The sequence below is a fragment of the Thermoactinomyces sp. CICC 10522 genome, from assembly GCF_016055075.1.
Lineage (GTDB): Bacteria > Bacillota > Bacilli > Thermoactinomycetales > Thermoactinomycetaceae > Thermoactinomyces_A > Thermoactinomyces_A daqus.
Genome location: NZ_JAECVY010000006.1, coordinates 114,700 through 172,370, shown reverse-complemented (window position 1 = coordinate 172,370; position 57,671 = coordinate 114,700). Strand labels below are relative to the sequence as shown.

At 50.4% G+C, this 57,671-nt stretch carries 54 protein-coding genes and 1 riboswitch (2 of these 55 only partly in view); of the genes, 33 read left to right on the top strand and 21 right to left on the bottom strand.

Going from position 1 to position 57,671, the window contains the following annotated elements:
• Nucleotides 1-500 carry the 5' portion of a hypothetical protein gene (locus I8U18_RS10820; protein WP_198055825.1) on the bottom strand. 7 nt of this gene lie to the left of the window's left edge, so the window shows 500 of its 507 coding nt (coding positions 1-500); it begins with the start codon at nt 498-500; its stop codon lies off the left edge, out of view.
• A gap of 167 nt (nt 501-667) precedes the next feature.
• Here I8U18_RS10820 and I8U18_RS10815 point away from each other — a divergent pair, with 167 nt between their 5' ends.
• The 3 genes from I8U18_RS10815 to I8U18_RS10805 all read left to right on the top strand — a co-directional run bounded on the left by I8U18_RS10815 (nt 668) and on the right by I8U18_RS10805 (nt 3,426).
• A complete protein-coding gene (locus I8U18_RS10815; RefSeq protein ID WP_198055826.1) occupies nt 668-1,282 on the top strand; it encodes a PH domain-containing protein in 615 nt (204 codons plus the stop codon).
• 222 nt (nt 1,283-1,504) lie between these two features.
• The gene (exaC, locus tag I8U18_RS10810) at nt 1,505-3,037 is read left to right on the top strand and encodes an acetaldehyde dehydrogenase ExaC (protein WP_052154015.1); all 1,533 of its coding nucleotides are present in this window, start codon (nt 1,505-1,507) and stop codon (nt 3,035-3,037) included.
• A 14-nt stretch (nt 3,038-3,051) separates the two neighbouring features.
• Entirely contained in the window at nt 3,052-3,426 is a 375-nt protein-coding gene (locus I8U18_RS10805; protein WP_033100024.1) for a DUF779 domain-containing protein, read from the top strand.
• A gap of 94 nt (nt 3,427-3,520) precedes the next feature.
• Here the strand turns inward: I8U18_RS10805 and I8U18_RS10800 are convergent, their stop codons facing one another.
• From I8U18_RS10800 to I8U18_RS10780, 5 genes are all read right to left on the bottom strand, one after another.
• On the bottom strand, nt 3,521-4,438 hold the full coding sequence (locus tag I8U18_RS10800; protein WP_033100025.1) for a PIG-L deacetylase family protein: 918 nt from the start codon (nt 4,436-4,438) through the stop codon (nt 3,521-3,523).
• Between the two features lie 299 nt (nt 4,439-4,737).
• A complete protein-coding gene (locus tag I8U18_RS10795; RefSeq protein WP_052154016.1) occupies nt 4,738-5,379 on the bottom strand; it encodes a YjgB family protein in 642 nt (213 codons plus the stop codon).
• A gap of 132 nt (nt 5,380-5,511) precedes the next feature.
• Nucleotides 5,512-7,359, bottom strand: coding sequence for a PTS fructose transporter subunit IIABC (locus tag I8U18_RS10790; RefSeq protein ID WP_198064755.1), 1,848 nt, complete (start codon nt 7,357-7,359; stop codon nt 5,512-5,514).
• Nucleotides 7,360-7,439: 80 nt separating this feature from the next.
• Nucleotides 7,440-8,381: a 1-phosphofructokinase gene (gene pfkB, locus I8U18_RS10785; RefSeq protein WP_033100027.1), complete on the bottom strand. Its 942-nt coding sequence runs from the start codon at nt 8,379-8,381 to the stop codon at nt 7,440-7,442.
• The gene (locus I8U18_RS10780; protein ID WP_198064754.1) at nt 8,378-9,133 is read right to left on the bottom strand and encodes a DeoR/GlpR family DNA-binding transcription regulator; all 756 of its coding nucleotides are present in this window, start codon (nt 9,131-9,133) and stop codon (nt 8,378-8,380) included. Before I8U18_RS10780 ends, pfkB begins: the two co-directional genes overlap by 4 nt.
• A gap of 490 nt (nt 9,134-9,623) precedes the next feature.
• Here I8U18_RS10780 and I8U18_RS10775 point away from each other — a divergent pair, with 490 nt between their 5' ends.
• The 5 genes from I8U18_RS10775 (at nt 9,624) to I8U18_RS10755 (ending at nt 17,381) form a co-directional block, all read left to right on the top strand.
• The gene (locus I8U18_RS10775; RefSeq protein WP_033100029.1) at nt 9,624-9,815 is read left to right on the top strand and encodes a hypothetical protein; all 192 of its coding nucleotides are present in this window, start codon (nt 9,624-9,626) and stop codon (nt 9,813-9,815) included.
• Nucleotides 9,800-10,147, top strand: a complete 348-nt coding sequence (locus I8U18_RS10770) for a DUF2085 domain-containing protein (RefSeq protein WP_232330906.1) — start codon at nt 9,800-9,802, stop codon at nt 10,145-10,147. Before I8U18_RS10775 ends, I8U18_RS10770 begins: the two co-directional genes overlap by 16 nt.
• A 337-nt stretch (nt 10,148-10,484) precedes the next feature.
• Nucleotides 10,485-11,810, top strand: coding sequence for a helix-turn-helix domain-containing protein (locus I8U18_RS10765; RefSeq protein WP_198055830.1), 1,326 nt, complete (start codon nt 10,485-10,487; stop codon nt 11,808-11,810).
• Nucleotides 11,811-11,864: 54 nt separating this feature from the next.
• Nucleotides 11,865-11,973: riboswitch (SAM riboswitch) on the top strand.
• A gap of 135 nt (nt 11,974-12,108) precedes the next feature.
• On the top strand, nt 12,109-15,495 hold the full coding sequence (gene metH, locus I8U18_RS10760; RefSeq protein ID WP_052154047.1) for a methionine synthase: 3,387 nt from the start codon (nt 12,109-12,111) through the stop codon (nt 15,493-15,495).
• A gap of 14 nt (nt 15,496-15,509) precedes the next feature.
• Entirely contained in the window at nt 15,510-17,381 is a 1,872-nt protein-coding gene (locus tag I8U18_RS10755; RefSeq protein ID WP_198059079.1) for a bifunctional homocysteine S-methyltransferase/methylenetetrahydrofolate reductase, read from the top strand.
• A 213-nt stretch (nt 17,382-17,594) separates the two neighbouring features.
• Here the strand turns inward: I8U18_RS10755 and I8U18_RS10750 are convergent, their stop codons facing one another.
• Both I8U18_RS10750 and I8U18_RS10745 read right to left on the bottom strand, forming a co-directional pair.
• Nucleotides 17,595-17,768, bottom strand: a complete 174-nt coding sequence (locus I8U18_RS10750) for a hypothetical protein (protein WP_160173812.1) — start codon at nt 17,766-17,768, stop codon at nt 17,595-17,597.
• Between the two features lie 467 nt (nt 17,769-18,235).
• The gene (locus I8U18_RS10745) at nt 18,236-18,670 is read right to left on the bottom strand and encodes a hypothetical protein (protein ID WP_198055833.1); all 435 of its coding nucleotides are present in this window, start codon (nt 18,668-18,670) and stop codon (nt 18,236-18,238) included.
• 184 nt (nt 18,671-18,854) lie between these two features.
• Between I8U18_RS10745 and I8U18_RS10740 the strand changes: the two genes are divergently transcribed.
• On the top strand, nt 18,855-19,814 hold the full coding sequence (locus tag I8U18_RS10740; RefSeq protein WP_033100035.1) for a 4-hydroxy-3-methylbut-2-enyl diphosphate reductase: 960 nt from the start codon (nt 18,855-18,857) through the stop codon (nt 19,812-19,814).
• 75 nt (nt 19,815-19,889) lie between these two features.
• Here the strand turns inward: I8U18_RS10740 and I8U18_RS10735 are convergent, their stop codons facing one another.
• The gene (locus I8U18_RS10735) at nt 19,890-20,054 is read right to left on the bottom strand and encodes a hypothetical protein (RefSeq protein WP_160173813.1); all 165 of its coding nucleotides are present in this window, start codon (nt 20,052-20,054) and stop codon (nt 19,890-19,892) included.
• A 114-nt stretch (nt 20,055-20,168) separates the two neighbouring features.
• Between I8U18_RS10735 and I8U18_RS10730 the strand changes: the two genes are divergently transcribed.
• Both I8U18_RS10730 and I8U18_RS10725 read left to right on the top strand, forming a co-directional pair.
• Nucleotides 20,169-21,152 carry an alkaline phosphatase family protein gene (locus I8U18_RS10730; protein WP_198055834.1) on the top strand — a complete coding sequence of 328 codons (984 nt, stop codon included), beginning with the start codon at nt 20,169-20,171 and terminating at the stop codon, nt 21,150-21,152.
• 63 nt (nt 21,153-21,215) lie between these two features.
• Nucleotides 21,216-21,608 (top strand): hypothetical protein, encoded by a 393-nt coding sequence (locus I8U18_RS10725; RefSeq protein WP_033100036.1) that lies wholly within the window; start codon nt 21,216-21,218, stop codon nt 21,606-21,608.
• Between the two features lie 308 nt (nt 21,609-21,916).
• On the opposite strand, the gene I8U18_RS10720 is transcribed toward I8U18_RS10725, so the two are convergent.
• Together I8U18_RS10720 and I8U18_RS10715 are read right to left on the bottom strand one after the other, a co-directional pair.
• On the bottom strand, nt 21,917-22,270 hold the full coding sequence (locus I8U18_RS10720; RefSeq protein ID WP_198055835.1) for a L,D-transpeptidase: 354 nt from the start codon (nt 22,268-22,270) through the stop codon (nt 21,917-21,919).
• 62 nt (nt 22,271-22,332) lie between these two features.
• Nucleotides 22,333-22,512: a hypothetical protein gene (locus I8U18_RS10715; protein WP_033100038.1), complete on the bottom strand. Its 180-nt coding sequence runs from the start codon at nt 22,510-22,512 to the stop codon at nt 22,333-22,335.
• A gap of 303 nt (nt 22,513-22,815) precedes the next feature.
• Between I8U18_RS10715 and ablB the strand changes: the two genes are divergently transcribed.
• Nucleotides 22,816-23,646: a putative beta-lysine N-acetyltransferase gene (gene ablB, locus I8U18_RS10710; RefSeq protein WP_033100040.1), complete on the top strand. Its 831-nt coding sequence runs from the start codon at nt 22,816-22,818 to the stop codon at nt 23,644-23,646.
• A gap of 61 nt (nt 23,647-23,707) precedes the next feature.
• Here the strand turns inward: ablB and I8U18_RS10705 are convergent, their stop codons facing one another.
• Nucleotides 23,708-24,187 carry a DinB family protein gene (locus I8U18_RS10705; protein ID WP_235281611.1) on the bottom strand — a complete coding sequence of 160 codons (480 nt, stop codon included), beginning with the start codon at nt 24,185-24,187 and terminating at the stop codon, nt 23,708-23,710.
• 392 nt (nt 24,188-24,579) lie between these two features.
• Between I8U18_RS10705 and speD the strand changes: the two genes are divergently transcribed.
• The gene (speD, locus tag I8U18_RS10700; RefSeq protein WP_198055836.1) at nt 24,580-24,987 is read left to right on the top strand and encodes an adenosylmethionine decarboxylase; all 408 of its coding nucleotides are present in this window, start codon (nt 24,580-24,582) and stop codon (nt 24,985-24,987) included.
• A gap of 141 nt (nt 24,988-25,128) precedes the next feature.
• Here the strand turns inward: speD and ptsP are convergent, their stop codons facing one another.
• The 4 genes from ptsP to I8U18_RS10680 form a co-directional block, all read right to left on the bottom strand.
• Nucleotides 25,129-26,835 carry a phosphoenolpyruvate--protein phosphotransferase gene (gene ptsP / locus I8U18_RS10695; protein ID WP_033100042.1) on the bottom strand — a complete coding sequence of 569 codons (1,707 nt, stop codon included), beginning with the start codon at nt 26,833-26,835 and terminating at the stop codon, nt 25,129-25,131.
• A 15-nt stretch (nt 26,836-26,850) separates the two neighbouring features.
• Nucleotides 26,851-27,114, bottom strand: a complete 264-nt coding sequence (locus I8U18_RS10690) for an HPr family phosphocarrier protein (protein ID WP_033100043.1) — start codon at nt 27,112-27,114, stop codon at nt 26,851-26,853.
• A 114-nt stretch (nt 27,115-27,228) separates the two neighbouring features.
• Nucleotides 27,229-27,546: a PTS sugar transporter subunit IIB gene (locus I8U18_RS10685; RefSeq protein WP_198055839.1), complete on the bottom strand. Its 318-nt coding sequence runs from the start codon at nt 27,544-27,546 to the stop codon at nt 27,229-27,231.
• Nucleotides 27,547-27,890: 344 nt separating this feature from the next.
• Nucleotides 27,891-30,116 carry a sigma 54-interacting transcriptional regulator gene (locus I8U18_RS10680; RefSeq protein ID WP_198055840.1) on the bottom strand — a complete coding sequence of 742 codons (2,226 nt, stop codon included), beginning with the start codon at nt 30,114-30,116 and terminating at the stop codon, nt 27,891-27,893.
• A gap of 321 nt (nt 30,117-30,437) precedes the next feature.
• Between I8U18_RS10680 and I8U18_RS10675 the strand changes: the two genes are divergently transcribed.
• The 16 genes from I8U18_RS10675 (at nt 30,438) to I8U18_RS10600 (ending at nt 50,478) form a co-directional block, all read left to right on the top strand.
• Nucleotides 30,438-31,937 (top strand): carboxypeptidase M32, encoded by a 1,500-nt coding sequence (locus I8U18_RS10675; RefSeq protein ID WP_198064753.1) that lies wholly within the window; start codon nt 30,438-30,440, stop codon nt 31,935-31,937.
• Nucleotides 31,938-32,209: 272 nt separating this feature from the next.
• On the top strand, nt 32,210-32,875 hold the full coding sequence (locus tag I8U18_RS10670; RefSeq protein ID WP_198064752.1) for an LPXTG cell wall anchor domain-containing protein: 666 nt from the start codon (nt 32,210-32,212) through the stop codon (nt 32,873-32,875).
• A gap of 529 nt (nt 32,876-33,404) precedes the next feature.
• Nucleotides 33,405-34,043 (top strand): VC0807 family protein, encoded by a 639-nt coding sequence (locus I8U18_RS10665; protein WP_198055843.1) that lies wholly within the window; start codon nt 33,405-33,407, stop codon nt 34,041-34,043.
• Nucleotides 34,044-34,260: 217 nt separating this feature from the next.
• Nucleotides 34,261-35,634, top strand: coding sequence for a homoserine dehydrogenase (locus I8U18_RS10660; RefSeq protein ID WP_052154048.1), 1,374 nt, complete (start codon nt 34,261-34,263; stop codon nt 35,632-35,634).
• Between the two features lie 483 nt (nt 35,635-36,117).
• Complete coding sequence (gene bioA / locus I8U18_RS10655; protein ID WP_232336365.1) at nt 36,118-37,470, top strand: adenosylmethionine--8-amino-7-oxononanoate transaminase; 1,353 nt, start codon at nt 36,118-36,120, stop codon at nt 37,468-37,470.
• Nucleotides 37,467-38,180 carry a dethiobiotin synthase gene (bioD, locus tag I8U18_RS10650; protein ID WP_198064751.1) on the top strand — a complete coding sequence of 238 codons (714 nt, stop codon included), beginning with the start codon at nt 37,467-37,469 and terminating at the stop codon, nt 38,178-38,180. The genes bioA and bioD overlap by 4 nt, the downstream gene beginning before the upstream one ends.
• 5 nt (nt 38,181-38,185) lie before the next feature.
• Nucleotides 38,186-39,172 carry a biotin synthase BioB gene (gene bioB / locus I8U18_RS10645; protein WP_033100050.1) on the top strand — a complete coding sequence of 329 codons (987 nt, stop codon included), beginning with the start codon at nt 38,186-38,188 and terminating at the stop codon, nt 39,170-39,172.
• Complete coding sequence (gene bioF / locus I8U18_RS10640) at nt 39,169-40,341, top strand: 8-amino-7-oxononanoate synthase (protein WP_198055845.1); 1,173 nt, start codon at nt 39,169-39,171, stop codon at nt 40,339-40,341. Before bioB ends, bioF begins: the two co-directional genes overlap by 4 nt.
• A gap of 199 nt (nt 40,342-40,540) precedes the next feature.
• On the top strand, nt 40,541-41,248 hold the full coding sequence (locus I8U18_RS10635; RefSeq protein ID WP_198064750.1) for a sporulation protein: 708 nt from the start codon (nt 40,541-40,543) through the stop codon (nt 41,246-41,248).
• A gap of 257 nt (nt 41,249-41,505) precedes the next feature.
• A complete protein-coding gene (locus I8U18_RS10630; RefSeq protein ID WP_198059086.1) occupies nt 41,506-42,339 on the top strand; it encodes a methyltransferase domain-containing protein in 834 nt (277 codons plus the stop codon).
• Between the two features lie 662 nt (nt 42,340-43,001).
• Nucleotides 43,002-43,382: a hypothetical protein gene (locus tag I8U18_RS10625; RefSeq protein WP_033100055.1), complete on the top strand. Its 381-nt coding sequence runs from the start codon at nt 43,002-43,004 to the stop codon at nt 43,380-43,382.
• 167 nt (nt 43,383-43,549) lie between these two features.
• Complete coding sequence (locus I8U18_RS10620) at nt 43,550-44,704, top strand: hypothetical protein (RefSeq protein WP_198064749.1); 1,155 nt, start codon at nt 43,550-43,552, stop codon at nt 44,702-44,704.
• Between the two features lie 59 nt (nt 44,705-44,763).
• Complete coding sequence (locus I8U18_RS10615; protein ID WP_160173815.1) at nt 44,764-44,916, top strand: hypothetical protein; 153 nt, start codon at nt 44,764-44,766, stop codon at nt 44,914-44,916.
• 58 nt (nt 44,917-44,974) lie between these two features.
• A complete protein-coding gene (locus I8U18_RS10610; protein ID WP_033100058.1) occupies nt 44,975-47,374 on the top strand; it encodes a 3-hydroxyacyl-CoA dehydrogenase/enoyl-CoA hydratase family protein in 2,400 nt (799 codons plus the stop codon).
• Between the two features lie 118 nt (nt 47,375-47,492).
• Nucleotides 47,493-48,671, top strand: coding sequence for an acetyl-CoA C-acyltransferase (locus I8U18_RS10605; protein ID WP_198064748.1), 1,179 nt, complete (start codon nt 47,493-47,495; stop codon nt 48,669-48,671).
• A gap of 31 nt (nt 48,672-48,702) precedes the next feature.
• Nucleotides 48,703-50,478, top strand: coding sequence for an acyl-CoA dehydrogenase family protein (locus I8U18_RS10600; RefSeq protein ID WP_033100060.1), 1,776 nt, complete (start codon nt 48,703-48,705; stop codon nt 50,476-50,478).
• A gap of 38 nt (nt 50,479-50,516) precedes the next feature.
• Here I8U18_RS10600 and I8U18_RS10595 read toward each other — a convergent pair whose 3' ends face one another.
• The 4 genes from I8U18_RS10595 to I8U18_RS10580 form a co-directional block, all read right to left on the bottom strand.
• The gene (locus tag I8U18_RS10595) at nt 50,517-50,909 is read right to left on the bottom strand and encodes a DUF2512 family protein (protein WP_052154020.1); all 393 of its coding nucleotides are present in this window, start codon (nt 50,907-50,909) and stop codon (nt 50,517-50,519) included.
• Nucleotides 50,910-51,117: 208 nt separating this feature from the next.
• Nucleotides 51,118-51,861 carry a YheC/YheD family protein gene (locus I8U18_RS10590; RefSeq protein ID WP_198055849.1) on the bottom strand — a complete coding sequence of 248 codons (744 nt, stop codon included), beginning with the start codon at nt 51,859-51,861 and terminating at the stop codon, nt 51,118-51,120.
• Between the two features lie 65 nt (nt 51,862-51,926).
• Entirely contained in the window at nt 51,927-52,697 is a 771-nt protein-coding gene (locus tag I8U18_RS10585) for a DUF2935 domain-containing protein (protein ID WP_033100062.1), read from the bottom strand.
• A 225-nt stretch (nt 52,698-52,922) separates the two neighbouring features.
• Nucleotides 52,923-53,843: a proline dehydrogenase family protein gene (locus I8U18_RS10580; RefSeq protein ID WP_198055850.1), complete on the bottom strand. Its 921-nt coding sequence runs from the start codon at nt 53,841-53,843 to the stop codon at nt 52,923-52,925.
• Nucleotides 53,844-54,058: 215 nt separating this feature from the next.
• Between I8U18_RS10580 and pruA the strand changes: the two genes are divergently transcribed.
• From pruA to I8U18_RS10560, 4 genes are all read left to right on the top strand, one after another.
• Nucleotides 54,059-55,606, top strand: a complete 1,548-nt coding sequence (gene pruA / locus I8U18_RS10575) for an L-glutamate gamma-semialdehyde dehydrogenase (RefSeq protein WP_033100165.1) — start codon at nt 54,059-54,061, stop codon at nt 55,604-55,606.
• Nucleotides 55,607-55,778: 172 nt separating this feature from the next.
• Nucleotides 55,779-56,117 (top strand): hypothetical protein, encoded by a 339-nt coding sequence (locus I8U18_RS10570; protein WP_033100064.1) that lies wholly within the window; start codon nt 55,779-55,781, stop codon nt 56,115-56,117.
• A gap of 289 nt (nt 56,118-56,406) precedes the next feature.
• Nucleotides 56,407-57,024, top strand: a complete 618-nt coding sequence (gene uptA / locus I8U18_RS10565; protein WP_033100065.1) for an undecaprenyl phosphate transporter UptA — start codon at nt 56,407-56,409, stop codon at nt 57,022-57,024.
• An 83-nt stretch (nt 57,025-57,107) separates the two neighbouring features.
• On the top strand, nt 57,108-57,350 hold the full coding sequence (locus tag I8U18_RS10560) for a twin-arginine translocase TatA/TatE family subunit (protein WP_033100066.1): 243 nt from the start codon (nt 57,108-57,110) through the stop codon (nt 57,348-57,350).
• Nucleotides 57,351-57,392: 42 nt separating this feature from the next.
• Here the strand turns inward: I8U18_RS10560 and I8U18_RS10555 are convergent, their stop codons facing one another.
• Nucleotides 57,393-57,671 carry the 3' portion of a DUF2512 family protein gene (locus tag I8U18_RS10555; protein WP_033100067.1) on the bottom strand. 78 nt of this gene lie beyond the right edge of the window, so 279 of the gene's 357 nt are visible here — the last part of the coding sequence; its start codon lies off the right edge, out of view; its stop codon occupies nt 57,393-57,395.

Genomic DNA, 57,671 nt, shown 5'->3' with positions numbered 1-57,671 from the left:
AGCAGTTCTTTAAAGCCGGAGATGACGGTTTCGATGGCTTCGATGATCGTATGAATGTCTTCGGAAGCGCGCGTTTTTTTCAGCCGGTCGCCGCAACTGACAAAACAGTCGGATAAATGGCTGATGGCAGTTGCCACCTCTTCTGCCATCGGGTCGGAGTCATCGAGGAAACCATTCTCCCATAACTGATCGAGCATGGCATCCAACTCCAGTACTTCCTCATATGCTTCGTCCACATAAGTCCGGTCCAGCAGCGCGTTGATCACTTCCCTTGTCACTTCATCCAATTCAAAACTGTTGATCTCCAGATCCATTTCCCCGAGCATGTGGCTCAATTGTTGCGCCGTTTTTAACACCTGCCCAGTCTCCGATTGATTTTCCCTCATGATTTGCAATGATTGTTCAAGTTTTTCAATCACCCATTGGACCCTGTCCGGCAAATCGGTCAGCTGTGCCCAATACCGTTTGTCCAAATGCACGGGTGGCAACGGATCGTTCACGGTGAATGCCTCCTCTCTCCTGCTTGGTTCCGCTTTTTGCCATGATCCTCAACTTACAAGACGGAGTCAGAACGGATCAGCATGGCAGGTGATACTGACAAATTGTGTTATAATGATTTTGGAATAGAATGACAATGTTTTGATTTCAAATGGGAAAGGTTGATCCGATGTTTGGAAAAGTTGCCGCCGATGTGTTGGGAATCAGTGATGTCGGAAGTGTGATCAAGCCGGAAAATTACGATAAGGTGGACACAGACGATTATGTGCTTCATGAAGATGGCGAGAAAATTTTCTTTCTCATCAAGTCAAAATCGGATGAGTACTGTTTTACGAACAAAGCCCTGATTCATTTGGATGGTACCAGTGCCACGAGCAAAAAGCGGATGCTTCATCGCTATGATTACCATGCTCACAAAATCGCCAATGTGATGCTGGAAACAGCCGGTTCGATTGATCTGGATGTTGAGATCAAGTTTACCATGGGTTCCAAACAATATACAATCGATGTGCACAAAAAGCATCTTGAGGAACTTAAGGATTTATACAAAGCGCTGGTGAAGATTGCGGAACTCTCGCGTGAAAACGAGATTCTTCTGGCATTTGCCAAACAGAGTCTGGAATTGGCCTCCACCACCTTAAGTTCGTTCAAGAATGATGATAACAATTTGGTCGAACAGTTTAAAGGGCTGAACCAGGCGGCATTTAACTGGCTCGTCGAGACCCGTGAGAAATACCATGTGAAAGACTTTGGCTTTGTGTTTGAACGCTATATCAACAACTGACACAGGCAGGCCCGCCGCATTTTGGCGGGTGGTTTTTATATCTTTTGCTCTCTTTGGCCCCTGTTTGTATGTGGGACAAATCCATATTTTAAAATGAATGAATTTTTTAAATAAATTTCCTTATTGGGCAGGAATTTTTGAATCTATTGCTAAATAATAATTATATTGTTGTTCAGCAGTTCATGGTTGGTTTGCAAAAAAAGCTGAGGGAGGAAGCCGCTGATGAGTGTGAAGTTATCCGGTTTTAAAGCGCCAAATACCGAAGGAAGCCTGCTTCATTACAAGCCGCGATACGAGAACTTTATCGGGGGAGAGTGGGTTCCGCCGCTCGGCGGGGAGTATTTTGACAATCCGTCTCCGATCAATGGCAAGGTGTTCACCAAAGTGCCGCGCTCTCAAAAGGAAGACATCGATCTGGCATTGGAAAAAGCGCACCAGGCAAAAGAAAAATGGGGAAACACTTCCGTCGCGGAACGAAGCAATATCCTTTTGAAAATTGCTGATCGTCTCGAAGAAAACCTGGAAAAGTTAGCGCTTTCAGAAACGTGGGATAACGGAAAACCGATCCGTGAAACACTGAATGCGGACCTTCCACTGGCAATTGATCATTTTCGCTATTTTGCCGGCGTGATTCGCGGGGAAGAGGGCGGCGTTTCCGAAATCGATGCCAATACGCTCTCCCTTCATATCAAAGAACCGGTCGGCGTTGTGGGCCAGATCATCCCTTGGAATTTTCCGCTGCTCATGGCGGCATGGAAACTGGCTCCCGCTCTGGCTGCCGGCAATTGCGTGGTGTTAAAGCCGGCCGAACAGACTCCGGCTACCGTCCTTCTGTTTGTGGAACTGATCGCTGATCTGCTGCCGCCCGGCGTGCTTAATGTGGTCAACGGATTTGGTCCCGAAGCCGGCCAGCCGCTCGCCACCTCGCCGAAAGTGGGGAAAGTGGCCTTTACGGGTGAGACGACCACCGGACGCCTGATTATGCAGTACGCTTCGGAAAATATTGTTCCGGTCACGCTGGAACTCGGGGGGAAATCGCCCAACATCTTCACGGAAAGCGTGCTGGCACAAGATGATGACTTCCTCGATAAAGCCCTGGAAGGATTTACGATGTTCGCCTTGAACCAGGGGGAAGTCTGCACCTGTCCGTCCCGGGCCCTGATTCAGGAGTCGATTTACGAAGAATTTATCGAACGGGCTATGGAACGCGTGAAGAAAATTAAAATGGGGGACCCGCTCGACCCCGAAACGATGATGGGAGCACAAGCTTCCAACGACCAGTATGAAAAGATCCTGAACTATATCCAGCTCGGCCGCGAAGAGGGAGCCAAATGCCTGACGGGTGGAAAGCCGTACAAGAACGACAAGTACCCCGACGGCTATTACATTGAGCCAACCGTGTTTGTCGGCCACAACAAAATGCGGATTTTCCAGGAGGAAATCTTTGGCCCCGTCGTTTCGGTGACGACGTTTAAGGATGAAAAGCAATTGCTCGAAATCGCCAATGACACGCTCTACGGCTTGGGTGCCGGTGTCTGGACACGGGATGCGCATCAGGCTTATCAGATTGCCAGACGGATTCAGGCCGGGCGCGTCTGGGTGAACTGCTACCATCTCTACCCGGCACACGCGGCCTTTGGCGGATACAAACAATCGGGAATCGGACGGGAAACGCATAAAATGATGCTGGAACATTATCGCCAAACGAAAAATCTCCTGATTTCCTATGATAAAAAGCCGATGGGCTTCTTTTAAGGACAGTGGAGGACATGGAAACAGTCAAACGCGTTCTGGTTACGCCCGAGGCGAAAAAGGTTATTGATCAGCTGAGCAAGCAGCATGGAAAGCTGATGTTTCACCAGAGCGGCGGTTGTTGTGACGGCTCCTCTCCCATGTGTTTTAAAGAAGGAACTTTTCGGATCGGAAGCAGCGATGTCCGACTGGGCGAGATTGCCGGATGTCCTTTTTATATGTCCCGTTCCCAGTTTGAATACTGGAAACATACCCAGTTAACCGTTGATGTTGTCAAAGGGAGAGGGGCTTCCTTTTCATTGGAGATTCCGCTGGGGGTTCGGTTTGTCATCCGTTCGAGGCTGTTTACGGAGGAAGAGTTCGCCCGGTTGGAACCGATTCAAAATGGATAAAGCACTGTTGAAAAAAAGGCGATCTGCTCCTGATCAGGGCGGATCGCCTTTTTTCGGGAAAAGCCACCCGCGAGATGAGGAGGTGGCTTTGCAACTATAATGGAACTTTTTTTGTATAAGGTTTTTTCATCAGCATATCAAATTCAATCGGAACACTGTGGTAACCGATCGCATAAAGCCCTTCTGTCGGCTTCCAGATGTTATAGGCTTTGCACGCCCGAAGAAGAATGGCTTTATCGGCCGGATTGCGGAGAACAACCATCTGGCTTCCGGGAACCTTCACTTTCATGATCCGGTCAGTTGTGATCGAGAGATAGGCGACCCAGTGCTTGACGATGTGTTCCCGGAACAGATCATCCATAACCCGGCCGCACATGGCATGGTCAGGATGAACATCATAGCGGGACATCGTTTTAAAGGTTGCATCGGGGAACTTTTTGGCATATGACGCCATAATGGCTCTTACCTGACTGTACAGAAAATTATCGTTTACCACATTGTATACCCGAATTCTGTCCTTGGGAATGCCAAAAGCGGCAGCAGCCAGGTAAAATTCACGAAGGCGCGCATCCCCGAATTCTTTGCGGGTGAGCCATCCGTCTTTGTAATGTTCCTTATAGGGATCGTGATAGGATTTGTACAGATTGTCTTTTAATTTTTTTCCGGCCAATTCTGCACGATTGGATTCAATGTCGTAGGCTCCGTTGATCCGTTCACGTGCAAACGAATGGCTTCCCGGCGACATCAGCACCAGATATACTTCTTTTCCCGCCCGAATGTCGTTAATGAGCGGAACCCCCATGGTCAAAACTTCATCATCAGCATGGGGAGAGAAGTAGATCACAACATTCTTGGAAGGCACCGGTTTTGGCGCAGCAGGTTTTACTGCTTCCATCGCCCGCGTTGCGGCTGCTTGTTCCCCGTAGGTTTTGTATTTGTGCATTGACATCACGGCGACGACCAGTCCTGCTGCCACCAGGGGGATCGATAAAATGAAAAGCCATTTTTTCATCTGATCACCACACTTAAGTGAAATGTCTATCTAAAAAAACCGGCCTTTCCTTGTAGAAACCCATTCATTGCATTGTCGTGCCAAAAGATAGATTTAGACATTGGTCGGGTAAATCCCTATCAAATATTTTAGCGGGAAACCAATGAGATATATAGAATTTTATATGCCTAAATATGACAGATTCATGAATGATGGATTATAATTTTATTAAAGATAAAGATTTCAACCAAGAGCAGGGCGTGGGTTTTCTTCCGGTGAAACCTGAAGGCGGGAAGGAAACACCACGCCCCGCATTTTTGTCAGCCGGCCATATTATTGACTGCGGCCGGGGGATAGAAGACGGAATAATGATCCAGATGCGTCGAACCGGAGATTGGTTCATTAAAAATAAATTTTAATTGATATTTGGAATTCACCTTGTAAACGAGGATTTTTTGGTGGCTGATGCTGTTGACGGATGAAGGCCGGCCCAATGTTTCGGTGATGTCCCGGTACGTGAGCTTTTGGATTTCCGCAGAGTAGGAGCGAATGTCAAAAATCTGCAACCCGTGATTGAAGCCAAAAGCAAGGCCTTGTTTTTTATAAGTATCATAAATCCCTTTTCCCGCCGACTCGGTCGTGTCCGGATTTCCCAAGGCTTGATGAACATCGGAATCGATGAGGGATTTGCCGCAAATAAAGCGGTAATGCAAAATCTTCCCCTGCTGGGCGCGCTGTTTGATCTCCAGAACGAGAGCTTTGTTTTTGGCATTGATCGGTGCGGGTTTGTCGCCCGGAGTGGATTGTTGAGGAGAGGGGGTCTGCTGGTGGGAGGGCGGGACGGATGAGGCAGGGGGAGCGGGCTTCGGTTCCGGGGTCGGGGCTTTTTCATGCCCGGTGCAGCCGGTGATAAGGAGAAAACTGATCACCGCCAGGGAGAAAACCTTTCTTTTAAAGGGCATCACAGAACATCTCCATTCATTTGAAAATGATGCATTACAACCCAATAATATCCCATTTTCCTTTTATTTACAATCTTTTGTCAATTTCAAAGGAGAAAAAATACCCCCGCGAACGAGGGCCGGATTCTTGGTTTATTGCACTTTTTTCTTCCAGATTCCGAGCATTGCCGCCGTAACGGCAGAGCCGATGAGAATCGCGAGAATATAGAGCAGTGGTTTGTTGACGAGCGGAATCACGAACAGTCCGCCGTGGGGGGCAGGAAGATGAATGCCGAACAACATGCTGAGCGCGCCGGCGATGGAAGAGCCGATGATACAGCTGGCGATGACGCGTACCGGATCGGCTGCGGCAAACGGGATTGCTCCTTCTGTAATAAAGGAAGCACCCAGCAAATAGTTGGTCAGGCCGGATTTACGCTCGGCATCGGTAAATTTGTGTTTAAAGAAAGTGGTTGCCAGCGCAATGCCCAGCGGCGGTACCATTCCGCCGGCCATGACGGCTGCATGCGGAAGCTGGTTTCCGGTCTGCAGTGCGGCCAGTCCGAAGGTGAAAGCCGCTTTATTGATCGGGCCGCCCATGTCCACGGCCATCATGCCGCCCAGAATCAAGCCGAGGATGGCCGCGTTGGTTCCGCTGAGGCTGCCCAGCCAGGAAGTGAGCGTTTTGTTGAGCAGAACCGCCGGTCCGTTAATGACAGTGATCATCAGGATACCTGTAATCATGATTCCAAATAAGGGATATAAGAGAACCGGCTTGATCCCTTCCAGTTGCTGAGGCAGGATCGAAAACACCTTTTTCAGGCCCACGACGACATAACCGGCCAAAAATCCGGCAATCAGGCCGCCGAGAAAGCCCGCACCCGCGTTTGCCGCCAGAAAACCGCCGACAGCACCAGGAGCAAAACCGGGACGGTCGGCTATGCTGGAGGCGATAAAACCAGCCAGAATCGGCACGATGAAATGAAAAGCTCCATCCGCCCCGCCGATTTGATTCAAGATTTGGGCGATCGGCCCATTCGCGTGAATTCCGCCAAATGCGAATGAAAGCGCAATCAAAATTCCTCCGCCGACAACAAAGGGAAGCATGTTGCTGACCCCGTTCATCAGGTGGCGGTAAAAGCCGAGCCGCTGTTTTCCCGTTGTTTCCTTTTCGACGTTTCCCCGCCCCTGATAAATGGGTGCATCCTGTTTCAAAGCTCGTTCAAGGAGCGCTTTTGCTTTGTGAATTCCATCAGCGACGGGTACCTGAAGCACGTGTTTTCCGGCGAACCGGTCCATTTCCACCTGCTTGTCCGCTGCGACGATAATGGCGGTGGCCTGTTCAATTTCCGCCGGGGTCAGGCGATTTTTGATCCCGGTGGATCCGTTGGTTTCCACTTTGATCCTGATGCCCATCTCCGCTGCTTTGGCCTTGAGGGCATCAGCCGCCATGTAGGTATGGGCGATTCCGGTCGGGCAAGCGGTGACGGCAAGGATCAGTTTTTCCGGTTCTGTTTGTTCTTCTATGCTGTCTTCCTCCTCCTGATCCGCTTCTTTGTTATTGATTAAAGCGATCACTTCCTTTGCTGTCCCGGCCTGATTCAGTTTTTCGCGGAAGTCATGATCCATCAGCAATATCGACAGGCGGGATAATGTTTCCAGATGAGTTTCATCAGCCCCTTCCGGAGCGGCGATCATAAAGAAGAGACGGGCAGGCTGTCCGTCCAGGGATTCATAGTCAATCCCTTTCAGGCTCCGTCCGAAACAGATGGCGGGAGTTTTTACCGCCTTGGTTTTGGCGTGCGGGATGGCAATTCCCTCGCCGATCCCCGTCGATCCTTGAGCTTCCCGTTTCAAAATGGCCTGCTTGTATTCTTCACGGTCATGCAAGCGGCCGGCTCCGTCCAGCTTTTCGACCAGTTCATCAATGACAGCGCTTTTATCGCCGGCCCGGAGTTCCATGATGATCGTATCCTCTTTTAGCAGATCCGTAATCTTCATCGTAGGGCACCTCCCTGAAAGTATCGGTTCCCGGTTTTATCAGCCACTGAAGGGGATAAAACCGGGTGATTGGTCAGTTGCTAAATTGCTCCCAAATCAATGGGATGGACGACCGGCTTGATTTTCACTTGCGGAAGTAGCTGTTCCACTTGGTTTTTGGTGCACAAATCGGAAGAGAAAGCAGTTGCGCTTCCGGCAGCGATGCCGCATCGGAACGATTCCAGAAGATCCCCCGTCCGGACGTAGGTGGACAGAAAACCGGCAACCAGCGAATCGCCGGCCCCGACAGAATTGATCACTTTTCCTTGTGGGACAGTGGCTTGATAGGTTCCCTCTTCCGCAAAGAGGAGCGCACCCGCCCCGGCCATGGAGACGATCACGTGTCGGGCCCCCTGCTCAAGCAGTTGGTGTCCATAGGGAAGAATCTCCATGGCATTGGTCAGGGTAACGCCGAACAGTTCCCCCAGTTCATGATGATTCGGTTTGATCAAAAAAGGGCGATGGGCGATCACCTTGCCGAGTGCTTCACCGGAGGCATCGACAACCACTTTGACTCCCCGCGGGCTGAGGATCCCGGTCAGATCTTCATACAGACCGGCGGGCAGGGAGCGCGGAATGCTGCCGGCAAGAACGAGCACATCTCCTTCAGCGAGTGCGTTCAGTTTTTCCCGAAGCAGGGCAATCTGTTCTTCGCTGATGGAAGGCCCTTGCCCGTTGATTTCAGTTTCGCCGTCTTCCGTCTTCAGTTTGATGTTGATGCGCGAGTCACCGTCTACCCGGATAAAATCGGTTCCGATTCCTTCCTCGTGCAAAGTGTCGCGGATGAAAGCGCCCGTAAATCCGCCGATAAAGCCGAGGGCCGTTGTCTCCGCTCCCAGCCGGCTGAGGACGCGGGAGACGTTAATCCCTTTTCCTCCGGGAAATTTCTGCTCTTTCTGCATCCGGTTGAGTCCGTTCAGCTGAAAAGATGGTACGTTGACCACAAGATCGATTGATGGATTGAGGGTTACGGTATAAATCATGGCGTTCCAACCTCGATTACATAAGTTTTGTTTTCATAGGCTGCCCGGCTTTCTTCAGGAATCCGGCTTGTTACAAGAACAGCCTCTTCGATCTCGGCGAATTGGGCAAAGGAGATTTCGGCAAATTTGCTCTGATCAGCCAGGACATAGGTTTGGCCGGACAGGGTGCGGGCCAATCTTTTCAACCGGGCTTCCTCGGGATCGGGAGTGGTATACCCCATTTCCGGGTGAATTCCGTTTACCCCCAGAAAACAACGGTCAAAGCGAAAGTGGCGGAGTTGATCGAGTGCCATGCTTCCGATCACTGCCTTGGTAGACGCTTTTACCATTCCGCCCAGAATATGGCATTTGATGTTGGTGGCATCCATCCGGTCAAGATGGGAAAGACCGTTGGTGACCACAACGATTTGTTTGCCGGACAGATAAGGGATGAGCTCCCCGACCGTGCTTCCGGCGTCCAGATAGATGCAGTCTCCATCTTCCACCAAGGTGGCGGCAAGCCGTGCGATCGCTTTCTTTTCTTCCAGGTTTTTCGCGAACTTTTCCGCGATGCTGGGCTCGGAACCTTTGCCCTGAAGCAGGGCAGCGCCGCCGTGGACGCGTTTTAACAGCTTGAGTTTTTCCAATTCAATCAGGTCGCGGCGAACCGTCGATTCAGAAGCCTGGGTAGCGTCTACCAACTCCTGCACTTTGACAACGCCCTGTTGTTTTAACATTGTCAGAATCAATTGATGCCGCTGTGGAGTCAACAATTTTGATCACCTCATGAGTTCACCTTTATAATAACGAAAACCCTTTCAAAAAACAATCATTATCTATCAAAATCATTCAATTTCATTCAAAAACATTCGCTGTAATTGCCGGGCTTGCATCACAGCAGGCTTGTTAAATTGCATGATTTTGGAGGGGATTTTTTGAGTTCCGGGCTCTTTCCGCCTTGCTTGCACTATTTCTGAAATGGGCAAATTGCTTTATTCTAGGAAGTGGAGAATTCCTGCATTAAAGCGAGTTAAAGGGGATTTTGAGAAAGATTATAAACACCAACAGCAAATGGCTGTAAAGGGGAAAATCGTGTGTTTTTTGTGCAGCTTACTTTAAATCTCATTTTATATTTGTCGGCCGGCGTGCTTTTTTATAAACAGCAATGGATGGCAGGGGGGATTTTGCTGGCGGCTGCCGTCTTGTTTTCGTTGTTTTGGGGTTACTGTTATTGTCGGAGGAGGAAGCGGAAAAAAGGAAAAAATGACTGCACTGTCTGTGATTCCTGTGATTGTTTACCGATGGATTGCCCTGATTGCAATTGCCATCATTTTCATAAAAATGTGCCGGAATGCAATTGCCATCATTTTAATTGTGATGGGCCGGATTGCGACTGCGATATGCCCAATTGCAGCTGTCATTAGCGGGGAGGGAAAAGGATGGGATGGTGGATGAAGTGGGCGGAATGCGTTCCTTGTCACCGGCGTCCGGAGCGCTGTTTGCGCATCAGGGGAAAACCGATGCCGATTTGTGCCCGCTGTTTCAGTATCCTGCTCGGGTATGGGCTGATCCCGGTGTTCTTCTTTATGCCGCTGCGGTTGCCATGGTATCTGGGAATCATCAGCCAGATTCCGATGCTGGTTGACGGTTTTACGCAAAAATGGGGCTGGCGCGAAAGCAACAATCTTCTCCGCGTGATCACGGGACTTATCAGCGGGGGAGGGTTGTCGCTGCTGGCGGTGGCGGGAGAGCGATTTGTGGTCACTGCCGCAGAACGGGTATTTTGAGCGGATCATGCATATCAATATCCTGATTTACTGTTCGGCAAATTTTACCGTTCAGCTCCAATCTTAAAAGTGGAAAAAACGCACCAAATCTTTGTTTTCGGGTTTGTTCAGTACTTGAAACGGGAGCACCTGGGCGATGGTAATCCAAAGAACGAATCATGTTGAAATTGTGAAAGATTGACCGGGATGTCCAGATGCACCCGGCTTTTTCTTTCAGGTTTTCGACTGGAAAAAATTACACTCCTATATATGGTAATTTTTATTTATTCATTTCTTTATAAAATAAAATAGATGAAGTAATATAGAAATAACAAGTATTCCGAAAGGGAGATCGCCGATGAATGTGATTGAAATGAGTGAAATTGGCAAATTCATCCGTAAAGTGCGCAAAGAACGTGGCTTGCGGCTCGAGGACCTGGCTGATGAGCATATTTCCACGGCGACGATCAGCAATATCGAACGCGGGGTTCCCCATGTAAATAAAGATAAAGTTTTGTATTTAATGAGTAAATTAGGTCTTGATTTAAGTGAAATTCCTGAAATGATCGAAAAAGACAGCGAAAGCTTGGAAAGTATGCAGGTAAAGTTTACGGCGATCGAGACGATGATCGGACTGGGCAATCCCGGACGGGCGCAAGTACTGTTATCCAATATTTCGGAGGAAACGTTTTCCCGGCACCAGGCGACCATTCATTATTTAAAGGGCAGAATTTACGCAGCCAAAAAGGATTGGCGCAAAGCCGAAAGGGAACTGAGCGAAGCGATTCGCCTTGCCTATCAGGACCCCTACTCTCCCAAAAGCAATCTGGAAGCGGTGAGCTATTGCGGTCTGGCACAGTGCCGCGCCACCCACAAGGATTATGAACAGGCGCTGAAATATGTGGAACGCGGTCTGGAAGCATGCCGGGAGCAAAACGAAAGCCCGGAGCAAATTCAGTTTCAGCTGTCCCTGAACCGCGTGATCTATCTGGAGAAACTAGGCCGGATTGATGAAGCGCTTAAGAATCTCGACGAGCTTTGGCAGTATCAATCCGAGATCCAGAACAAAGAGATGGTCATCCAGATGTATTCGCTGAAAGCCGGGCTGTTAAGACGGATGAAGATGTACCATGATGCCATCCGTTATGCCCGTGAAGGGGCGATGATGGCGATGTCCAGCAAAGATTATGATGAGATGTTCCGTCTGTGGAACATTTTGGGTACGTCGTACAAGGAGATTTCCCAGCTGGAGGATGCTGAATCCTGCTTTTTGTTTCTCCTTGAATTAAGTGATCATGTTTCCAATAAAGATGAGGTTGTCCGCGTTCATTGTTCCCTGGGCCATATATACATGTTGCAGGGCAAATTTAACGAGGCTCGCGAAGTGCTGGAGAAGGCGCTCGGCTGGACCGAAAAGTCGCATGATCCCTTTGAGAAGAGTACCGCCTTGCTGATGCTGGGGCAACTGATGAAGAAGATGAAGCACTATACGGATGCCGTTGAGTATTTTAAACGGGCAGTTCAGGTGGCAGTGAAATATAAATTTAAAAAGCGAATCTATCTGATTTATTATGAATTGGCCGATTGCTGTGAAGAAATGGGGGATCTTGAGGGATTCAAAGATGCGACCGAGAAAATGTATCGCGCCAAAAAAGAGATGGAGAAAGAAGAATTATTCTTTTAAATGAGTTGACATAAAACGAAATCATTTATATATTATTTAAATAATTAAAAAGATCTCTTATCCAGAGTGGCGGAGGGACTGGCCCGAAGAAGCCCGGCAACCTGTTGGTTAATCCAATGTGGTGCCAATTCCAGCAGAGAGGACCTTCTCTGAAAGATGAGAGCAATAACCTAGCAAACACACGCCTTCATCTTTCGGAGATGAAGGTGTTTTTATTTTTTACAGGGATGTGGACATTGTGGAAAAAACAGCGATTCACAAACGATTGCAAGAGAAGATTTTGATTCTTGACGGTGCGATGGGGACCATGTTGCAGCGGGCGAACCTGACAGCGCAAGACTTCGGCGGAGAGGAATGGGACGGTTGCAATGAGATGTTGAACCTGACGCGCCCCGATGTGATCCGCTCGATTCATGAAGCTTACTATGAAGCCGGAGCCGATATCGTCGAAACCAATACATTCGGAGCGACACCAACGGTTTTGTCCGAATACGGATTGGAGCAGCGCACGGAAGAGATCAATCTGGCTGCGGCCCGTCTCGCCGTGGAAGCGCGGGATCAATGGTCTACCCCGGATTGGCCGCGCTATGTGGCCGGAGCGATGGGGCCAACGACCAAAACATTGTCGGTTACCGGGGGAACAACCTTTGAGCAGCTGACGGAAGGGTATTATCTTCAGGCCAAGGCGTTGATCGAGGGCGGTGTTGATCTGCTTCTCCTGGAAACCTCGCAGGACACGCTTAATGTAAAGGCTGGCGGAATCGGCATTCAGCGGGCTTTTGCCGAGACGGGAAAACAGGTTCCGCTGATCATTTCCGGCACGATCGAACCGATGGGCACGATGCTGGCCGGGCAGAACATCGAAGCGTTTTACCTTTCGATCCAACATTTGAATCCATTGGCTGTCGGGTTGAATTGTGCGACCGGTCCCGAATTTATGACGGATCACATCCGTACGCTGTCCGGGTTGTCGCAGGCTGCGGTCAGCTGTTATCCCAATGCCGGGCTGCCGGATGAGAACGGCAACTATCTGGAAACGCCGGAACAGCTGGCCCGGAAGCTGGCGGAGTTTGCCGAGGCGGGCTGGCTCAATTTGGCAGGTGGTTGTTGCGGGACCACCCCCGATCATATCCGGGCGATTGCCGGGGCGCTGCGGGACAAGAAACCGCGCCGGCCTGTTCCTTCCTATCTTCCGGCAGTCTCGGGAATTGAACCCGTTTATCTGGAAGAGGACAACCGGCCGATACTCGTCGGGGAAAGAACCAATGTGATCGGTTCGCGCAAATTTAAGCAGTTGATCATTGAGGGCAAGTATGAAGAGGCATCGGAAATCGCCCGCAAGCAAGTGAAGGGCGGAGCACAGGTGATCGACGTTTGTCTGGCCGATCCCGACCGGGATGAACTTCAGGATATGGAGCGCTTTCTCTCTTTTGTGACGAAGAAGATCAAAGCCCCGCTCATGATCGATTCGACCGATGGACAAGTGATTGAACGGGCGCTTCAATATTCTCAGGGAAAAGCGATCATCAACTCGATCAATCTGGAGGAAGGGGAAAAGCGGTTTAACGAAGTGGTTCCGCTGATTCATCGTTATGGCGCCGCGGTTGTCGTCGGCACGATTGATGAAGAGGGGATGGCGGTCACGGCAGAGCGAAAATTGGAGGTGGCCCGACGTTCCTTTGATTTGCTGGTCAAGCGGCATGGACTGCGGCCTGAGGATCTCATCTTTGACCCTCTCGTATTTCCGGTGGGGACGGGCGATGAACAATACATCGGATCGGCCAGGGAGACGGTGGAAGGAATCAGGCGGATTAAGGAAGCGATGCCGTCGTGTTCGACCATTCTCGGGATCTCCAATGTGTCGTTCGGGTTGCCGGCAGCCGGGCGCGAAGTGCTGAATGCCGTCTTTCTTTATGAGTGTACCAAAGCCGGACTTGACTATGCGATCGTCAATACGGAAAAGTTGGAACGCTACGCTTCGATCCCGGATGAAGAGAAGCGTCTGGCGGAGCGGTTGCTCTTTGAGACCAATCATGAAAACTATGATGCCGTTTTGGCTGAGTTCACCTCTTTTTACCGCTCGAAGAAAGTGGAAGCAAAACAACCCCTGGAACACTTCACCCTGGAAGAGCGGCTGGCCCGATATGTCGTCGAAGGGAGCAAAGACGGGTTGTTTGAGGATTTGGATCAGGCCTTGGCCAAATACTCCCCGCTCGATATTATCAACGGCCCATTGATGGCCGGCATGGATGAAGTGGGACGCCTTTTTAACGACAATCAGTTGATCGTCGCCGAAGTGCTGCAAAGCGCGGAAGTGATGAAAGCGTCGGTCGCCTATCTTGAGCCGCATATGGATCAGGTGGAAACGCACACCCGGGGGACGATCATGCTGGCCACTGTCAAAGGCGACGTGCACGATATCGGGAAAAACCTGGTGGAGATCATTCTGGCCAACAATGGTTACAAAGTGATCAATCTGGGGATCAAAGTGCCGCCACAGCAATTGATTGAGACCTATTGGAAAGAGAAACCCGATTTGATCGGGCTGTCCGGGCTGCTGGTAAAATCGGCTCAGCAGATGGTGGTCACAGCACAGGATTTGAAAAAGGCCAATATCAATGTGCCCATTTTGGTGGGAGGGGCCGCGCTCACCCGCAAGTTTACGGAAACGAGGATTGCCCCTGAATACGATGGGGCAGTTGTTTACGCCAAAGATGCCATGAACGGTCTGGAACTGGCCAATCGTTTGATGAATCCGGAAGAGCGGATTCGCCTCCGGTCGGAGTTAAACGAGAAGCAGTGGGCAGCACAGGCAAAAGCAGGCGAATCTGGAGCGGGAGCGGTTACCATGACGCTGGTGAAAAGCAGTGTTGACCGCAAGGCGCCGATTTTTGTCCCGCCGGATTTGGAGCAGCACATTTACCGTGATTACCCGCTTTCCCATTTGCGTCCGTATATCAATGAACAAATGCTTCTGGGCAAACACCTTGGCCTCAGCGGCAACGTCGAACAATTGCTCCGGTCGGGAAATGAGAAGGCGGTTGAATTAAAACAATATGTGGATCACCTGATTGATCGCTCTGCACGGGAAGGGCTTTTGAAACCGCAGGGGATGTACCGGTTTTTCCCGGCGCAATCGGTTGGCAATGATATTCTCATCTATGACCCGGCCGATCCCTCCCGTGTGCTTGAACGCTTTTCTTTCCCACGGCAGACAGCATCGCCCTATCTTTGTCTGGCTGATTACGTTCGCCCTGTTGAATCGGGAGAGATGGATTATGTCGGGTTTTTGGCAGTGACAGCCGGCGGCAATGTGCGTGAATTGGCCGAAAGATGGAAAGATCAAGGCAATTATCTCGATTCCCATCTTTTGCAGGTGCTCGCCCTGGAGATGGCAGAGGCGTTTGCCGAGCATTTGCATCAGGTGATGCGCAAGGTCTGGGGCTTTCCCGATCCTGCTTCGATGACAATGAAAGAGAGATTCGCCGCAAAATATCAAGGGATTCGCGTATCGTTCGGTTATCCGGCCTGCCCGGATCTGGAGGATCAGGCTAAGCTGTTCCGCTTGCTGAAACCGGAACAAATCGGTGTCGCTTTAACGGACGGTTTTATGATGGAACCGGAAGCTTCCGTCTCTGCCATGGTATTTGCCCATCCGGAAGCCAGATATTTTAATGCGAGGTAAGGAGGAAAAGAGAAATGCGCAAACCGGGGCTGCTGGAACAGCTGAAGTCTTCTTTGATCGTGGGGGATGGAGCCCTTACCACTTACCTGTACCAGCTGGGAGTTTCGATCGGTCATTGCTCTGAAGAGCTGGTGCTCAGTAACCCCTCCCTGATCAGCGAAGTGCATCAGGCTTATTACGAAGCGGGAGCGCGGGTGATTGAAACGCACACCTACGGGGCAAACCGTGAGCGGTTAACCCGCTATGGGCTGGACAACAAAGTGATTCGGATGAATCGGGAAGCTGTCAAGATCGCGCGCGATTCCGTCGGGGATGATGCTTATGTGATCGGGGCGATCGGTTCGATTTGCGCCGGGCGGGTTCCGGTGTTTGATGAAGAGGAATATCGCGCGATGTATGAAGAGCAGGCGACAGCGCTGCTGCTGGCCGGAGTGGACGGCATTTTGCTGGAAACCTTTTTGGATTTGAAGGAAATCTTGCTGGCGGTCGAGGTGATCCGTCCGCTCACCTCATTGCCGATCATCGCTCAACTCTCCATGCTGGAAGTAGGCAGAACCAGGGATGCCTATACGCTTACAGAGGCTTTCGGGCTTCTGGCGGAACGGGGGGCCGATGGAGTCGGGCTCAATTGCCGGCTCGGACCGATGGAGATTTTGCGCGCGCTGGAAAAAACGATCGTGCCTGAGGGGATGATCCTCACTTCCTTTCCCAACGCCGGACGGCTGGGCATGAGCGAAGGAAAGCTGCATTACAAGTCTTCGCCGGATTATTTTGAGGAAACTGCCCATCTTCTGGTGGATCAGGGTGTCAGTCTTCTCGGGGGATGTTGCGGGACGACTCCGGATCACATCCGCAAACTGGCGGCGGCTTTGGAGGGGAGAGAAAAGGTAAAACGGACAAACCCTTCTTCCGATGCCATTTATGACGGGGCGGTTGAATCGATTGCCGTTCGCGCACGGTCCAATCCCCATGTCGTCGATAAGGTGAAAAGCGGCCGGGCCATTATTTGCGAATTTGATCCGCCGAAAGATCTGGACATTTCTCAGTTTTTGCTTGGGGCTGAACGGCTCCACCGCGCCGGCGTGGATGCGATCACGATGGCCGACAATTCCCTGGCGACGGCAAGGATGAGCAATTTGGCTTTGGGCGCAATTTTACGGGATCGCCTTGGCATTGATCCGCTTCTGCATGTCGCCTGTCGCGATCGGAATCTGTTGGGCCAGCAGTCACATTTGATGGGCATTCATGCATTGGGGATCGATCAGATTCTGGTGATTACGGGGGACCCGACACGGATCGGCGATTTGCCGGGGGCCAGCTCCATTTATGACTTGTCTTCGATCGAACTGATCCGCATGGTGAAGCAGCTGAATGAAGGTATTTCTTTTTCGGGGAGAAAGCTGAAGCAGAAAGCGCGCTTTGTGGTGGGAGCAGCCTTTAATCCCCATGTGCGCAATCTGGATGCGGCAGTGAAGCGGCTGATGAAAAAGGTGGAGGCGGGTGCGGATTTTATCATGACCCAGCCGGTTTATGACGAGCAGGGGGCCCTTAATCTTTATGAAGCGACCAAGGGGATCGGCATCCCGGTATTCATCGGGGTGATGCCTTTAATCGGCTACCGCAATGCGCTTTTCCTCCATCATGAGGTGCCGGGAATCAAGATCCCGGAATCGGTGTTGAAACGGATGGAAGCGACGAAAGACAACAAAGAGGCGGGGAGAGAAGAAGGGATTCAGGTGGCGAAAGAGCTGCTGGAAGTGATTTTGGATAAGTTTTCCGGAATATATCTTATCACTCCCTTTTCATACTGGAGGATGACGGAAGAATTAACCCGGTTTATCCGCTTGAGAGATCATCAGGCCCGGAGGAAACTCGCCAGCAGATAAAAATGGCCATGTCTTGCCGCTACAGCTTCAAAAAAAACTGCCGCCCGGAAGGGGAGGCAGTTCAGATTTCCAAAACCAAAATCAAAACGGAGAGAGAAAGGCAATGAAGCGATGCTGAAAAGCAGATGCTTCATCTATGCAAAGGGGGCGCAAATTTTGTGTCCCCTGTTTTCATGGAATGATGGAAAACAATAAAGAGCATTGGTTAAACGCTTAATCCTTCTTTTTGATGGAGACACCGCGGGAGAGCTGGTCGAGAAACATCTCTCTTGCGATCTTGAGAAAAGCTCGTTTCACCGCGGGACGAACCCGCCGTTGCAAGACACGGTATTTGTAACTCAGACGCCTTTCAGCGATTGTTTTTGCTTGCCCAACTCGGTTAGTCACCATCCGTCCCTCCTTTAAACAGGTTATTTGACAATCATGACCCTGATTTCCTCCCGGTCGACATAATCAGTCAAATTACCTGTTCATTAGACAAAATTATTCCCGGATCAGGACGGAACGGAGGGATTTTTGACATCGAGGAACCTCGGGTGCCGCAACGAGTGAAAGCATCCTGCTTTTTTCATGTAATTGTGCGAATATGGGAGCAACCCGGTGCCGATTTCCAGTAAGATTAAAGTGAAAACACATGTGGCGCAGGAGGGAGTTCAACCAATGTATAGTAACAGCTTGGAATCACCCGGACTGTTAATATTTTTCATGATTATTTCTTTTATTCTCGCTGCATTGTATATTCGCGAACGGATTAAGAATTCGGCAAAATAATCGCTTTCCCCGCATTTTGTGGGTTTTGTTCAATAAGCAAAACCTCCCCTGACGGGTATGGGGAGGGAGAACAGGAGTAAAATCTAGCTTGAGCTTTCCCAATACCGGCTGGATGAAGAGGATTCATAGTAGCCGGGATGGTGGTGAAAGGGAGAGTGGGGTCGGTGGTAGGATGAACCGAAAGCTGAAGATTCCCGGCAGGAGTCACAGGGGGCGCCGAAAAACGGACGGCGGCGAGTTCCCGCGCAATAGCGCATATACCATTTGAGCATTTCCCGTTCATATCGGTGGCAAATTTTCATTTGGTGATAGAGTTGGCGCAGCATCTGAGGATCGCAGTACATATGGGTTGGCAAGGTCACAGGTGGTTGCGGCAACGGCATGACCGGCGGCATCGGTGGCTTCGGCATCGGTTTGTATGGTTTGGCCGGTTCGGTGGGTGGAGCCGGGCGAGCGGATGATTCCGCCGGTGCCGGAGTAACGGGCTGCATCGGTTTGACTGGTCTTCTCTCCGTCATACACTCACATCCTCTCTTCATGATGACAGTGTATATTATGAATGGTCTGGTATAGATGTACCTGGTGTACCAGCCTATCTTTGAGCAGAGATGTGCGTCCCTTGGTCGAATTTTGATAATAAGCTATAATAGGAGAGACTAAACCTCGGGCCAGAAGGTGATACGGGGTCAGGAGGAATCAGCAATGGAAGTAGTAAAAATCACACCGCGCGGCTATTGTTATGGAGTGGTCGATGCGATGGTTCTGGCACGGCAAGCGGCAAAGAACCTTGATCTTCCGCGTCCGATTTATATTTTGGGAATGATTGTGCATAACAAGCATGTCGTTGAGGCGTTTGAAGAAGAAGGAATCATCACTTTAGACGGGGAAAACCGGTTGGAAATCTTGGAGAAAGTGGATAAAGGAACGGTTATCTTTACTGCTCACGGAGTTTCTCCGGAAGTTCGCCGCAGAGCGAGGGAAAAAGGCCTCACAATTGTCGATGCCACTTGTCCCGATGTCACTCGCACCCATGACCTGATTCGTGAGAAGGTTGCTGAAGGCTATGAAGTGATCTATATCGGCAAGCACGGACACCCGGAGCCGGAAGGGGCAATGGGGGTGGCACCCGGCCATGTCCATTTGATCGAGCGGGAAGAAGATATCGAAAAGCTTCATTTTGATACGGATAAACTTCTGGTGACGAATCAGACGACGATGAGCCAGTGGGATACGGCCAACCTTATGAATAAGGTGCGGGAACGATTCCCGACCGTTGAGATTCACAATGAGATCTGCCTGGCAACGCAGCTGCGGCAGGAAGCGGTGGCACAGCAGGCCAAAGGGACGGATTTGGTGCTGGTTGTCGGTGACCCGCGCAGCAACAACTCCAACCGTCTCGCCCAGGTCGCCGAGAAAATCGCCGGGGTGGAAGCGCACCGCATCTCCGATGTTTCCGAAATCGATATCAATTGGTTAAAAGGAAAAAAAATTGTTGGCGTAACCGCCGGTGCTTCGACGCCGACCCCAATCACACGTGAAGTGATCCAATTTCTCGAGCAGTTTGATGAAAATGATCCCATGACTTGGAAACCGGAACGAAAAGTGGATCTTCGCCGGATTCTTCCTCCGGTCCGGGAGAAAAAACATGGGAACAAAAAATAAACCGGGACAGAGGTCTCCGGTTTTTTTTAAAAACTCATGTTCCATTATTCTGTCAATTTTGTGAGTGGGAGAAATTCACCGCTTGGGATAGCGGGAAGCCATAAAATCATAGCACTGATTCATCGTGCCGCGAAATTCGACCCGATGGTCCTTTTTCATCGGGTTATACCATGCGAAGTAGTTATCCTCATGGATTATGGATGGTGGCAATTTGTCAGAATCCTTGATGACGTAATACATCTTGGAACACACCTCCTAGTTATAGTATGTTCAAAAAAATAAAATTTAACCCATGTTTTAACAAAAAAACGGTTTGGATGAAGATGTCACCTCAGCCACCGGGGTTCAGCCAAAATGGTTGCAGCTTTTGTTACAATGACAGTACATGCTTTTTTGAATCGGAGGTGGAGACAAATCGCAGTCATTATGCTGTTTATTGATGGGGTTGGCTTGGGAGACGATGCGGATCATAATCCCTGGGCACAGCACGCTTTGCACATGCGTTCCCTGTTAGGCGGAAAGCCATTGACCGGGGAGGCGGTTGGTAAGCACGGGAGAGAGGTCAGGCTCCTGAAGACCGATGCGAAGCTGGGGGTTGACGGATTGCCGCAGAGCGCCACCGGTCAGGCGGCGATTTTTACCGGGAGAAACGCACCGGCGGCAATGGGAAAACATATGAGCGGTTATCCGTTTAAGCGTTTGCGGGAATGGGTCGAAGCGGACAATATTTACCTCCAATTTCAACGAAAAGGCTGGAAAGCGACTTTTGCCAATTCGTATACCAAAGAATATTTTGAGCGTCCGGCCACGAAAAGGGGATGGGTTTCCGTGACCACCGCGGCCATCCGTTCACTGGGAGAGCCGTTTCGCTATTTGGAGGATCTGAAATCAGGACGGGCGGTTTATCATGATCTCACCCGCCGCACGCTGAAATCGTTCATACCGGAAATTGAAGAGATTGCCCCGGAACAAGCGGCAAGGCATCTGTGGGGAATCGCGAGGGATTATGATCTGGTCATTCACGAATATTTTTTGAGCGATCGGGCCGGGCACAAACATGACGCTGACCTTGTTTCCTATGTGGTGGAAACCTATGACCGTTTTTTGGGGGAGCTGGTTCGCTTGCGCCCCGAAGGTGATACCATCGTCTTGGTCAGTGATCACGGGAACAGCGAAGATTTGCGCATTTCCGTCCATACCGAGAATCCGGTTCCCACCCTGATCATCGGCGATGTGGGAGCAGTCGATGAGGAGCAGGTACCCGGCTGGGATCTGACTTGCATTGTCCCGCTGCTGCACCGATTGGTGGAGAGGCAGAAGAACAGGGAAGGCATTTAACTCTTTAAGGGATGATTTCAGGATGCCGGTCTCACAGAAAACTTTCACAGATGGAGGATGATGATGAGCAAACGATATATTCCGAGAATAAGAGAAGCCGCGATCCCGGAGGACGGAGGATGGATGAAATTGCAGGAAGAGGGAGCGCCGGTGCTGGTGTTGTCGGTGCCGGAATGGTCGGATGAACTGAAGCAGTCCGTTTCCGGGTACGAACATACGTGGATGTACGATCGTGCCAACGATGCGTATCTTTTTTGTTTTCGTTTGGAGGAAGGCAGGGAATATGCGATTGCCTTTGCCAGGGAACATGCCGGAATCTTATTGAACGATGATCGGGCCCGTGGCAAATTTTCACTCCTCGTGACTGCGCAGCACCTGAAAGAGACGGAGGATCTGAAACCCTGTTTTTTATTTCGCGGGATTTCGCTGAAGCGCCATCCGCGAGCAGGCTGGTAACACCATTATATCTTCGGGGCAAGAAAATTCCTGCTTCAGCCTTGGAACGAGAGCGAGTGTCAGGCAAGGGAATGAGTTGCCTTCTCCCTCCTGTCAGCCTGACCGATTTTCGCTCTCTTTTTTTCACACTATCTAATCTTCATTGTAAAACTGGCAATGGACGATGAGTGTTCAGGAAACGTTTAAAGCAATCGAAATGGCAGTTCAAAGGGCCGCGGGTTCTCGGGCAGAAATTTCCGCATTTGAGATCACGGATCGGGGGAAATCTTGTTTCTTTTGTGAGTCCCGACTGGAGGCATTGGGAGCGGTCAAGGGAGGATCATCACTTTTGTGCCGATTCCGACGTAGCGTGCCAAGTCTTCCACATCGCGGTTGTGCATGCGAATGCAGCCTTTGGAGACGCGTTTGCCGATGGAGGAAGGGCGGTTGGTGCCGTGAATGCCGTAGTGAGGGCGGGAAAGACCCATCCACAGCGTGCCGAACGGACTGAGGGGACCGCCGGGGTAGGAGTAAGGATAAGGAACTTTGTTGACAATCGTGTAAACACCTTGGGGGGTTTGGGTCGCCACCTTGCCGATGCCGATCGGATAGGACTTGATTAATTGAGAGTCTCTGTACAGGTAAAGGCGGAATCGGGACAACCTGATCACGATGTGAGCCATAGAAAAAATCACTCCTTCGCCATATCTTATGGAGAGAAAGAGTGACTGGTTCTCACGCGGTGTTATCCGTCATCCAGATTGAAATCAAATTCCAACAAAGTATCCTCATCCCGCTCTTGTGCACTTTTCAGCCGATCCAACAATTTTTTGTATTCATCCGCCCGTGCATACGGGGGTTCCGTTTCCAAAACTTTCGTCAGAGCACGGATAATAAGGTTGCGCTCATGAGGTGTCAAATACATAGATTCCCCCCCTGGGAAGAGGTTTCTGCGAAAAAGCCCCGGTTATGGCATAAATGCTGTTCCGGGAAGAATCATGCCCCCCATGCGGGACCTTTAAAAAGAACATCTCGCTTCTATTCTACCCTGTGAAAATAAAAATTACACATAAGGAACAAATAAATTCTGGATTTTTTTATAATTTCGTTCGTATAACAAAGCTGGCTTTTTCGCATTTTAAGTTTGAAAAAAAGTTTTTTCTGCGTGAACCAGGGTAACAAGATAGTGTGGCATGGTGTTCGGATCAAAAAAATGGAGGATGGATGAATGACAGCAAAACAACCTGCCCCCCAAAGTGTTTCGTATGAAGTGGATGAGTACAACAGCCGTATTAAGCTCATGCAGTACAAGAAGGAACATGCAGAGGCGTTGGTACAGCATCTGGAGGATTTGGCGAAAATGGAGGGGATCGGGAAAGTGCTGATTTATGCCGCTCCCGAGGATGTTCCGTTATTCGAAAAGCTCGGTTTTCACCAAGAAGGTGAGATCAGCGGTTTTTTTGACGGCGACCCGGCCTGTATCCTGTCACGCTTTTTGCAAGAAGAGCGGGCGAACAGCAAAGATGAGGAGAAGAAAGACGAAATCGTCGAGATGGCGGAGCAAGTTGAGCAACTCGACGAGCCTCCGGAGCTGGAACCGGGATTTGAATTACGCCACGCCGATCACCGGGATGCGGAGCAATTGGCCGAGCTGTATCGATTGGTATTTAAAACCTATCCAACTCCGATTCACGACCCCGAATTTATCCTGGAATGCATGGATAACGAAGTTTATTTCTCCGTTATCACCCATCAGGGCAAAATCGTGAGTGCGGCATCTGCAGATGTGTTTGCCGAGTACAATTCTGCGGAGATCACGGATTGCGCCACGCATCCCGATTATCGCGGAAAAGGACTTTTAAGCGTTCTCATCTTTGATTTGGAAAAACGAATGAAAGAAAAAGGGGTGCCCAATCTGTTTTCCCTGACGCGGGCCGTTTCCACAGGGATGAATATGGTGATTTCCAAGCTGGGGTTTACCTATAAGGGAAGGCTCATTCAAAACAGCCAGATTGCCGGCGAGTTTGAGGACATGAACATATGGGTGAAAGAGATTTGAAACAAAAGAGTAAGGTTGCGGTTGGAGAGAGGAATTCTCTCTTTTTCCGCCACCTTATTTTTTAGTAAAGGCTGTACATCGTCACATCCCGTTTTAATTCTTTCAGATAATTAAACAATTGCGCGCGGTGATGAGCCATATGGGTGATGATTTCGATCAGCCATTTGGCTTGCGTTACAGGTTGTTGGTTGTAGTATGCCCTTGTTTTGCGATGGATAAAGAAGTCCTCGGAAAGGCTGTCCATATAGGCAGTAAGCTCGGCAAAGCCTTTCGTGAGAATGCGATGGTAGTCTTCACGCGTTTTTGGGGTCAGATTTTTTTCCAGCTTGCGGATCGCTATTTCATCGTTTTCCTGTAAGATTGCCAGGTCAGTGGCAGGAATTTGGACAAGGTGGGTGGCCAGCTCTTGCAGAGTGCGCATCGATTCGTGCGGACGGAATGACCAGTCATCCTCTTCGATTTGGTCGATGAGGCGATGGGTAGTGCGCACGAGAAGATCCAGTTCCTCCAGCAGCATCTGCCGAATCGGGTTTGTTGCCACAGGGTTAAGCCTCCTCTCGCAGCATAGATTTTGCAATATTCTACATATAGAGAAGAAAAACCTTCTAATAACATTCGCTTTTTGTAATATTTCGTGACACTGACCCTCCCAAGTGTTCCGCTTTACCGGAGAAAAAGGCGTAAAATCAACTTTTGCTCATTCAACTGAATTTTTAAAAATCTTCACGTTTCTTTCGGAAATTGGGGTAAAATAACTATTGCAGACATAAAAAGATTATGTTAAGTTAATCATTGTGACATTGAGCTAGTAGGATCCAGGATTCACTTAAAGGGTTGGGACCTCACTGGACTAACCTTCCCCCGTGGTGAACAAGCAGATCCTAGCGGAATTTGGCTCACACCAACTTTTTGCTAGGAAGGGGGCCGAAAGAGATGGAATTTTCTACTTTCGGAAGGCATGTAGCCATGGACGCATGGGGCGTTGAGTTCGATCTTCTCAATGACGTAAAGTTTTTGGAACAACGTTTAAAAGAGGCGGCAAGTGCTTGCGGGGCGACGATTTTATCTGTTCAATCCCATCAATTCGACCCACAGGGGGCCACGGTGCTGGTCATGTTGTCTGAGAGCCACCTGACCATTCACACCTATCCGGAAAAAGGCTTCGCCGCGCTTGATTGTTACACCTGCGGACATACCGTAGATCCCATGATTGCCATTGAGTACATGCTCGATGTCCTTAAACCGACCCAGGCATTTACCAAAATGCTGCGGAGAGGTACGGGACCCATTGAGGTCGTCCAACCGGGAATCGAGCTTAAAAAAGAAGAAGTGACCGTTTAGTGATACAACGACGAAAATGGAAAGAGTACGGATTTATTTATGATTGTTAGTGAAAAAGGAACCTGGGAGTACTAAGGTTCCTTTTTTATTTCAGTCAAAAAAAGATCCCGGGTTTTAGCGGAAAGCCCGGGATCTTTTTTATTAACCTTTTTTCGCCAGGTTTCGCACCTGATCGCCATCTTCCAGCAGAATGGCCTGTTCAGCCAGTTTTTTCGCTTCAGCAGTGTCGGTGCTCCGAACTTGCTGTTTCACTTCCGGGATCGTGCTGGCGCTCATCGACAATTCAGCCAGACCCAGTCCGATGAGAAGTTCCGTCATACTCGGGTCGCCGGCCAGTTCGCCGCACATTCCCACAAGAATATTTGCTTTTGCTGCGGCATCGCAGGTCATTTTCACCAGACGGAGAACGGCCGGATGAGCCGCATCGTACAGATGGGCCACCTGTTCGTTGCCGCGGTCTGCCGCCAGGGTATACTGAGTCAGATCGTTGGTTCCGATACTCATGAAGTCGACCTCTTTGGCCAGGAGATCGGCGGCGATGGCAGCTGCAGGGATTTCCACCATGATTCCCACCGGAATCTTGTCTGCCACCTGCACTCCTTCGCTGATCAGTTCCTCGCGGCATTCATTGAGGAGAGCTTTGGCCTGACGGATTTCCGAGCAGTTTTCGATCATGGGGAACATGATCCAGAGATTTCCGTGAACGCTGGCTCTCAGCAAAGCGCGCAATTGCGTTTTGAACAGATCCGGGTTGGCCAGGCAGAAACGGATGGCCCGGTGGCCCAGGAAAGGATTTTCCTCTTTCGGCAATTTGGCGTAGGGAAGCTCTTTGTCTCCGCCGATATCCAACGTGCGAATCACAACGGGCCGCTCGCCGAAGGAAGACAGTACTTTCGCATAGGCTTGGTATTGCTCTTCCTCTGTCGGCCAGTGGTCATTTTCCAGGTAAAGAAATTCGGTGCGGAACAAGCCGACGCCCTCGGCGTGATTTTTCAGGGCAATCTCAATATCGCTGAGGCTGCCGATGTTGGCGAAAACCTGAATCCGTTTTCCGTCGGCCGTTTTTGCTTCCGCTTTTGCCTCTTTTAACGCCAGAGCGCGCGCTTTTTCCTGCTGTTCAATCTGCGTGCGCACCCGGTTGATCACATCCTGGTCGGGATTGATCTGAATCGTGCCTTTGTCCCCGTCGACGACGATGGTATCCCCGTCTTTGATTTGTTCGATCTTGGATCCCAGACCGAGTACAGCCGGAATTCCCAGCGTCCGGGCCATGATGGCGGCGTGGGCCGTTTTGCTTCCTTTGGCCGTCACCATGCCGGCGACCCCTTCCGGGAACTGGGCGGTGTCCGAAGGAGTCAGCTCCTCAGCGATGACCACGCTTCCCGGGGTCAGCAAAGAAGGATCAAACGGCTGTTTTCCGAGCAGGATCAAAAGCAACCGTGAACCCACGTCGCGAATGTCATCTGCGCGCGCTTTCATATATTCGTCATCCAAAGAAGCCATGAGTGCACCCATTTCTTCGGTAACATCCTGGCACACGGCTTCGGCATTTTTCTTTTGATTTTCAATACGGTTTTTCATTTCGCCGGTAAAGGCCGGGTCATCCAAAAAAGCGAAATGAGCATCAAATACGGCCGCCTCTTCTTCGCCCATCCGCTCCGCGGCGATTTCGCGCAGTTTTTCAATTTGTTCTTTTGCCTGCGCGATCGCTTGGTCTAATTTCTCGATTTCAGATTTTGGATCAGTGATGGTTCGGGAAGGAGCGACCGGCTTTTCCTTGCGCCACCAGACGGCTTGGCCCAACTTAAGGCCTGGAGCCGCTCCAACTCCTTGTAACGTTTGGCTCAACGCAAATCCCCCTTTTTAGGCTTCGGAAAGTTGTTCCAGGAAAGCGGCAATGTGGTTGACGGCAGCTTCTGCGTCTTCCCCTTCAGCGCGGACGGTAATCTGGTCATTCTGTTTCGCGGCAAGGGACATTACGCCGAGCAGGCTTTTTGCGTCAACTTCTTTTCCGTTTTTCACGAGCTTGATCGCACTTTTAAAGTTGCTGGCTTCTTTTACGAGAAGGGCTGCGGGGCGAGCGTGAAGTCCGCTTGGGTTGTTAATGGTAATCGTTTTTTCTGACATCGGGCATTTTCCTTTCTGTTTTGGGTTTCTATACCATTGTGTGAAGAATGATCACCAATAGGGTTCTCTTGATCTGCCTGCAAAAAGTGAATCCGGTTGAGTCTGGGTAATCGCTTACCTTTTGATTAGTGTTAACACTTGATCCAAAACTTTTTCGCCGCTCATGGTGGCAAATGCCACAGGATCGACCATTGCCAGCGGTATGCCTTCTTCGTCGGCGATCTTCGCCATTTCCGTTTTGAGGTGACTGATCTGCGGCTCGTAGAGGACGACATCTGCCCTGGACAATTGTTCTGCCCACCGGAGGGCGGAAGTTGATTCCGCGATCAGTTCCAATCCGCGTTTTCGAGCGGCTTCATTTATTTTTCGGCACAGCGCTCCGGAGCTCGCTCCCAGGCTGCACACGATCATTAACCGAATGGCGTGATTCATTTTGCTCCTCTGCCTTCTCTGACATCCATATCTTAACCCGAATGGCTCTTTCGAGATTCTTCGCAGGCCAAGAGAAATCCGAGAAAATATCATGCAAGATTTATGCCAAATGAAAAGAAGCCGATCATAAGCGGCAAACAAAAAAGTGTGTAAACAGGATTTTGCACACTTCAGTTTGTTGATGAAATCCCGAAACAGAAGTCTGTCGCGGATGGGTGCCTTCTCTTTGCTTCCGGTTCCTTCGTGCAAAGCCGCTGCGGAAAAGAACCAATTCCTTTCTGCTTGAGTTTGCCGTTACCCTAAGTGTGCAAATAAGGTATTCACTCTTTGCACGCGAACAGCGTCTAAGAAGTGGTGGAAAGGCGGGCCATTTCGCTTGCGGCCGATGGTGGATAGCGCACGTGCAGAGCGGTAGATAGGGCGGATAAAAATTGCTCCCACAGCTTGATCCGGTCCGGTGGAAGATCGGTTTGCAGCACCCCCGCGGATTTCTCCATCCGTCTGTTCGCCAGCTGTACGGCCAGCAGCTGATCCGTGTAGATGCCCAGGTGCATCCAGATACCGATTTCCCGTTCGGGTTCCCAGCTGAAAACACGCCGGAAGGTGTCAGCTTTGGTCTGGATCAATTGGACGAATTGTTTTGGATTGAAGTGAATGACCGTTTCGGACAAGCCTTGCTCGATGAGTGCGGGAATCTCCGACGGACGCAGGGTCAAGCCGTTTTCGGCAGTCATCCGGGAACGGCTGGCGGCGAGAATGGCTCGCAAGCGTTCAAAGCCTTGTTTTTGATAAAGTTCCCAGGCTGGAATATATGGAACACCGTCCAACTCCGGTGGAACGGTTCCTGCGACGGCAATCAGCCGAAACTCTCTTTGCAGGAGATCCAGCTTCTCTGATGTGCGCGTTTGCGGATCGATCTGAACTGAACGGATCTCCACATCCTGATCTTCTGCGGGAAGATGGTCTTCCAGCCATGATTGCAAGGCGACAGCTGCTCCCTCGCCGGTCAGGCAGACCGTGGCGATCAGTCTTTTCGGCTGCTCCTGCTCCTCTGGCCGTTGATTTAATGAGAGAAAAAGAGAAATCAGCTTGATCTCTTCGGGTGGCAGCCGGAGCGAGTGCTCCCGCTCGAGAAGCATGGCGATTTTTTGGGCCAAATGCTCATAGACGGATTCTGTTTCAACCTGTTCGAGTTCGTTCCGCGCGATGCGGGTACTGCCTGGATTGGACCGCCAAGCCTGGATGTGCAGGGCGATCGCGTAGAGCTGTTCATCGGAAATTCCTCCGATTTCGTTGGCGCCTCCCTCTTCCAGGGCCCGGGTCAGAACGCGGATGATCGCAGGGTCGACGGGCCGGCTTTCCTGTTGAAAGGACAGGCTGCGGACATAGCGATTCACCGTTTCCTGCAGTTGCTCCGCAAGTTCGGCAGGTGAAGCCTTTTTTTTAAGCAGGGACTCTTTCGTTACGGTGAGCTTCCGGTAAATATTTCCGGAAATTCCCTCCTGTCCGTCATTTCCTCCGGCAATCGCGTTTTTGACGGCAGAAGTAACCGGTCTTTGCGGCTGGAGATAGGTGGGCAGATCATGAAAATCGATGGTCACCTTCTTTTTACCGTCCGTTTCGAGGTTGCGCAAAAATGCGCGCGCACATGCGATTTGGATATCGCTTTTCAGCTGTCCGATATTGCCGGGACAGTCATATTGCAAAAGGAAGGAACGGCACCGGGCGGTGATGCTGAGGGGAACCCCCATCTGTTTGGCTTCGGCCTCCAGAAAGTGCTCAAGCAGTTGCTCACGAACCTCCCGCGGCCTTTTCCGCAAGGGTAAAATTTCCAGTCGGACGGGGAAGCGGCGCAGCAGAGTGGGAAGAAGGGCTTTTTCCGGAGCTTCCGTTGTTGCTCCGATCAGCCGGATATCGGCTTTGCGCTCAACGCCCGTTTCTCCCAGACGGCGATAAAACCCTTGATCGATCAAGTGGAAAAGCATTTCTTGTCCGGATGGAGGGAGACGATGGATTTCATCCAAAAACAAGATGCCGCCATTGGCCCGTTCCACAAGGCCAAACTTGTTCTCATCGGCGCCGGTGAATGCCCCTTTTTTGACTCCGAAGAGTTGGGCCAGCAAAAGCTCGGGGTTTTGTGCATATTCCGCGCAGTTAAAAGCGATAAATGGCGTTTTTTTCGATAAAAATTCCTTTTCTATGGCCGTTTCCACCAATTTTTGCGCCAAATGCGTCTTTCCCACCCCGGTCTCCCCGGTAAACAGGATCGGCAAACCATGTGGCGGATATAAAAGTGCGGCCATCGCTTCCTGCAAAAGTTCAGATTCCCCTGTGCAGGATTTGCGGCGCTGTGGTCCGCCGGCATCGGTATATGGTTCGAGCGGAAAATACCGAACAGGCCGTCCCGCCTTCTTCTGCGCCCGTCCGGTTTTCACCAGTTCGTTCAGATAACGGCTGACGGTAGAGCGATCCAATTGCAGCGCTTCGGCCAATTCCTGCGAAGTCACTCCGTTTCCTTCTTCTTGATAACGGGTTTGTAATGTTTGTTCAATCCAATCGATTTTTTTCATCTGTAACCGTTCCTCGCCCAAGATTCTTCTATTCCTTATCATACACACTTTGCACACTCGTTGTCGATAGAAGGAAAAATACGGATTATCCTTGGGGGATTTCGTTGAAAAAAGAAAGGATTTCGGAGCGAACGTGAATGGAAAAAACAGATCGTTCACAGAAACGAAATATTTCGGATCCGAAGTGCACCACACAAGAGGTGGTTAAATCTCAATATTGCCCCTCTCAACGATGCGTTGAACTGAAAAAGACATGAAAGTCTTTTGGGAAATCCGTTACAATGGGTTTAGGAAGGATATTGATACTCTGGGGTGGATGTAATGGAAAAGAAAATGGAAGAGCTGAGGAAGCGTTTGCGGGAAATCTATGATCTGGATTCGGTAATCGCTCTTTTGAATTGGGACCAAAATACATACATGCCGGAAGCGGCCGGAGATGCACGGGGCAGCCAGCTGGCCGTGATTGCCCGGATTCGGCATGACAGGATGGTTGACCCGGGCCTGGGCAGGTTGCTGGAAGAGTTGACTCCCTACGAACAGGAGTTGCCTTATGATGCCGATGATGCGGCTTTAATCCGTGTGGCCAAACGGCATTTTGTGACGGAATCCAAGGTCCCGGCCGATTTCGTTTCCCGTTTCTACCAGCATGTTTCGCAGACCTATGCCGCCTGGGTGGAGGCGCGGAAAGAAGATGATTTTTCCAAAGTTGAGCCTTACCTGGAAAAAACGCTGGAATTCAGCCGGGAGTATGCCTCGTTTTTCCCCGGTCACCAGCACCCGGCTGATCCGTTGATCGATCGATCTGATTATGGCATGAAAGCGGAAGAGATTCGCCGGCTGTTTGCAGAACTTCGCAGCCGCCTGGTTCCGTTGGTCGAGCAGGTCACATCGCTCCCGCCCACTGACCGTTCCTGTTTGACCAAGTTTTATCCGAAGGAACAGCAACTCGCCTTTGGAAAAAAGGTGATCAAAAAGCTCGGTTTTGATTTCAAGCGCGGTCGGCAGGATTTGTCCCCTCATCCCTTCATGATCCGTTTTGCCGATGGGGATGTGCGGATCACCACCCGGGTGAATGAACATGATTTGAGTGAGGCGCTGTTCAGCACCATTCACGAAACGGGCCATGCATTGTATGAACTGGGAATCAGTTCATGTTATGAAGGAACCCCGCTGCATACGGGAACGTCATCCGGTGTGCATGAAAGTCAGTCCCGCCTGTGGGAAAATATCGTCGGTCGCAGCCGTACCTTCTGGACTTATTTTTATCCCCGGCTGCAAGCGGAGTTTAAGGAACAGCTGGCCGGAGTGTCGCTGGATGAGTTTTACCGGGCAATTAACCATGTGAAGCGCTCCCTGATCCGGACGGAGGCCGATGAGCTAACCTACAACCTGCATGTGATCATCCGGTTTGACCTGGAGTTGGCCCTGCTGGAAGGCAGCTTGAGCGTCAAGGACCTCCCTGAAGCATGGCGGAGCCGTTATCAGTCCGATCTCGGGGTGGCTCCACAGAGCGATCAAAATGGCGTGCTGCAGGACATCCATTGGTATGCCGACTTTATCGGCGGCATGTTTCAGGGGTATACGCTCGGCAATATTTTGAGTGCCCAATTTTATCAGGCAGCCCTCAAAGCGCATCCCACGATCCCGGAAGAGATGGAGAGGGGAGAGTTTTCAACGTTGCGGGGGTGGCTGACTGAAAACATTTACCAATACGGCAGCAAATATACTGCAGCTGAAATTGTGAAAAAAGCGACGGGAACTGATTTGACGATTGAGCCGTATCTGGACTACCTGACTCAGAAATATACGGCATTAAATTGAGCGGCGGGAAAATTCGCTGTTTTTTCCATCAAAGAGTATACGACACTTTAGCAGTAAAAAAAGGTTTTCCTCTTCGGCAGGGGAAAGCCTTTTTTTATTTGCGAAGATCCGAAAGACAGGCAATGGTGCTTTGCTATATTTTTGCAGCGATTCCTGTTAAATGGATAACATAAAAAATTTATAAAATGGATTTATATTTTTAAAATAGACATATTTTTTATACGCTAAATTCTCATCTCTCTTACGAATCTATTATTGCGGAGGTGATTTTCATGTTAAAAAAATATGTTTCAGGTTTAGCTGCTGGTTTTTTGGTTTTGGGAGTTCCTGCCATGGCTTTGGCATGCAACTGGGGCGCAAAGGCGGAAGGTGATTGCAATCAGATTTCTTTGAGCGTAGCAGTTGAGCGGGGAAAATCGGAAGCAGCCGGTACCTATGACTTGTATTGGTCGAAAGAGGGAAACCCGAAAAAAGGGGAGATTATCGAACATGGTGAGATCCCCGCTTTGAAAAAAGGGGAAACCCATCAAGTTGTTTACGATCTTGATAAAAACAAAAATGGTCATGAAGGGAACTACGCTTTTTACCTGAAAGAGCCAAATGGTTCCATTTGGAGCAATCCGGTTAAGGTTACCGGATGCAGCCAAGCCGAGCAACCGGCTCAGCCGGAACAACCGAATAAACCGGAGCAACCGGCTCAGCCAGAACAACCGAATAAGCCAGAGCAACCTGCTCAACCGGAGCAACCCAATAAACCAGAGCAACCGGCTCAACCGGAGCAACCAACTAAGCCGGAGCAGCCTGCTCAGCCAGGGCAACCGGCCAAGGGCGGACAACTGCCAAAAACGGCTACTAGCTATCCGCTTGCTATTGCCTGGAGCGGTGCATTGTTGGCAACCGGCCTGGGAATCCTCGTTTTCCGCAAACGCCATGCATAGGTGATTTTTTTCGGCGAAAGTGATTCAACGGGTGGGGTGTCTCCCTGATCTCTCGATGTTCTCATTGGGAGGCGGGGAGGCACCTCACCCGATTTTGTTGTGCTTGGAAAGCAAGGATGTTGCCTCGATTTCGGAATGGTCCGCCCTGTCCGGATGAACCAATTCCCAACACCTCGTGATCCCGTTTTCCATTTAATCTGATCAGCAAGGGAACGGATGAGCATATAACCTTTGCTGATTTTTTTATCCAGTCTTCCGTAAGCGAAAAATTGTACTGTTTTGTTTGTAGTTAATCAATTTGTAAGATAAACTATTTATTATAGAAACTAAATTTTCTGTCCGAATCCAGATCAGTCGGGGAACCGGATACCGGATTGGAACGGAGTATTCGATGCCAAGTCACTGCCGCTTTCATGGGAGATGTCCGGCACCGTGGTTACAAAGTTTCCTTTCGATTGGCATGATAATCAGGCTGACCGTACACAGCCAGACCGTTTATTATCTTCCGGACAGTAGAAAGGATTTTCAAATGAATAGAAATGAAAAGTTAAAGATGATCGTCTTGACTCTGTTTGTTGATGTCGCTTTGCCTTCCGTGGTTTATTTTATTCTGCGACAATTTGGCATGTCCGATGTGCTGGCATTAGCCTTCGGCAGCGGGGTTTCCGTTATCCGGATTATTCTCGAATTTGTGCGCAACCGGAAAATAGATGCTCTGGCTTTCTTGATGTTTCTCTTTTTCCTGGTCGGAATTGCCACTTCGTTTTTTACGGGCAATGCGCGGTTCATGATTGCGAAGGACTCTCTCTTTACAGGGATTTTCGCCTTGGTGATGATCGCATCTGCATTTGTCGGCCGGCGTCCGTTGATTTTTTATTTGGGACGTCAATTTGCCGGCAGTGAAAGCTTTGAGCAGAAGTGGAATGAGTTGGAGCGGTTTCGCCATAACCTGCGGGTGATGACAGTGGTGTGGGGAATCGGGTACCTCATCGAAGCGATCGTACGAGTCATAGTTGTGTTCACGCTGTCCATAAGTATGTCGGTATTGGTTTCTCCGTTGCTGTTGGCCTTCACCACACTGGTGCTGATCGTTTGGACCCGCCTCTTTGTGCGGCATGCCCGTTCCAAGGGAAAGAAAACCCATGACACGAAAGAGGAGCTGTCGTGAAAAAGATGGCGCTCATCCCGGGGCAGGACGCGGGATCGGTTCAGATGCCGTCCGAATTGCCAGGGGAATGGGATTGGGCATGTTATGAGACGGTTTCTTCTGTCTGAATTATTTGAAACCGGCAAAATTGGTGGAAAAAAGTGTTGAAATCCTCTGTCCGGTTCGCTATACTGTCTCCAACAAAGAAACAAATGTATTTGTGGAAGGGACAGAAGAGATGAGGAATGAGAGAGAAGAGAGAAAAGTAAAAGTCGGTTTGTTGGGGTTGGGCACTGTCGGAACGGGTGTGGCGCGGATTATTGCCGGCCATCAGGAAGAACTTCGCAACCAGACAAGCTCACAAATCGAAATCGCGAAGGTATTGGTGCGGGAACCGGAGAAAAAGCGACAGATCGAATTGGACAGAAATCTGATCACCACCAGGGCGGATGACTTGTTAATGGATCCGGAAATCGACGTCATTGTCGAGGTGATGGGAGGAATCCATCCGACCAAGCAATACCTGCTCAAAGCCCTGGAGCAGGGGAAACATGTGGTGACTGCCAATAAGGATTTGATGGCGCTTCATGGGGCGGAGATCTTGCACAAGGCGAGGGAAATGAATTGCGATGTTTATTATGAAGCAAGTGTAGCCGGGGGCATCCCGATTTTGCGTGCGCTGATGGACAGCTTCTCTTCAGATCGCGTCACCCGCATCATGGGAATTGTAAACGGAACGACCAATTACATCCTTTCAAAGATGAGCCGCGAAGGAGCCGGTTATGAAGAAGTTTTGAAGGAAGCGCAAGCTTTGGGGTATGCGGAGGCGGACCCTTCCTCCGATGTCGGGGGACTTGATGCCGCGCGTAAAATGGTTATCTTGTCGACCCTGGGTTTTCATTCCCCGGTCAGTCTGGAAGATGTTGATGTGCAAGGGATTGAGTCGGTCAGCCGGGAAGATATCGCCTATGCGAAAAAAATGGGCTATGAGATGAAGCTTTTGGGTGTGGCCGCCCATGATCAGGATGGAATCGAGATTTGTGTACAGCCGGCTCTCGTCGCCCGCTCCCATCCCCTCGCATCTGTGCATGGTGTGTTCAATGCTGTCTATGTATACGGGGAAGCGGTGGGGGAGACCATGTTTTACGGACCAGGGGCGGGTGAGCTGCCCACAGCCACTTCCGTCGTCTCGGATCTGGTCTCGGTCGTGAAAAATATGAATCTGGGTGTAAACGGGCGAAGCGTCGTCAAACCCTATCGGGAGAAAAAGCTGAAAGGGGATGCACAGAAGCGCTTTAAAACCTTTTTGCGCCTGATTGCGGCCGATGAATGCGGCGTGTTGGCGCAAATCACCCGGCTGATGTCCGATTACAACATCTCGCTGGAGCAGGTGCTGCAACAGCCGAGAACCAATCAGAAAGAAGCGGAAATCGTCCTAGTTACCCATCATGTGAGCAAACAGGATTTGGATCAGGTGCTCGCCCGTTTGAAAGAAATGGACGTGATTCGAACCGTCAAAAGCTGTTATCGCGTGGAAGACGGGGAGATGCCTCAGGCAAAACCGGATCGGAAGGAAGAGGGAAACGAGCTGATCATGGCTGTCAACGGGTAAAAGTATATGGCCTTTTTCCTCAATTTGAGGGAAAAGGCCATTTTTTAATAGGCAATATTCTGATGCAGGTGATAAAAGGGATCTCCAAGTTGCGTTTAATTCATTTTGTTTGCATTCTCCCCGGGTTACCGGGGGATGTTTCGATGATTTAGTTTAGAAGCCGAATCCTCCACCAACAAAGACAAAGATGGTTGCGATGACAAGGAGGAAGATTAACAGCCTTCTCCAGCCGAAACCAAAACCGCCACAACTACCGAAACAACTGAAGCCCATTTTTTCACCTCCCGCTCAAGGTTCTCTATATCCTATTGACTCAGGGATAAAAAGGTATGTGCATTCTCCTATTTCCGGTCAAAGATGGGCTGTGGTTGTTTCATTTCATCAGGGTAAATCCGGGTATTCTGCCGGATGGCCGGTATGTTATACTTTGATTGTAAACCTTAAAAAAATATAGGTTTACAAATAAGGAGGGAGGGGTTTTGCTTGGCCGGATTCTCCTATCAAGAGTTATTGGAGAAGAATCGACTTTATTTGTGGAATCCGTTTACCCAGATGAAAGAGTATCTCCAGGATGAACCGCTGATCATCGAGCGGGCGGACGGGGTGAAGCTGTACGATGTGCAGGGTCGGGAATATTATGACGGCAATGCCTCCGTCTGGTTGAATGTACATGGTCACAACCATCCGGCGCTGAATGAAGCGATTAAGGTGCAGTTGGAAAAAGTGGCGCACAGCACGCTGTTGGGAATGGGGAACATTCCGGCCATCCTGTTGGCGGAGCGATTGGTGAAGATTACTCCGACCCGGCTGCAAAAAGTATTTTATTCTGACAGCGGGGCGGAGGCAGTGGAAATCGGGTTGAAAATGGCGTTCCAGTACTGGAAAAACCGCGGATTCCCGGAGAAAAACACGTTTCTCTCCATGAAAAACGGTTATCACGGGGATACTGTCGGCGCTGTCAGTGTCGGGGGGATGGATCTGTTCCATGCCACCTTTGATCGCTTGCTCTTTTCCACAATTAAGCTTCCTTACCCCTATCCTTACCGGTTTGATGGGACAGCTGAAGAATGCAAGCAAGCCTGTTTGCATGAATTGGAGTCGGTCTTGAAGAGCCAGGGAGAACGTATTGCCGGCCTGATTGTGGAGCCGATGGTTCAGGGAGCCGGCGGGATGATCATGATGCCCCCGGGCTATTTGTCAGAAGTGGAAAAGATGTGCCGCCAATATGATGTTTTATTGTTGGCCGATGAAGTGGCGACGGGATTTGGACGTACCGGCAAAATGTTTGCCTGTGAGCATGAAGGCGTACAACCGGACATTATGATGGTCGGGAAAAAATTGACTGGGGGTTATTTGCCGGTTGCCGCAACACTTACTTCAGATGAAGTGTATGATGCCTTTTTCGCGGACCACAGTGAAGCGAAAACCTTCTTCCACGGTCATTCCTATACGGGAAATCAGCTTGGCTGTGCGGTAGCGCTTGCCAACCTGGATTTGTATGAGCGGGAGCATCTGTTGGATCATGTGCAGGAAGCGAGCCGATGCCTTGCTGATCATCTGGAAGCGCTGAAAGATTTGCCGGCTGTCGGCGAAGTGCGTCAGCTGGGAATGATGGTGGGCATTGAACTGGTAAAAGAGAAAGAGACCAAAGAGCCCTATCCGTTTGCCGAAGCCATCGGAGCGAAGGTATGCCGCAAGGCTCGGGAACTGGGACTGGTGACACGGCCGCTGGATCACGTGGTTACACTGATGCCGCCGCTGGCCACTCCGCTTCCCGACTTGCAAGCGATGGTGTCCATCCTGCATGAGGCGATTCGCGAGGTGACGGCCAAGTGAGCGGAAACGGGCTTTTTATCACGGCGACCGGAACCGGAATCGGAAAGACGATGGTAACTGCCGGCCTGGCTTTGGCCTTGGCAGATCAGGGGATTGATGTCGGCGTAATGAAACCGGTGCAGAGCGGAGGAGAGCCGGACGACCCCGGGAGCGACGGCATGCGCCTGAAAGCATGGACGGGTGTCACTGACCGCTTGCAGGAGATTGTGGTTTACAACTTTTCCTTGCCGGTGGCTCCCGGACTGGCAGCGGAACTGGCCGGAGAGGAGATCGAAGTTGACAGGATTCTTGCCGCTTTGAAGAAGTTGCAGCAAAAGCATGAAGTGATTCTTGTCGAAGGTGCCGGCGGCTGGGTGGTACCTCTGGGAAAGGAATGGACAATGGCTGACCTCGCGGTGCAAATCGGGTGGCCGGTGTTGATTGTCGCCCATCCGCAGCTTGGCACCATCAATCATACAGCGTTGACGGCGAGCGCCATCCGGCAGCGGGGATTGCGGATCGCAGGGGTTGTTTTAAATGGTCTCAAGCCGGGTGTGGATGACCCGAGCATTCCGCATAATCCGCGTTTGATTGAACGGTTTGCCGGTGTTCACGTCTGGGGGACCGTTCCGTGGATTGAAGGGGGACTGACTGCAACGAAAATTAAAAAGGTGTTTCTTCAGCATGTCGACATAAAAAAATGGATTTCAACCTTAAAAACAGGAGGCTGAGCAGTATGGGGAAATCGCGATGGGAAACTCTGGCTGATCGGGCGCTCGCCGGAGAACGGTTGTCAATGGAAGAGGGATTGTCTGTGCTGGATGCGCCCGATGACGAGCTGTTGCCGCTTTTGCAGGCGGCGTTTCGGGTGCGGAAAGCTTATTTTGGCAAGAAAGTAAAGCTGAATATGATCATCAATGCGAAAAGCGGTTTGTGTCCCGAGGACTGCGGCTATTGCTCCCAATCAATTGTTTCGCAGGCGCCGGTCGAGAAATATACGCTGCTCAAAAAAGATGTCCTGGTCGCCGGGGCCAGAGAGGCACTGAGCCGCAAGGCCGGAACCTATTGTATCGTGGCCAGCGGTCGCGGACCGACGGAGAAGGAACTGGATGAAGTGGTTGAAGCAGTAAAGGTGATTAAAGAGGAGTTAAACATGAAAATCTGCGCCTGCCTGGGAATTTTGACGGAAAGCCAGGCCAAACGGTTAAAGGAAGCAGGGGTTGACCGTTACAATCACAATTTGAACACGAGCAGGGAACATTACGGGCGGATCACGACCACTCATACATACGATGACCGTGTGCAAACGGTGGAAGCGGCCAAAAAAGCGGGTCTGTCCCCTTGTTCAGGGTGTATCATCGGTATGGGAGAGACGCGTGAACAAGTGGTGGAGATGGCTTATGAGCTGCGCAATTTGGATGCTGATTCCATCCCCGTCAATTTTCTCAATGCGATTCCCGGAACCCCGCTGGAGGGTTTGAAAGAATTGAACCCGCGCTACTGTTTGAAAGTGCTTGCCCTGTTCCGGTTTGTCTGTCCGACGAAGGAGATTCGCGTCTCAGGGGGGAGAGAAGTGAATTTGCGCCAATTGCAGCCTCTGGCCTTATACCCGGCCAACTCCATTTTTGTGGGGGATTATCTGACGACGGAAGGACAGGCGTCTTCATTGGATCATCAAATGATACGCGATCTCGGTTTTGAGATTGAAGTGGAGACGGCATGAGTTCACTCTGGAACCGTACGATCCGGGAAGAATTGCAGGCCCTTTCCGCAGATCACCTGAACCGGCATTTGATTCCGACAGCGGATGCGCACCGCCCCGTTTTGCACAGAAAAGGGAAGAGGCTGGTCAATTTTTCCTCCAACAACTACCTCGGTCTGGCCGGGCATCCCCGCATGATTCAGGCGATGCGTGAAGCGGCGGAAAAAGGAAGCGGTGCCGGTTCCTCGCGTCTGATTATCGGGCATAGCGAGGAGGCGGAGGCGCTGGAACAGGAATTGGCTGCTTTTAAAGGAACAGAGTCCGCTGTCCTGTTTCCCAATGGTTATATGGCCAATGCAGGATTGCTCTCCGCCTTTCTCAAGCCGTCGGATGCCGTTTTCAGCGATCAGTGGAATCATGCCAGCATTGTGGATGGCATCCGCATGAGCAAAGCACGAAAATACATTTACCGGCATTTGGATCCGGATCATCTGGAGAGTCTGCTGAAAACGGCGGATCAGCAGGGAGCCGGACGGAAACTAATTGTGACGGATACTGTTTTCAGCATGGATGGCGATGTCGCCCCGCTGAGAGATCTGGTGGAGCTGAAAAAACGTTATGATGCCGCCCTGGTGGTGGATGATGCGCATGGCGGGGGCGTGTTCGGAGACGAGGGAAAAGGGATGGCGCATGAATTGGGGGTTGACCGGGAAATTGATCTTTACATGGGCACCTTCAGCAAAGCTTTTGGCGTATACGGGGCGTATGTGGCGGGGAAACGCGACTGGATTCGCTATCTGATCAATAAATGTCGTCCCTTCATCTATACCACCGCCTTGCCACCGGTCATTATTGCGGGCATTCGTGCTTCATTGAGATTGGTGCGTGATGCAGACCGGTTGCGCCGGGAATTGCGGCAAAAAAGCGGCTGGTTTCGCCGGCAGCTGACCGGTTTGGGGCTCGATGTGGCTGGTTCGGCCACGCAGATCATTCCCGTTGTGGTCGGGGAAAATGAACAGGCGCTTCTTTTCAGTCACCGGCTTCAGGAGCAGGGAGTCCTGTCTGTCGCGATTCGCCCGCCCACTGTTCCTGCCGGAACCGCCCGCCTGCGTTTCTCCTTGATGGCCAACCATCGGGAGGAAGATTTAAGACAGGCGATCGAGGCAATCAAGTTGTGTTGTTTTGCCTGATCGGACAAACTCAATCGTCCGGTGAGATTCGGAATTTTGGAATATCCCCTGAAAACAAAAAACGAAACGCTTGCGAGAGAGGGAAGTATGTTTGCGGATCTGGAATGAAATCAGTTATTTGAAACGGGATTCTGTGATACGATATATGGGCTATCAATTTTCCAACTGATTTATTCCAGCGACTGAAAGGATGAGCCTCGTGATCAAAAATTTTCTGGCTTCCCTTGGCTTTGGAGCGGCCCAGGTCGATTTGGTGCTGGACCGGGAGAACTTGACGATGGGAGAACCGGTGACGGGAAAGATCGTCCTCAAGGGGGGTGAAGTAAAACAAGTCATGGAAGGGCTGAGGGTGCATTTTTGCCTTGCATCTGCCTATCCGAGCGGAGGACAGCGGGTTGATGTCAATGAAGTGGTGGCAAAGATCACCGTATTTGAAGAAGATGTGGTGATCAAGCCGGAGGAATTAAGAGAATACCCCTTTGAATTTGTCTGTCCCCGCCACCTCCCCGTTTCTTCCGTGAATACGCGCTTTTTCTTCCAAACGGATCTGGAAATCAAAAGCGGTGTCGATGCTGAAGATCGCGATATAGTCGATGTCTATGCTTCGGGGCTTCAGGGCCATTTCCTTGATGGATTTGCCCGTCTGGGATTTAAACATCATAATGAGGCTTATACGGGAAAGGAAAAGGACGGTTTCCAAATCATTCACTTCCGGCCCACTTCCTGGCTTTCCGGTGAGATCGAAACTGTGGGGATCAAGTACCAGCCGGCCGCTGTTGACCATTGGATCAGCGGTACATATGAATTAAAGGGCAAAGAAGGCAGATTTCATTTCTCCGCCGAGGAATTGGCCACGCTGGAACACGCCGCCGAAACGTTGCGCCAGTTTTTCCAGCGCAAACTATAAAGCATTTTCGGGATAAAAAAGATTTTTTGTGCAAAAGGTGCATTGCTGGTCAGGCCGTGGTGCCCCACGCATGATCTTCCCCGTTTTGAATGGCGGTCAGCGGGGCGCCACGACCCTCTGATTTCACTTCGCTTTCATTTTCAGCTTGTACCCGCAAATCATGATCATTTTTATTGAACCAGGGCAGGAGTTTGATTACTGATTGGAGAAAAAAAGGCCGTGATAAAATAAGTACGTGATATGGAGGGCGAAAGGGCTTGAAAATCAATAAAAAACAATTCATTCGCCAGATGAACCGAACTATTTCATATGACGAATTCCTGGTTGTTTACAAAAGGATGGCCCATCGCCTTCTGTTCAGTTTAAAAGATCGGGTGTTTGATCCGGGCCGCATCCTGGATCTCGGTTGCGGGACAGGCTATTTTACCGAATTGTTGCTTGAATATTTCCCCCGGGCAGAGCTGGTTGCGCTCGATTTGTCCCCCCGGCGAATCGAGATGGCTCGGGAACGGGTTGCTTCTGCACGCGTTCAGTTTGTTGCGGCTGATGTGGAAGAAGATGATCTTTCCGGTCTCGGTATGTTTGACCTGGTTATCACCAATCTGATGGGTCACTGGCTGCAAGCTCCGGAAAGGGTGCTGGCAAAAGTGAGAGAGATGCTGAACGGAGAAGGCTGGTACGGCATGACCGTTTTTGGCCCCGAAACGTGTCAGGAGCTGCAGGCGACGTTCAGGCAAGTGGAGCTTGAATGGGAGTTGCCCCCGCAAAGGCATTTTCTCCCGTTTCGCACTGCGGAGGAATGGGTGCAGTTGCTTGACGGGGCCGGTTTGTCGGATGTGACACCGGAAGAGTGCTGGCAGCGGATCGAATACGAAGATTGCCGCACCTTGCTGGAGCGGATCAAAGCTGCCGGGGAAAGTTACAGCGAAAGCAAACAAAATTTTATTTTGCAGCGAAATGTGCTGACGGAAGTGATGAGGCGGTATAATCGGGCGTATCGCTCGAAATCGGGAATTTATGCGACTTTTCATATCCTCACGCTTTGGGGAAAAAAACGGGATCAAAGAAAATGTTCTTTCACTTATAAATAGTAATAAGAAGGATGAAGGACTCAATCGGGTTTGGTGTAAATATCGGGCTGAAGGGGAAGGATCTGCAAACGAATGGAGTGGCAAAAAATCCTGACATTCCTGCAATCGAGTGATTCAGGAAGACGAAAAGCAAGCGTCGCGGTGAATTTAACCGTTATTGCTGAATAAACGAACTTTCTCCCAATCAAAACATGTGTTAAAATCTGAATGTTACCAAATGAAGATGAATACATAGGAAGGAAATCCATTGCCTCAAAGGAACAATGGATTTTTTCTGTTTCCCTTGCCCGGAATCGATCATCTTGTCAAACACAACCAGGGAATAAATGTATCACCAATTCGGGAGGGTAACAGTACCCGGCGACCGCCCTGGAACACATTTTCACGGAAGACACAAGCGGATTTTGGGTATTTTTAGCGAATTTTGTCAGTTCCTTTGAAGGAAGGGGGATCGGGACAAAGAATAATAACATGGACAAGGCATTTTGATGAATCGTGAAATCAAGGATGAAAGCGGGAAATCCCATTGTCCGGGAAGGGCTCTTTCCCTACCGCGTTTGGAGCTGGTCGGGTAATGGAATGAGGAATCTTCAATCGCATGCAAATTGAGTACTGCTTTTTCATTTGCCTACTTATCGGTGGTGTAGCAACGGGGGGATCACATGGCCTATCTTTTACTTCTGATTGCGACCTATATCTTTATGTCGATCAACCGTCGGTTGTTAGGGATTCCCGGCTTTTTCTATTATTCCAGCGTTCGCCCGATAGTAGGGATCTATTTTCGGGACAAATTGCTGAAGGTGGAGGAAGTATATTATTGGGAATTAGCTGAAACATTGGGAGATCGGGCCCAGTTAGCAATTCTTCCGGCATATTTTGTCGCGTTTGATCTGCTGTCTTTTTTGGAGATCTGGCAAAAATGGCTTGTTTTTTTGTTCCTTAATTATCTTTGGTGGGTTGTTTTTGCGGCATATCTGGTGAAGGGATTTATTCCGCAGACGCCGGCGTTGCGTCCCCGGACCACCCGGACGCCACATGCATAACCTCAACGCAAAATCGGATTTTCATTAATTGTGGAAGTGCTCACCGGCACTTCTTTTTTTGGAATCATTTCCCTTAAACAGGTTTCATTTAATCATTAAGTAGAATAACATGGTATAATAAATATAATATATAAAATATTCTGAATAAAAATCGAGGAGGCGGATCGATGAAATGGAAACTGGCCGGATGGTTCTTTGCTGTGTTGATGCTCCTTTGCTGTTTGGTTTTGGGCAGTTGGCCTCCGGTACTGGCTGAGACACGGCCAGCCGGGATCAAAGTGACGATTGCCGGTTCAAAGCCGGGCCCGGGGGTCGTGGTTCGCTCCGAACTGACTAATGTCGGGCAAGATGCTGAAATAAACGGAACTTGGACGTATGTCATTGACGGTGTTGGCAAACAGACAGTGTCGACTTGCCAGGGGATCAGCTGTGAAGCGGTGTTTAACCAACATTTATTTACCGTGGGCAAAAAATATGTGGCAAAGGTGACCTTTGATGCTGCCGGCCCGGGTGACGTGCCGAAACATGCCGAAGCGGAACAGCCTTTTGCCGCTCCTCCGCCCTATGGACAAAGACAAAGTTATCCGATCCGCTGCAGTGTGGCGTATGATTTGGCTGCAGAGCGCTTTTACCTCTATGCCCGGCTGGACGTGCCAAACGGGTTAAATGTGGAAGGAAGTTGGACTTATGTTGATCTTGTCACCAAAGAGGCCTTTCGTTATGCCGCCGATCGCGATGTGGCATTTGCCAAAATCGGCAATCAGCCGGGCAGGGTGAAATCGACCGTTCAATTTGACGGGATCATCGGACCGGGCCATTATCTCTTGCAGGCCTCATGTCCTTTTACCCGCGAAGGGATTAAGGCGGCTGTTTCTCCTGACAATGATGCAATCAGAGTGACCGGAAGACTGCTCTACGGGAATTCGGCCAAAGGAGACTGGTTGTTTACCCTGGTTGACAGCAAAGGGAAACCGGCCGCTTCTGCGCTGGTATCCCGTCAGAGTACACCGGAAGTATCCTATGTTTTTCACGATCTCGCCCCGGGGCAGTATAAGGCTTTGATTCGTTTTGCAGGAACGGTTGACGGAAAGAAACGGATTTTAAAGGACTCGCTTGGCTTCCAGGCCGGGCAAAGCCCATCGCCGAACCCGGAGCCGGATGATCCCGGAATGACAGAACCCGATGATACGGTTACTCCCCCTGCTGCTTCTCCAGTGTCTCCCGACCCGTTTTTCAATGCCCAAGTGCGCCTTCTCATCGCTCTCGCAGTGGCGATTGTCGTCGGTGTCGTGGTCTGGGTGTGGGTATACAAGAAATTATGAACGTCCGGTACTCCGGAGTTGAGATTGAATTTGCAATTGTGTAAAAGAGACAAAAAAGTATGAAGCAACCCCTTGACGAAGAGAGAAAACAGAGAAATAATATTATTGAAATTAATTTCAAACAAAATAAAATTTCTGATGTTGTAAACATTTTTCTCCAAAATAAGCCGATCCGCCCAGGAGAGGTTTTTTTCTCACCTTTTTATGAATGACTATTCATTCAGATGAACAGGAATGGCTGGGTGTAAACCGCAGAGAGGAGGAGCTCGATTGAAACGAATAAAAAAAGCTGCCGTGCTGGGCGCCGGGGTGATGGGTGCAGCCATCGCCGGACATCTGGCCAATGTGGGGATTCCGACATTGCTTCTCGATATCGTTCCCCGCGATTTGACCGAGGAGGAGAAGGCCAAAGGGCTGACGCTGGGAGACCGGGTGGTTCGCAACCGGTTGGCGCAAAAGGGAAAAGAGCGATTGTTTAAGGAAAAGCCTTCACCATTGTATACAAAGGAAGCGGCAGACCTGATCCAGGTGGGCAATCTGGAGGATGACTTTGATTCCTTGAAGGATGTGGACTGGATTATTGAGGTCGTGGTGGAAAATCTGAAAATCAAACAAGATTTGTTCGCCCGCATAGAAAGCGTTTGGAAACCGGGTACGGTGGTCAGCTCCAATACATCCGGGATTTCTATCAACAAGATGGTGGAAGGCCGGTCGGAAGCGTTCCGAAAACATTTTCTCGGCACCCATTTCTTCAACCCGCCGCGCTATATGAAATTATTGGAGATCATCCCCAACGAGCTGACTGACGTCAACATCCTGCGGGAGATGAAGGCATTTGCCGAAGAGGTGCTCGGGAAAGGGGTTGTAATCTGCAAAGACACGCCAAACTTTATCGCCAACCGGATCGGCACGTATGGTTTGCAGGTTACGCTAAAAGCGATGGAAGAGCTGGGACTGGGACCTGATGAAGTGGACGATGTAACAGGGCGTGCCATGGGTCGACCCAAGAGTGCAACTTTCCGCACACTGGATTTGGTCGGATTGGATACCTTTGTCCATGTGGCTGACAACGTGCGTGAAAATGTGACGAACCCGGAAGAACAAGAAGCATTCCAAGTCTCCCCGCTGCTGGTGAAAATGGTGGAAAACAAATGGCTGGGCGAGAAGACAGGACAGGGATTCTACAAGCGAGTCAAGACGGAAAAAGGGAAAGAGATTCTCGTCCTGGACCCGGCGACGCTCGATTATCGCCCGCGCAAAAAATTGAAAGCGCGTTCACTAGAGCAGGCGAAGCGGGGAAAAACGCAAGCCGAAAAGTTACGGGCGCTGGTTTATGCCAATGATCCTGCCGGCAAATTGGCCTGGATTATTACGAAAAAAGCGCTCCTTTATACGGCTGAGCACCTGGAGGAGATCGCCGACGATATCGTGAGCGTGGATCGGGCGATGCGCTGGGGATTCAACTGGGATTTGGGGCCGTTTGAACTCTGGGATGCCATCGGGGTTGAAAAATCGGTGGCGCGCATGCGGGAAGAAGGGGAGACGATTCCGCCGCTGGTAGAAAAATTGCTCGCCTCCGGAGCGACTTCCTTCTACCAGACGGAAGAGGGTCGCGTCCAATCTTTCAACATCGGCGGCAAGTTTGGTGATGTCGATGAAAGCGAAAAGGTGATCTCTCTCTCCCGTCTCAAAGAGCAGGGCAAAAAGATTGCCGGCAACAAGGGGGCGAGTCTGATCGATATCGGCGATGATATCGCCTGCCTGGAATTCCACTCGCCCAAACAGGCGATCGGGGCTGATATCATCAGCATGATTAGGAAAGCGGTTAAAGAAGTGAGCGCCAATTACCGCGGTTTGGTGATCAGTGCTGAAGCTCCGAACTTCTGCGTAGGTGCAAACCTGATGCTGATGCTGATGGAGGCGCAAGATTACAACTGGCCGGAAATCGATCTGATGGTGCGCCAGTTCCAGGATGCGATGGGTTCCCTCCGGTATCTGGATCGCCCCGTGGTGGCCGCTCCCTATGGAATGACCTTGGGCGGAGGTGTCGAGGTGTGCATGCCCTGTGACAGGATACAGGCTGCTGCCGAGACCTATATGGGTCTGGTGGAAGTCGGGGTAGGATTGATCCCGGGAGGAGGCGGCAACAAGGAAATGCTACTCCGCTGGACCGAAGGGATTGACCCCGGTGACCGCGTCGCGTTGCAGCCGTTGGTAAACCACGTTTTTGAGACGATCGCGCAAGCCAAAGTGTCCACGAGCGGGCCTGATGCCCAAAAATACAAATACCTGCGACCTTATGACGGAATCACCATCAATCGCGACCACTTGCTTTACGAGGCCAAACAGGTGGCACTGGGGCTGTATAAAGCCGGCTACAAAGCGCCGAAACCGCGCAAAATCCCAGTTGTCGGTGAAACGGGTTACAATGTGTTGCGACTCGGTGCGTACGGTTTCCTGAAATCCGGCTATATCACGGAGCACGATTACAAAATCGCCGGCAAACTGGCTTATGTCTTGGCCGGGGGTGCGGTTCCGGAAGGAACGCTCGTCAGCGAGCAATACCTGTTGGATCTGGAACGGGAAGCGTTTTTGAGCCTGATCGGTGAACCAAAAACACAGGCGCGGATGCAATACATGCTTGCCAAAGGAAAACCGCTCCGCAACTGACCGGAGAAAAATCCATATCCTGTAAACCTCTGACCGACCATTGGGAACGCAGGGAGGGTGGGTACCACAACCTGGCCTGCAACAGCAACGCATTATCACAGAAAAGGGAGGAGAGAACATGCGCGAAGCAGTGATTGTGGCCGGCGCCCGGACCGCAGTCGGCAAGGCCCACAAAGGGACGCTGAAAACGACCCGTCCCGATGATCTGGCCGCTCAAGTGGTCAAAGACCTCATGCGGCGGGTTCCTCAGGTAGACCCGAAAGAAGTGGAAGACGTGATTTTGGGGTGTGCTTTTCCCGAAGGGGAGCAAGGGATGAACATGGCCCGCCTGGTAGCGCTGCGAGCCGGGCTGCCCACGGATGTTCCGGGAATGACGGTGAACCGTTTCTGTTCGTCCGGATTGCAGACAATTGCCATCGCCGCGGAGAAAATTATGTGCAACTTTGCTGATATCATCATCGCCGGCGGCGTGGAGAGCATGAGCATGGTGCCGATGGGGGGCTATAAGCCGGCGCCCAATCCCTGGCTGATGGATCATCTGCCGGAAGCCTACATGTCCATGGGGCATACCGCGGAAGAGGTGGCGAAGCGCTACAATGTCTCCCGTGAAGATCAGGACCGGTTTGCCCTCGTCAGCCATCAAAAAGCTTATGCGGCCATTCAAGAGGGCAAATTCAAGGATGAAATCGTCCCGGTTACGGTCAAGACACATGTTTTTGATGAAAAAGGCAAGTTGCGGGTGGAAGAACGGGTTTTTGATACAGATGAAGGCGTTCGGCCTGATACGTCCCTGGAGGTTCTGGGCAAATTGCGCCCCGCCTTTCAATCGGGCGGAACCGTAACGGCCGGAAACTCTTCGCAAACGAGCGACGGAGCGGCAGCTGTGATGGTGATGTCCCGCGAGAAGGCGGAGGAACTGGGAGTAGAGCCTTTGGCCGTCTTCCGCGGCTTTGTTCTCGGCGGGGTAGACCCGGATGTGATGGGGATCGGGCCCGTGGCAGCCGTGCCCAAATTGTTAAAGAAAACGGGAGTCAGCCTGGATGAGATCGATTTGGTTGAGTTAAACGAAGCTTTTGCTTCCCAGGCGATCGCCGTGATCCGGGAACTTGGATTGAATCCGGATATCGTCAACGTGAACGGCGGGGCGATTGCCCTCGGTCATCCGCTCGGCTGCACCGGGGCGAAATTGACGGTTTCGATTTTGAATGAGTTAAAACGGCGCAATAAACGGTATGGTCTGGTGACGATGTGCATTGGCGGCGGCATGGGAGCGGCCGGGCTCATCGAACGCGTCTGAAGGTGACCAAATCGAATTTGGAGGGATAGATATGGCAGAAAATAAGAAAGTCAAAGGCGGCGCTTATCTGCTTTCCCAAACCGAACCGGAAGAGGTATTTACCCCTGAAGAATTTACCGAAGAGCAGAAAATGATTGCGAAAATGACGGAGGATTTTGTCAGGGATCAGGTTTTGCCCGTGCTTCCGGAAATTGAAGAGCATCGTTTTGAACATACGGTCCGCTTGTTGAAAGAAGCCGGCGAACTGGGGTTGCTCGGCGCCGACGTTCCTGAAAAGTACAACGGGCTCGGATTGGATAAAATCAGCTCCAGCCTGATTACGGAGAAATTATCCTTGGGACGTTCCTTTGCACTCTCCCACGGGGCTCATGTGGGAATCGGTTCCTTGCCGATTGTCTTCTTTGGCAATGAAGAACAAAAGAAAAAATATCTGCCCGACCTGGCAACGGGTGCGAAGATTGCTGCATACGCCCTGACGGAGCCGGGATCCGGTTCAGACGCTTTGGGAGCGAAAACCACCGCTGTTTTGAGCGATGACGGAAAATATTACATTTTGAACGGAGAAAAGCAGTGGATCACCAACTCCGGCTTTGCCGACGTCTTTATCGTTTACGCGAAAATTGACGGGGATCAATTCACCGCGTTTATCGTCGAACGCGACTTCCCCGGCGTTTCCGTCGGCCCGGAAGAGAAAAAGATGGGGATCAAAGGATCATCCACCCGAACACTGATATTGCAGGATGCAAAAGTTCCGGTGGAAAACCTTTTGGGCGAAGCGGGGAAAGGACATAAAATCGCCTTCAATATCCTGAATATCGGCCGTTACAAACTGGCGGTGGGAACTTGCGGTTCTTCCAAACGGGCGCTTGAAATCTCCGCAAACTACGCCAAACAGCGCAAACAGTTTAAGATTCCGATCGCCAAATTCGGACTGATCCGTGAAAAATTGGCCAACATGGCCATAAAAACCTACGCGTTGGAAAGCTTGGTCTACCGCATTGCCGGCATGTTTGAGGCGGGACTGGAAGGGGTGGAAGACGCCGAAGGTGCCGTTGCGGCCAAAGCGATCGGGGAATTGGCGATTGAATGTTCCATCGCCAAGGTATTCGGATCGGAAGTGCTCGATTATGTGGTGGACGAAGGGGTACAAATCCACGGCGGATACGGTTTCATGCAAGAGTACGAGATCGAAAACATGTACCGTGACTCCCGCATTAACCGGATCTTTGAAGGAACCAATGAAATTAACCGCCTGATCATTCCGGCCACGCTGATGCGCAAAACGTTAAAAGGCGAATTGCCCTTCCTCCAAAAAGCGCAGGAGTTGCAGGAAGATTTGCTCACACTGATGCCGTACCTCCCGGATGAAGAGGCACCGGTGTTGGAAGCGGAAGAAAATTATGTAGAAAATGCGAAGAAAATCTTCCTGATGGTTGCCGGGCTGGCTGTGCAAAAATATGAACAAGAATTGCAAAAAGAGCAGGAGATCTTGCGGGATATCGCGGACATCGCAATTGAGACCTTTGCCATGGAAAGCGTTCTTCTCCGTACCAAAAAAGCGGTCGCCAAAAATGGCGAAGAAAAAGAGCAGCTCAAAATCGATTATACCCGTGCCTTTGTCTATGATTCGATGCAAAAAGTGGATGCCCTTGCCCGCCACACATTGGCTGCCTTGGAAGAAGGGGATACACTGAGAACCCAACTTTCCATCCTCAAAAAATTCACCCGCATCCAGCCGATCAATGAAGTGGCTGTCAAACGGAACATCGCCGCCCGGATTATCGATGCCGAGAAGTATGTTTGTTAATCACCGACTCCCCCTGCCCACGACGGCCGGGGGATTTTTTATCGCGAAAAAACTTCTTTTCTCCCCATATATTTAAACAGCCACCGGTGGTAAAACCAATCAACAACGGTATATACGATCGCGATCACCAGAGAGATTTGGAACAGCGGAACGAGATTGGTTTGGTAATCCTGCGTACCGATGTCCCTGTCAAACAGCCAGGTTCCCAACGCCCAGACAACGATAAAAGAAAGGATTAAGTCGGACACGGTCGTAAAAACGTTTCCCATGCGCGGAAGCAGAAAGAGATCTCCAAAATAGCCGATCAGGGTCAAAATTACGCTGGTCAACAACACGGTGGAAGAATCGATGCCATAGATAAAGCCGAGGATGGCATATAAAATCATACTGGTCAGCAGAAATTTGATGATGAGGTGCATGACATGATTCAAATCAATCGCCTCCCTGTTTTTTCTTAGTGTGCCATTGCCTCGTCGCCTTATGCGTCAACCTGGAAGCGCTGAAAGAGAAGAACACATAAAGAAAGTGAAGCAAAATGGGGGGAGCGTGGGGGGTTACCGGGCGATCATCCGGAACATGAGGAGGCGAGCAGGGAGACATGGCCCGGCCTGCAACGCATTTTCGCCGGAAAATCCCGGTTTACCCTGCCCGCTTTCGCATTTCCAGAATATGTTGGTGTTCTGCGTCGCCTAAGTTTTTGAAAACGAGGGTTCCGGGATGGACATTGATTTCGTAAATCCATAAATGCCCCTCCTGATCGATTCCGATATCCAGCCCGAATTCGGACCATTTGGGATAGACCGAACTGATCCGCTTGGTTGCCCGGCGGGAAAGATGCATCATTTGATCGATCAGAAAGCGGGCTTCCATTTCGCCATAGCCCAGTTTTTCGACCAGGAGCGGAAACACGTGGTATGACTTGCCACCGCTGTAGGCGTTGGTGACAAATCCCTTTTCGCGGGCAATCCGCGCCACGATGCCGACGACAACCCAGCGGCCGTCGATGCGCATGAGATGAGTGCGGATGTCAAACATCCGACCGCCCAGTGTTTTGCTGTTGATTCCCTGCTGGACGATATAGTGTCGGCGGTTCATTTTTTTGCGGTGAATCGCCTGCAGAAGGGAAGCATGCGATGCGTGAACGGACCGGGTTCCGTCATCCCGTACGCGGAGTGCAAAATGTCCGCTTTCCAGCCGGTCGATGCGCATCAGCCCCTTTCCCTGGCAGGAATTGTCGGGCTTCAGATAGACAAAGGGAAAAAACTGAAGCATGTGCTTCAGGGTATCCGAACTCAGCCGGTGGGTGATCGGGATATGCGGAGCCACATATTCGTCTTGCCGCATGAGAAGAGCGTTTTCCCATTTACTGATGACGCTGCCCATCGCAGACTCCTCCTGTTTGTTTTCAATAAAATATGTCCGGTCGGCCTTTCTTGATTGGATGCGTCTCATTCTTTGGGAAAAGGGGAGCATTTGGGTTGCCTGGCGGCAGAAACTTGTGCCAGTTTGTGCAGATAATAGCATTCTTCCCGATACATATGGTCGGCCATCAGCGGAGCAATCGTCCCCAGCACTTCTTTGGTCAGTCCCATTTCCACCAGCTCTTTTAAAAAAGACTGAAACAGGATGATTTCCAGTTCAACTTCTTTATTGAAACGGGCCAGGGACGGGAAATGATGGAGACGGGTGCGCAGATATCCGGTTAACTCAACCGCCTTAATATAAAAAGATTCAAAGGTTTTGATAAAGTGGTGCTGCTTTTCCTTGATTTTCTTTTCCACTCCGTCCGTGTTGATTTGCAGTCCTTCGGCGTGTCCGGCCGCGTCCGGCAGCCACAACAGGTGATGATGCAGCGGGTGCAGGGGCGGAGGGGTTTGACCGCGGCGAAGGCTGGACAGGATGCGCATATATTCTTCCAGCTCATTTACCATGTGATTGATGAACGTAGGGGGAAGATGAAAGGAAAACTGGTCGGTAAGCAACCGGCATAAAAGATGCAATTTAAATTCTCTCAGCTCCTCGGCTGCTTTCTGGCACACTTCCAAATCAGCTGTTTCCGCCCGTTTCGCCAGTTGCAAGAAGGTTTGCAGCAGGGCAGAAGCCTTTTGAATTTCCTCTTGTTCTCCGGGGGAAAGGGCATCAAGGATAAACTGGCAGTGGTCTTTTAAGACCGGAAGCCAAAAGCGCTGTTCAAACGCATGTGAATCAGGGTGGTGCATACGATCGCTCCTTTTGGAAAAGTTGCTAAATTTTATGAAAGGAGTCGATCGGTTAGAATCGAAAAGGGGCGCAAAAGGAGGAGTTTGCGGCAAACCAGCCGATCTGTGTTGCTTTTTTATGGAAAAAATGCTTCTGTCCTTGGGGTTCGGGTGACAGGAAGGAGGAAAAGTCACTCGACCCCGTTCCCAGGATAGCGACAAAAGGAACAGAAGCAGAAAAAGTGATCAATTTTGGAAGAAGCTCTTTAACACGAAAAAGGCGTTGGCCGGGCGCTCGGCGATCCGGCGTGTGAAATAGGGATACCAGTCCTTGCCGTACGGAGTGTAGACACGAACTTTATAGCCTTCGCTGACAAGTTGTCGCTGCAAGCCATTACGCACTCCGTAGAGCATTTGAAATTCATAGAGATTGTCAGGAATCCGGTTTTCTTTCAACCATGCTTTCAGTTCATGAATGATCGCTTCGTCATGGGTGGCGATTGCCGTATAGTTTCCGTTTTGCAAGTGAAGCTGAACCAGTTTTACATAGTTGCGATCCACATCTTTTTTGTTCGGAAAAGCGACGCTGGCAGGCTCTTTGTATGCCCCTTTCACAATGCGCAAATTCACATTTTTCTTACCCAGATTGATAACATCCTGCTCAGATCGGTAGAGATAGGATTGAATCACCAATCCGATATGGTCTTTTCCGTATTTGTCCACCAGTGTGTTAAAGATGTCGATGGTCACATCCAAACGCGGGGTATCTTCCATGTCGATGCGGACAAAATTTTGGGTTTCTTTTGCTTTTTGGGCAATCCGGTTCATGTTCTCCAAACAGAATGCATGATCGATATCCAAACCGAGTTGCGTCAATTTGACTGATACGTTGGAGTTGACACCGTTTTCTTTGATGGCATCGAAAATGTCGATGGCGGCCTGGGTTGCTTCGAGGGCTTCTTCACGGCTGGTAACGCTTTCGCCGAGGTGATCCAAAGTGACGATCAATCCTTCGTCATTCAAATGCTTGACCCTGTCCATTGCAGCACGCAAGCTTTCTCCGGCGACAAAACGGGCGGCTCCCAGTTTCATGCCATAGTTGGAGACAAACGATGTAACCGCTTTATTTCCAGCCAACGTTAGCACCACTTTGCGCGAAAGGGACATTTCCCATTCCTCCACTTCGAGAAAATTAATTGATTACATATTATTTAGGTGAAAAAGACCATTTTCATTATATGTTCATAAATGAAATTAAACAATAGGTATATAATTCCCTCATTGATGAACCTAATGACAATAAGGTAAAATGGAAACGTCCGGGAATGGTCCAATCGATTTATCCTGTTGCGCAAAGGTTTTTGCCTAAAAAGGAGGTACCTCTGATGATCGAATTTAAAAACGAACCCTTTACAGATTTCTCCAAAGAGGAAAACCGGAAAGCTTTTGAAACCGCTTTATTGAAAGTAAAGGCGGAGATGGGCAAAGAGTATGACATTATTATCGGCGGGGAACGGATCAAAACCGGCCGCAAGGTAAAATCAATCAACCCGTCCAATGTGGATGAAGTGATCGGGATTGTTAACGAAGCAGATACCGAATTGGCCGAAAAAGCGATGCAAACGGCATATGAAACTTTTAAAAGCTGGAAAAAAGTAAAACCGGAGGCACGGGCGTCTCTGCTGTTTAAGGCGGCTGCCATTCTCCGCCGCAAAAAGCATGAGTTTTCCGCCTGGATGGTGCTCGAAGCGGGAAAAAGCTGGGTGGAAGCAGATGCGGATACCGCTGAGGCCATCGATTTCATGGAGTTTTACGGTCGGGAAATGATCCGTTTAAGCGAGCGGCAACCGTTGGTGCGCATTCCAGGTGAAGACAACCATCTTTATTACCGGCCGCTCGGAGTTGGCGCCATCATTCCGCCGTGGAACTTCCCGCTTGCCATCTTGGTGGGAATGACCACGTCGGCCATTGTCACCGGAAACACCGTTGTCCTGAAACCGGCCACTCCGACCAACGTGATCGCCGCGAAATTCATGGAAGTCTTGCACGAAGCCGGGGTGCCGGATGGCGTGGTCAACTACGTTCCGGGTCCCGGCGGCGAAGTGGGCGAATACTTTGTAACCCATCCGCTCACCCGGTTCATTTCCTTCACCGGCTCCAAAGAAGTCGGCTTGCGCATTAATGAATTGGCTGCAAAACGGGCGCCGGGACAAAAATGGATCAAGCGCGTCATCGCGGAGATGGGCGGCAAGGACGGCATTGTTGTCGATTCCGATTGTGATCTGGACTTTGCGGCAGAGACGATTGTCAAATCGGCATTCGGGTTCTCCGGGCAAAAATGCTCGGCCTGCTCACGCGTCATTGCACATCAGGATATTTATGACGAACTGTTGGAAAAAGTGGTGGCTAAAACCAGCCAATTGAAAGTCGGCGAAGCGCAAACGCCGGGCATCGACCTCGGTCCGGTTGTGGATGAAAAAGCGTACAATAAAATTCTCGAGTATATTGAAATCGGGAAAAAAGAAGGGCGCTTGATGACCGGCGGCGGGAAAGCGGAAGGAAACGGCTATTTCATTCAACCGACGGTATTCGCTGATGTGGCACCAGATGCCCGCATCGCTCAGGAAGAGATCTTTGGTCCCGTAGTCGCTTTCATCAAAGCAAAAGACTTTGACCATGCGTTGGAAATTGCCAACAACACCGAGTTTGGCCTGACGGGTTCCGTGATCAGCCGCAACCGTCTGCATTTGGAAAAAGCCCGCGAAGAGTTTTTCGTCGGCAATCTGTATTTCAACCGCAAATGCACAGGCGCATTGGTCGGCGTTCATCCTTTCGGCGGTTTCAACATGTCCGGAACCGACTCCAAAGCAGGCGGACGCGACTACCTCTTGCTGTTCACACAAGCGCAAGTGGTCTCTGAGCAACTTTAAACCAATCTCCGAAAAACCGCATCCAAATCCGGGTGCGGTTTTTTATGAATCGCTGCCCCCGAACTTTCCCGATTGCATCCAAAACGGATGATTAAAAATTCAGAACAAATACTGTACAGCCTGTGTTTTTTCTTTATAATGGAATAAAAAGGAAACGAATGAGGCTGATGTAATGGATGAAGTAAAGTCCTTATTGCATGCGATTATGGAACGGCTGGACGTACAAAGCGCCAACATTGAACAGATGAAAGCGGATCTTGCCAAGCTGAGTGAGGGTTTGCTCCGTGTCGAAACCCGTGTGGAAGAATTGAGCCGGCAATGGAGTGAAACCAGCGAAACGGTTGAGGGAATTCAAAAGGAGATCATCTCTCTCAAACAAACGCAGAAACGGTTTGACGAGCAACTGCTGAAAGAAGAAGATTGGCAGAAGCAGATCATGCAGGCTCTTTCGCTGACTTCAGGAGAGCGCGAAAAGACGTTGAAAAAAGGGGTCAATAAAAGCGCCGGATAAAACCCGGACTTCCCGAAAAGGGCAAGCCCGGGTTTTTTGTTGCATAGAATAGTTTGTGACATCTCTGGTAATTGGCTGGACGGCAAACATTGCCTTCCATTATGATCAAAGATGATAGAAAACATTTATGCCCTGTCTAAAACAATCCGGGATGAAAATTAACAACATTCGGAGGGGAGTGAAACCCCTTTGAGCGACCATTGCCAAGATGGGAGCGAAGGGGCCCCGCCGACCATTATGACACTTCACAGAAAATCGCAATGAAAAAGGCAGGTAAGGGGATACGAAAATGGACCAATTTATCTATTCGGTGCTGGAGTGGCTTTCCAGTCTGGGTTATTTCGGCATCGCTCTTGGACTGATGGTTGAGGTAATTCCGAGCGAAATCGTTCTTGCCTATGGCGGTTTTCTCATCGCTTCCGGGCAAATCAATTTTGTCGGAGCCCTGATTGCCGGCACGATCGGCGGGGTTCTGGCCCAGGTTTTTCTGTACTGGATCGGTTATTACGGCGGCCGCCCTTTTTTGGAGAAGTACGGCAAATATCTCCTGATCAAGAAAAAGCATTTGGATGTGGCAGAGTCCTGGTTTGACCGTTACGGCACGGGTGTGATCTTTGGCGCGCGCTTTATTCCGGTCGTTCGCCATGCCATTTCCATTCCGGCCGGAATTTCCAAAATGCCGCTGTCCCGCTTTACTCTGTTGACCACGCTGGCGATTGTTCCGTGGTCGGTACTGTTTTTATATCTGGGAATGCAGCTGGGCAGTAGTTGGAAAGAGATCGAGGAGATCGCCGCTCCCTACACCGATGATGCGGCCATTGTCGCCGGTGTGCTGCTTCTGCTCTATTTCCTGTTCCAGTGGTATCGCAAAAAGCAGCGTTCCCGAAATGGTTTTTCTCCAAGATAAGATTTCCCTCCTTTGGGTGTAACCGTTTCCGGTATATAATAAAATAGAAATGTTGTGACTTGTCCCTTAAAGGAGGGAAGAGAGTGAGTATCAGCGGAATTGAATGGATTCTGATCTTCGTCGTCGCTCTTATCTTGTTCGGCCCGAAAAAACTTCCCGAACTGGGACGGGCTGTCGGCAAATCCATACGTGAGTTTAAAAAAGCCACCAACGGGATTTTGAGCGAGGATGAGGAGAAAAAGCCGGAACCGGTGAAACTGGCACAAGATCATGAAAAGGCGGGAGAGACGAAGCAACAGTCGGAAAACGGGGCACATCTGAAATGACAAAAAACCAGGCGGTTCAGGGCCTGGTTTTTTGCTGCGCTTTTAAGCAAGCTCTTTTTGCGTCCTGCCAGTCCGAAGCAACCAGCGGTGCTGAAAATGTTCCGTCACGGCTAGCAGCCATCCTGTCACCAGAGCGCCAAACACATTGACATATGCGCCTGGGAGCAGTTGGCCGACAAAATAGACGATCAGCGAAGCGAAAATGAAATCGAGGACGTTATTTTCCCAAAGACGCCCGCGCCTGAGAAAGATGATTTCCATCAAGTGCCCCGTCAGAGCGAGCAAAACGCCGGTCACGATGGCCTGATAAATGTTAAAGAA

Bases quoted from the DNA above. Each gene is read 5' to 3' on its own strand.
- I8U18_RS10620 (WP_198064749.1), top strand. From the start codon at position 43,550: ATGAAATGGAAACTGGCCGGATGGTTCTTTGCTGTGTTGATGCTCCTT.
- I8U18_RS10805 (WP_033100024.1), top strand. From the start codon at position 3,052: ATGGAAACAGTCAAACGCGTTCTGGTTACGCCCGAGGCGAAAAAGGTT.
- I8U18_RS10670 (WP_198064752.1), top strand. From the start codon at position 32,210: ATGTTAAAAAAATATGTTTCAGGTTTAGCTGCTGGTTTTTTGGTTTTG.
- I8U18_RS10765 (WP_198055830.1), top strand. From the start codon at position 10,485: ATGAATGTGATTGAAATGAGTGAAATTGGCAAATTCATCCGTAAAGTG.
- I8U18_RS10690 (WP_033100043.1), bottom strand. From the start codon at position 27,114: ATGTCAGAAAAAACGATTACCATTAACAACCCAAGCGGACTTCACGCT.
- I8U18_RS10740 (WP_033100035.1), top strand. From the start codon at position 18,855: ATGGAAGTAGTAAAAATCACACCGCGCGGCTATTGTTATGGAGTGGTC.
- I8U18_RS10800 (WP_033100025.1), bottom strand. From the start codon at position 4,438: ATGAAAAAATGGCTTTTCATTTTATCGATCCCCCTGGTGGCAGCAGGA.
- I8U18_RS10730 (WP_198055834.1), top strand. From the start codon at position 20,169: ATGGTTGCAGCTTTTGTTACAATGACAGTACATGCTTTTTTGAATCGG.
- I8U18_RS10775 (WP_033100029.1), top strand. From the start codon at position 9,624: ATGACTGCACTGTCTGTGATTCCTGTGATTGTTTACCGATGGATTGCC.
- I8U18_RS10580 (WP_198055850.1), bottom strand. From the start codon at position 53,843: ATGTCCCTTTCGCGCAAAGTGGTGCTAACGTTGGCTGGAAATAAAGCG.
- I8U18_RS10615 (WP_160173815.1), top strand. From the start codon at position 44,764: ATGAAGCAACCCCTTGACGAAGAGAGAAAACAGAGAAATAATATTATT.
- I8U18_RS10725 (WP_033100036.1), top strand. From the start codon at position 21,216: ATGAGCAAACGATATATTCCGAGAATAAGAGAAGCCGCGATCCCGGAG.
- I8U18_RS10755 (WP_198059079.1), top strand. From the start codon at position 15,510: ATGCGCAAACCGGGGCTGCTGGAACAGCTGAAGTCTTCTTTGATCGTG.
- I8U18_RS10605 (WP_198064748.1), top strand. From the start codon at position 47,493: ATGCGCGAAGCAGTGATTGTGGCCGGCGCCCGGACCGCAGTCGGCAAG.
- I8U18_RS10590 (WP_198055849.1), bottom strand. From the start codon at position 51,861: ATGGGCAGCGTCATCAGTAAATGGGAAAACGCTCTTCTCATGCGGCAA.
- I8U18_RS10770 (WP_232330906.1), top strand. From the start codon at position 9,800: ATGGGATGGTGGATGAAGTGGGCGGAATGCGTTCCTTGTCACCGGCGT.
- I8U18_RS10675 (WP_198064753.1), top strand. From the start codon at position 30,438: ATGGAAAAGAAAATGGAAGAGCTGAGGAAGCGTTTGCGGGAAATCTAT.
- I8U18_RS10790 (WP_198064755.1), bottom strand. From the start codon at position 7,359: ATGAAGATTACGGATCTGCTAAAAGAGGATACGATCATCATGGAACTC.
- I8U18_RS10815 (WP_198055826.1), top strand. From the start codon at position 668: ATGTTTGGAAAAGTTGCCGCCGATGTGTTGGGAATCAGTGATGTCGGA.
- I8U18_RS10715 (WP_033100038.1), bottom strand. From the start codon at position 22,512: ATGTATTTGACACCTCATGAGCGCAACCTTATTATCCGTGCTCTGACG.
- speD (WP_198055836.1), top strand. From the start codon at position 24,580: ATGGAATTTTCTACTTTCGGAAGGCATGTAGCCATGGACGCATGGGGC.
- exaC (WP_052154015.1), top strand. From the start codon at position 1,505: ATGAGTGTGAAGTTATCCGGTTTTAAAGCGCCAAATACCGAAGGAAGC.
- pfkB (WP_033100027.1), bottom strand. From the start codon at position 8,381: ATGATTTATACCGTAACCCTCAATCCATCAATCGATCTTGTGGTCAAC.
- I8U18_RS10680 (WP_198055840.1), bottom strand. From the start codon at position 30,116: ATGAAAAAAATCGATTGGATTGAACAAACATTACAAACCCGTTATCAA.
- I8U18_RS10795 (WP_052154016.1), bottom strand. From the start codon at position 5,379: ATGCCCTTTAAAAGAAAGGTTTTCTCCCTGGCGGTGATCAGTTTTCTC.
- bioF (WP_198055845.1), top strand. From the start codon at position 39,169: ATGAGTTCACTCTGGAACCGTACGATCCGGGAAGAATTGCAGGCCCTT.
- I8U18_RS10600 (WP_033100060.1), top strand. From the start codon at position 48,703: ATGGCAGAAAATAAGAAAGTCAAAGGCGGCGCTTATCTGCTTTCCCAA.
- ablB (WP_033100040.1), top strand. From the start codon at position 22,816: ATGACAGCAAAACAACCTGCCCCCCAAAGTGTTTCGTATGAAGTGGAT.
- I8U18_RS10660 (WP_052154048.1), top strand. From the start codon at position 34,261: ATGAGGAATGAGAGAGAAGAGAGAAAAGTAAAAGTCGGTTTGTTGGGG.
- I8U18_RS10625 (WP_033100055.1), top strand. From the start codon at position 43,002: ATGGCCTATCTTTTACTTCTGATTGCGACCTATATCTTTATGTCGATC.
- bioB (WP_033100050.1), top strand. From the start codon at position 38,186: ATGGGGAAATCGCGATGGGAAACTCTGGCTGATCGGGCGCTCGCCGGA.
- I8U18_RS10570 (WP_033100064.1), top strand. From the start codon at position 55,779: ATGGATGAAGTAAAGTCCTTATTGCATGCGATTATGGAACGGCTGGAC.
- I8U18_RS10745 (WP_198055833.1), bottom strand. From the start codon at position 18,670: ATGACGGAGAGAAGACCAGTCAAACCGATGCAGCCCGTTACTCCGGCA.
- metH (WP_052154047.1), top strand. From the start codon at position 12,109: ATGGGGACCATGTTGCAGCGGGCGAACCTGACAGCGCAAGACTTCGGC.
- I8U18_RS10585 (WP_033100062.1), bottom strand. From the start codon at position 52,697: ATGCACCACCCTGATTCACATGCGTTTGAACAGCGCTTTTGGCTTCCG.
- I8U18_RS10735 (WP_160173813.1), bottom strand. From the start codon at position 20,054: ATGTATTACGTCATCAAGGATTCTGACAAATTGCCACCATCCATAATC.
- uptA (WP_033100065.1), top strand. From the start codon at position 56,407: ATGGACCAATTTATCTATTCGGTGCTGGAGTGGCTTTCCAGTCTGGGT.
- I8U18_RS10665 (WP_198055843.1), top strand. From the start codon at position 33,405: ATGAATAGAAATGAAAAGTTAAAGATGATCGTCTTGACTCTGTTTGTT.
- I8U18_RS10685 (WP_198055839.1), bottom strand. From the start codon at position 27,546: ATGAATCACGCCATTCGGTTAATGATCGTGTGCAGCCTGGGAGCGAGC.
- I8U18_RS10720 (WP_198055835.1), bottom strand. From the start codon at position 22,270: ATGGCTCACATCGTGATCAGGTTGTCCCGATTCCGCCTTTACCTGTAC.